This window comes from Clostridium sp. DMHC 10 (assembly GCF_001270375.1).
In the GTDB taxonomy this organism is placed as follows: domain Bacteria; phylum Bacillota; class Clostridia; order Clostridiales; family Clostridiaceae; genus Clostridium_S; species Clostridium_S guangxiense.
The window spans coordinates 2,249,188-2,306,858 of sequence record NZ_LGVB01000015.1; the positions used below are offsets into that span (position 1 = coordinate 2,249,188).

At 31.9% G+C, this 57,671-nt stretch carries 65 protein-coding genes, 1 other RNA gene, 5 pseudogenes and 1 riboswitch (2 of these 72 only partly in view); of the genes and pseudogenes, 3 read left to right on the forward strand and 68 right to left on the reverse strand.

The genetic code is table 11. From position 1 onward, the window contains the following. The 42 genes and pseudogenes from AGR56_RS12915 to cdaA form a co-directional block, all read right to left on the reverse strand. A protein-coding gene (locus AGR56_RS12915) for a DNA-directed RNA polymerase subunit alpha (protein ID WP_053242576.1) crosses the window boundary here: on the reverse strand, window positions 1–323 show its beginning. The gene continues 625 nt to the left of window position 1, outside the view; only the first 323 of its 948 coding nucleotides appear in the window; the start codon lies at window positions 321–323; its stop codon lies off the left edge, out of view. Between the two features lie 63 nt (window positions 324–386). Then, on the reverse strand, window positions 387–1,007 hold the full coding sequence (gene rpsD / locus AGR56_RS12920; protein WP_053242577.1) for a 30S ribosomal protein S4: 621 nt from the start codon (window positions 1,005–1,007) through the stop codon (window positions 387–389). Window positions 1,008–1,035: 28 nt separating this feature from the next. After that, window positions 1,036–1,431 (reverse strand): 30S ribosomal protein S11, encoded by a 396-nt coding sequence (gene rpsK, locus AGR56_RS12925; RefSeq protein ID WP_053242578.1) that lies wholly within the window; start codon window positions 1,429–1,431, stop codon window positions 1,036–1,038. A 15-nt stretch (window positions 1,432–1,446) separates the two neighbouring features. Beyond that, complete coding sequence (rpsM, locus tag AGR56_RS12930) at window positions 1,447–1,818, reverse strand: 30S ribosomal protein S13 (RefSeq protein ID WP_053242579.1); 372 nt, start codon at window positions 1,816–1,818, stop codon at window positions 1,447–1,449. 122 nt (window positions 1,819–1,940) lie between these two features. Further along, window positions 1,941–2,054 (reverse strand): 50S ribosomal protein L36, encoded by a 114-nt coding sequence (rpmJ, locus tag AGR56_RS12935; RefSeq protein WP_003720928.1) that lies wholly within the window; start codon window positions 2,052–2,054, stop codon window positions 1,941–1,943. Between the two features lie 15 nt (window positions 2,055–2,069). Then, entirely contained in the window at window positions 2,070–2,288 is a 219-nt protein-coding gene (gene infA, locus AGR56_RS12940; RefSeq protein ID WP_053242580.1) for a translation initiation factor IF-1, read from the reverse strand. Window positions 2,289–2,295: 7 nt separating this feature from the next. Continuing rightward, window positions 2,296–2,574 carry a KOW domain-containing RNA-binding protein gene (locus tag AGR56_RS12945; protein ID WP_053242581.1) on the reverse strand — a complete coding sequence of 93 codons (279 nt, stop codon included), beginning with the start codon at window positions 2,572–2,574 and terminating at the stop codon, window positions 2,296–2,298. A gap of 12 nt (window positions 2,575–2,586) precedes the next feature. Then, a complete protein-coding gene (map, locus tag AGR56_RS12950) occupies window positions 2,587–3,336 on the reverse strand; it encodes a type I methionyl aminopeptidase (protein ID WP_053242582.1) in 750 nt (249 codons plus the stop codon). Further along, on the reverse strand, window positions 3,333–3,977 hold the full coding sequence (locus AGR56_RS12955) for an adenylate kinase (protein ID WP_053242583.1): 645 nt from the start codon (window positions 3,975–3,977) through the stop codon (window positions 3,333–3,335). Before AGR56_RS12955 ends, map begins: the two co-directional genes overlap by 4 nt. Window positions 3,978–4,018: 41 nt before the next feature. Then, window positions 4,019–5,302: a preprotein translocase subunit SecY gene (gene secY / locus AGR56_RS12960; RefSeq protein WP_053242584.1), complete on the reverse strand. Its 1,284-nt coding sequence runs from the start codon at window positions 5,300–5,302 to the stop codon at window positions 4,019–4,021. Next, on the reverse strand, window positions 5,303–5,743 hold the full coding sequence (rplO, locus tag AGR56_RS12965; protein WP_053242585.1) for a 50S ribosomal protein L15: 441 nt from the start codon (window positions 5,741–5,743) through the stop codon (window positions 5,303–5,305). 18 nt (window positions 5,744–5,761) lie between these two features. Further along, window positions 5,762–5,941: a 50S ribosomal protein L30 gene (rpmD, locus tag AGR56_RS12970; RefSeq protein WP_053242586.1), complete on the reverse strand. Its 180-nt coding sequence runs from the start codon at window positions 5,939–5,941 to the stop codon at window positions 5,762–5,764. Between the two features lie 12 nt (window positions 5,942–5,953). Further along, window positions 5,954–6,451 (reverse strand): 30S ribosomal protein S5, encoded by a 498-nt coding sequence (gene rpsE, locus AGR56_RS12975; RefSeq protein WP_053242587.1) that lies wholly within the window; start codon window positions 6,449–6,451, stop codon window positions 5,954–5,956. Between the two features lie 17 nt (window positions 6,452–6,468). Further along, window positions 6,469–6,831, reverse strand: coding sequence for a 50S ribosomal protein L18 (gene rplR / locus AGR56_RS12980; RefSeq protein WP_053242588.1), 363 nt, complete (start codon window positions 6,829–6,831; stop codon window positions 6,469–6,471). Between the two features lie 21 nt (window positions 6,832–6,852). After that, on the reverse strand, window positions 6,853–7,392 hold the full coding sequence (gene rplF / locus AGR56_RS12985) for a 50S ribosomal protein L6 (protein WP_053242589.1): 540 nt from the start codon (window positions 7,390–7,392) through the stop codon (window positions 6,853–6,855). Between the two features lie 25 nt (window positions 7,393–7,417). After that, a complete protein-coding gene (rpsH, locus tag AGR56_RS12990) occupies window positions 7,418–7,822 on the reverse strand; it encodes a 30S ribosomal protein S8 (protein WP_053242590.1) in 405 nt (134 codons plus the stop codon). A 28-nt stretch (window positions 7,823–7,850) separates the two neighbouring features. Further along, a complete protein-coding gene (locus AGR56_RS12995) occupies window positions 7,851–8,036 on the reverse strand; it encodes a type Z 30S ribosomal protein S14 (protein ID WP_053242591.1) in 186 nt (61 codons plus the stop codon). 16 nt (window positions 8,037–8,052) lie between these two features. Then, on the reverse strand, window positions 8,053–8,595 hold the full coding sequence (gene rplE, locus AGR56_RS13000) for a 50S ribosomal protein L5 (protein WP_053242592.1): 543 nt from the start codon (window positions 8,593–8,595) through the stop codon (window positions 8,053–8,055). Window positions 8,596–8,617: 22 nt separating this feature from the next. Continuing rightward, window positions 8,618–8,938 carry a 50S ribosomal protein L24 gene (gene rplX, locus AGR56_RS13005; protein ID WP_053242593.1) on the reverse strand — a complete coding sequence of 107 codons (321 nt, stop codon included), beginning with the start codon at window positions 8,936–8,938 and terminating at the stop codon, window positions 8,618–8,620. 16 nt (window positions 8,939–8,954) lie between these two features. After that, a complete protein-coding gene (gene rplN, locus AGR56_RS13010; RefSeq protein ID WP_053242594.1) occupies window positions 8,955–9,323 on the reverse strand; it encodes a 50S ribosomal protein L14 in 369 nt (122 codons plus the stop codon). A gap of 24 nt (window positions 9,324–9,347) precedes the next feature. Beyond that, window positions 9,348–9,602: a 30S ribosomal protein S17 gene (gene rpsQ / locus AGR56_RS13015; RefSeq protein ID WP_084757022.1), complete on the reverse strand. Its 255-nt coding sequence runs from the start codon at window positions 9,600–9,602 to the stop codon at window positions 9,348–9,350. A 30-nt stretch (window positions 9,603–9,632) separates the two neighbouring features. After that, window positions 9,633–9,827 (reverse strand): 50S ribosomal protein L29, encoded by a 195-nt coding sequence (rpmC, locus tag AGR56_RS13020; protein WP_053242596.1) that lies wholly within the window; start codon window positions 9,825–9,827, stop codon window positions 9,633–9,635. Beyond that, complete coding sequence (gene rplP, locus AGR56_RS13025; protein WP_053242597.1) at window positions 9,817–10,260, reverse strand: 50S ribosomal protein L16; 444 nt, start codon at window positions 10,258–10,260, stop codon at window positions 9,817–9,819. Before rplP ends, rpmC begins: the two co-directional genes overlap by 11 nt. Before the next feature lie 17 nt (window positions 10,261–10,277). Then, entirely contained in the window at window positions 10,278–10,946 is a 669-nt protein-coding gene (gene rpsC, locus AGR56_RS13030; protein WP_053242598.1) for a 30S ribosomal protein S3, read from the reverse strand. Between the two features lie 16 nt (window positions 10,947–10,962). After that, window positions 10,963–11,298, reverse strand: coding sequence for a 50S ribosomal protein L22 (gene rplV / locus AGR56_RS13035; RefSeq protein WP_053242599.1), 336 nt, complete (start codon window positions 11,296–11,298; stop codon window positions 10,963–10,965). A 20-nt stretch (window positions 11,299–11,318) separates the two neighbouring features. Then, window positions 11,319–11,600, reverse strand: coding sequence for a 30S ribosomal protein S19 (gene rpsS / locus AGR56_RS13040; RefSeq protein WP_053242600.1), 282 nt, complete (start codon window positions 11,598–11,600; stop codon window positions 11,319–11,321). A gap of 71 nt (window positions 11,601–11,671) precedes the next feature. Further along, complete coding sequence (gene rplB / locus AGR56_RS13045) at window positions 11,672–12,505, reverse strand: 50S ribosomal protein L2 (protein WP_053242601.1); 834 nt, start codon at window positions 12,503–12,505, stop codon at window positions 11,672–11,674. A gap of 52 nt (window positions 12,506–12,557) precedes the next feature. Beyond that, complete coding sequence (gene rplW, locus AGR56_RS13050) at window positions 12,558–12,857, reverse strand: 50S ribosomal protein L23 (protein ID WP_053242602.1); 300 nt, start codon at window positions 12,855–12,857, stop codon at window positions 12,558–12,560. Then, on the reverse strand, window positions 12,857–13,483 hold the full coding sequence (gene rplD, locus AGR56_RS13055) for a 50S ribosomal protein L4 (protein WP_053242603.1): 627 nt from the start codon (window positions 13,481–13,483) through the stop codon (window positions 12,857–12,859). The genes rplW and rplD overlap by 1 nt, the downstream gene beginning before the upstream one ends. Window positions 13,484–13,499: 16 nt before the next feature. Beyond that, a complete protein-coding gene (gene rplC / locus AGR56_RS13060; RefSeq protein ID WP_053242604.1) occupies window positions 13,500–14,129 on the reverse strand; it encodes a 50S ribosomal protein L3 in 630 nt (209 codons plus the stop codon). Window positions 14,130–14,191: 62 nt separating this feature from the next. Beyond that, window positions 14,192–14,500, reverse strand: a complete 309-nt coding sequence (gene rpsJ / locus AGR56_RS13065; protein WP_053242605.1) for a 30S ribosomal protein S10 — start codon at window positions 14,498–14,500, stop codon at window positions 14,192–14,194. 342 nt (window positions 14,501–14,842) lie between these two features. After that, window positions 14,843–14,944: pseudogene (locus AGR56_RS19640) on the reverse strand (elongation factor Tu); the annotation flags it as partial. A 247-nt stretch (window positions 14,945–15,191) separates the two neighbouring features. Next, complete coding sequence (locus tag AGR56_RS13070; RefSeq protein ID WP_053242606.1) at window positions 15,192–15,956, reverse strand: CpsB/CapC family capsule biosynthesis tyrosine phosphatase; 765 nt, start codon at window positions 15,954–15,956, stop codon at window positions 15,192–15,194. Next, a pseudogene (locus AGR56_RS13075) lies at window positions 15,953–16,662 on the reverse strand (CpsD/CapB family tyrosine-protein kinase). Before AGR56_RS13075 ends, AGR56_RS13070 begins: the two are co-directional and overlap by 4 nt. A gap of 16 nt (window positions 16,663–16,678) precedes the next feature. Beyond that, window positions 16,679–17,380, reverse strand: a complete 702-nt coding sequence (locus AGR56_RS13080; protein WP_053242607.1) for a Wzz/FepE/Etk N-terminal domain-containing protein — start codon at window positions 17,378–17,380, stop codon at window positions 16,679–16,681. Window positions 17,381–17,497: 117 nt separating this feature from the next. Continuing rightward, window positions 17,498–18,202 (reverse strand): Ig-like domain-containing protein, encoded by a 705-nt coding sequence (locus AGR56_RS13085; RefSeq protein WP_053242608.1) that lies wholly within the window; start codon window positions 18,200–18,202, stop codon window positions 17,498–17,500. A gap of 184 nt (window positions 18,203–18,386) precedes the next feature. Continuing rightward, window positions 18,387–19,823: a hypothetical protein gene (locus tag AGR56_RS13090; RefSeq protein WP_053242609.1), complete on the reverse strand. Its 1,437-nt coding sequence runs from the start codon at window positions 19,821–19,823 to the stop codon at window positions 18,387–18,389. Between the two features lie 512 nt (window positions 19,824–20,335). After that, on the reverse strand, window positions 20,336–21,400 hold the full coding sequence (gene buk, locus AGR56_RS13095) for a butyrate kinase (protein ID WP_053242610.1): 1,065 nt from the start codon (window positions 21,398–21,400) through the stop codon (window positions 20,336–20,338). 25 nt (window positions 21,401–21,425) lie between these two features. Then, window positions 21,426–22,331, reverse strand: a complete 906-nt coding sequence (gene ptb / locus AGR56_RS13100; protein WP_053242611.1) for a phosphate butyryltransferase — start codon at window positions 22,329–22,331, stop codon at window positions 21,426–21,428. Window positions 22,332–22,448: 117 nt separating this feature from the next. Further along, window positions 22,449–24,102: pseudogene (locus AGR56_RS13105) on the reverse strand (NAD(P)/FAD-dependent oxidoreductase). Between the two features lie 282 nt (window positions 24,103–24,384). Next, a complete protein-coding gene (locus AGR56_RS13110; protein ID WP_053242612.1) occupies window positions 24,385–25,596 on the reverse strand; it encodes a CdaR family protein in 1,212 nt (403 codons plus the stop codon). Beyond that, complete coding sequence (cdaA, locus tag AGR56_RS13115) at window positions 25,569–26,414, reverse strand: diadenylate cyclase CdaA (RefSeq protein ID WP_053242613.1); 846 nt, start codon at window positions 26,412–26,414, stop codon at window positions 25,569–25,571. The genes AGR56_RS13110 and cdaA overlap by 28 nt, the downstream gene beginning before the upstream one ends. Before the next feature lie 239 nt (window positions 26,415–26,653). Here cdaA and AGR56_RS13120 point away from each other — a divergent pair, with 239 nt between their 5' ends. Continuing rightward, window positions 26,654–27,697 (forward strand): hypothetical protein, encoded by a 1,044-nt coding sequence (locus AGR56_RS13120; RefSeq protein WP_053242614.1) that lies wholly within the window; start codon window positions 26,654–26,656, stop codon window positions 27,695–27,697. A 1-nt stretch (window position 27,698) separates the two neighbouring features. Continuing rightward, window positions 27,699–27,816, forward strand: a riboswitch (cyclic di-AMP (ydaO/yuaA leader). Between the two features lie 3 nt (window positions 27,817–27,819). Beyond that, on the forward strand, window positions 27,820–28,395 hold the full coding sequence (locus AGR56_RS13125; RefSeq protein ID WP_053242615.1) for a cell wall hydrolase: 576 nt from the start codon (window positions 27,820–27,822) through the stop codon (window positions 28,393–28,395). Between the two features lie 55 nt (window positions 28,396–28,450). Here the strand turns inward: AGR56_RS13125 and AGR56_RS13130 are convergent, their stop codons facing one another. From AGR56_RS13130 to ptsP, 5 genes are all read right to left on the reverse strand, one after another. After that, window positions 28,451–29,311, reverse strand: coding sequence for an NAD(P)/FAD-dependent oxidoreductase (locus tag AGR56_RS13130; protein WP_053242616.1), 861 nt, complete (start codon window positions 29,309–29,311; stop codon window positions 28,451–28,453). 16 nt (window positions 29,312–29,327) lie between these two features. After that, window positions 29,328–29,645 carry a thioredoxin gene (trxA, locus tag AGR56_RS13135; protein WP_053242617.1) on the reverse strand — a complete coding sequence of 106 codons (318 nt, stop codon included), beginning with the start codon at window positions 29,643–29,645 and terminating at the stop codon, window positions 29,328–29,330. A gap of 270 nt (window positions 29,646–29,915) precedes the next feature. Next, entirely contained in the window at window positions 29,916–30,494 is a 579-nt protein-coding gene (locus AGR56_RS13140) for a nucleotidase (protein WP_053242618.1), read from the reverse strand. Window positions 30,495–30,567: 73 nt separating this feature from the next. Then, on the reverse strand, window positions 30,568–31,785 hold the full coding sequence (locus tag AGR56_RS13145; RefSeq protein ID WP_053242619.1) for a tetratricopeptide repeat protein: 1,218 nt from the start codon (window positions 31,783–31,785) through the stop codon (window positions 30,568–30,570). 389 nt (window positions 31,786–32,174) lie between these two features. Then, window positions 32,175–33,803 carry a phosphoenolpyruvate--protein phosphotransferase gene (gene ptsP, locus AGR56_RS13150; protein ID WP_157055769.1) on the reverse strand — a complete coding sequence of 543 codons (1,629 nt, stop codon included), beginning with the start codon at window positions 33,801–33,803 and terminating at the stop codon, window positions 32,175–32,177. Window positions 33,804–34,163: 360 nt separating this feature from the next. On the opposite strand from ptsP, the gene AGR56_RS13155 reads away from it, so the two are divergent. Further along, on the forward strand, window positions 34,164–36,170 hold the full coding sequence (locus AGR56_RS13155; protein WP_053242620.1) for a sigma 54-interacting transcriptional regulator: 2,007 nt from the start codon (window positions 34,164–34,166) through the stop codon (window positions 36,168–36,170). Window positions 36,171–36,222: 52 nt separating this feature from the next. On the opposite strand, the gene AGR56_RS13160 is transcribed toward AGR56_RS13155, so the two are convergent. From AGR56_RS13160 to AGR56_RS21990, 21 genes and pseudogenes are all read right to left on the reverse strand, one after another. Next, window positions 36,223–36,573, reverse strand: a complete 351-nt coding sequence (locus AGR56_RS13160; RefSeq protein ID WP_053242621.1) for a hypothetical protein — start codon at window positions 36,571–36,573, stop codon at window positions 36,223–36,225. A 93-nt stretch (window positions 36,574–36,666) separates the two neighbouring features. Beyond that, window positions 36,667–37,224: a Fe-S-containing hydro-lyase gene (locus tag AGR56_RS13165; RefSeq protein WP_053242622.1), complete on the reverse strand. Its 558-nt coding sequence runs from the start codon at window positions 37,222–37,224 to the stop codon at window positions 36,667–36,669. A 111-nt stretch (window positions 37,225–37,335) separates the two neighbouring features. After that, window positions 37,336–38,178 carry a fumarate hydratase gene (locus AGR56_RS13170; RefSeq protein ID WP_053242623.1) on the reverse strand — a complete coding sequence of 281 codons (843 nt, stop codon included), beginning with the start codon at window positions 38,176–38,178 and terminating at the stop codon, window positions 37,336–37,338. Window positions 38,179–39,109: 931 nt separating this feature from the next. After that, window positions 39,110–39,467: a transfer-messenger RNA gene (ssrA, locus tag AGR56_RS19645) on the reverse strand. Between the two features lie 294 nt (window positions 39,468–39,761). Beyond that, window positions 39,762–40,226, reverse strand: coding sequence for an SsrA-binding protein SmpB (gene smpB / locus AGR56_RS13175; protein WP_053242624.1), 465 nt, complete (start codon window positions 40,224–40,226; stop codon window positions 39,762–39,764). A 217-nt stretch (window positions 40,227–40,443) separates the two neighbouring features. After that, window positions 40,444–42,687, reverse strand: a complete 2,244-nt coding sequence (rnr, locus tag AGR56_RS13180; protein ID WP_053242625.1) for a ribonuclease R — start codon at window positions 42,685–42,687, stop codon at window positions 40,444–40,446. Window positions 42,688–42,803: 116 nt separating this feature from the next. Beyond that, the gene (gene secG, locus AGR56_RS13185) at window positions 42,804–43,040 is read right to left on the reverse strand and encodes a preprotein translocase subunit SecG (RefSeq protein ID WP_053242626.1); all 237 of its coding nucleotides are present in this window, start codon (window positions 43,038–43,040) and stop codon (window positions 42,804–42,806) included. Between the two features lie 152 nt (window positions 43,041–43,192). Beyond that, the gene (eno, locus tag AGR56_RS13190; protein ID WP_053242627.1) at window positions 43,193–44,488 is read right to left on the reverse strand and encodes a phosphopyruvate hydratase; all 1,296 of its coding nucleotides are present in this window, start codon (window positions 44,486–44,488) and stop codon (window positions 43,193–43,195) included. Window positions 44,489–44,679: 191 nt separating this feature from the next. Then, window positions 44,680–46,209 carry a 2,3-bisphosphoglycerate-independent phosphoglycerate mutase gene (gene gpmI, locus AGR56_RS13195; RefSeq protein WP_053242628.1) on the reverse strand — a complete coding sequence of 510 codons (1,530 nt, stop codon included), beginning with the start codon at window positions 46,207–46,209 and terminating at the stop codon, window positions 44,680–44,682. A gap of 182 nt (window positions 46,210–46,391) precedes the next feature. Then, window positions 46,392–47,138 carry a triose-phosphate isomerase gene (gene tpiA, locus AGR56_RS13200; protein ID WP_053242629.1) on the reverse strand — a complete coding sequence of 249 codons (747 nt, stop codon included), beginning with the start codon at window positions 47,136–47,138 and terminating at the stop codon, window positions 46,392–46,394. A 101-nt stretch (window positions 47,139–47,239) separates the two neighbouring features. Further along, the gene (locus tag AGR56_RS13205) at window positions 47,240–48,433 is read right to left on the reverse strand and encodes a phosphoglycerate kinase (RefSeq protein ID WP_053242630.1); all 1,194 of its coding nucleotides are present in this window, start codon (window positions 48,431–48,433) and stop codon (window positions 47,240–47,242) included. A 125-nt stretch (window positions 48,434–48,558) separates the two neighbouring features. Beyond that, window positions 48,559–49,565, reverse strand: a pseudogene (gene gap / locus AGR56_RS13210) (type I glyceraldehyde-3-phosphate dehydrogenase). Window positions 49,566–49,636: 71 nt separating this feature from the next. Beyond that, window positions 49,637–50,668 (reverse strand): sugar-binding transcriptional regulator, encoded by a 1,032-nt coding sequence (locus AGR56_RS13215; RefSeq protein WP_053242631.1) that lies wholly within the window; start codon window positions 50,666–50,668, stop codon window positions 49,637–49,639. Window positions 50,669–50,855: 187 nt separating this feature from the next. Next, window positions 50,856–52,241, reverse strand: coding sequence for an RNA polymerase factor sigma-54 (rpoN, locus tag AGR56_RS13220; RefSeq protein WP_198150093.1), 1,386 nt, complete (start codon window positions 52,239–52,241; stop codon window positions 50,856–50,858). A gap of 180 nt (window positions 52,242–52,421) precedes the next feature. Next, on the reverse strand, window positions 52,422–53,261 hold the full coding sequence (locus tag AGR56_RS13225) for a DegV family protein (RefSeq protein WP_053242633.1): 840 nt from the start codon (window positions 53,259–53,261) through the stop codon (window positions 52,422–52,424). 14 nt (window positions 53,262–53,275) lie between these two features. After that, window positions 53,276–53,758 (reverse strand): tRNA (cytidine(34)-2'-O)-methyltransferase, encoded by a 483-nt coding sequence (locus AGR56_RS13230; RefSeq protein WP_053242634.1) that lies wholly within the window; start codon window positions 53,756–53,758, stop codon window positions 53,276–53,278. A gap of 136 nt (window positions 53,759–53,894) precedes the next feature. Continuing rightward, on the reverse strand, window positions 53,895–54,743 hold the full coding sequence (locus AGR56_RS13235) for a Cof-type HAD-IIB family hydrolase (RefSeq protein ID WP_053242635.1): 849 nt from the start codon (window positions 54,741–54,743) through the stop codon (window positions 53,895–53,897). A 268-nt stretch (window positions 54,744–55,011) separates the two neighbouring features. Next, the gene (locus AGR56_RS13240) at window positions 55,012–56,037 is read right to left on the reverse strand and encodes an aldose 1-epimerase (protein WP_053242636.1); all 1,026 of its coding nucleotides are present in this window, start codon (window positions 56,035–56,037) and stop codon (window positions 55,012–55,014) included. A gap of 231 nt (window positions 56,038–56,268) precedes the next feature. Beyond that, window positions 56,269–56,661, reverse strand: a complete 393-nt coding sequence (locus AGR56_RS21980; protein ID WP_242851442.1) for an ABC-2 family transporter protein — start codon at window positions 56,659–56,661, stop codon at window positions 56,269–56,271. After that, window positions 56,627–57,061: an ABC-2 family transporter protein gene (locus AGR56_RS21985; protein WP_231016123.1), complete on the reverse strand. Its 435-nt coding sequence runs from the start codon at window positions 57,059–57,061 to the stop codon at window positions 56,627–56,629. The genes AGR56_RS21980 and AGR56_RS21985 overlap by 35 nt, the downstream gene beginning before the upstream one ends. 5 nt (window positions 57,062–57,066) lie before the next feature. Next, window positions 57,067–57,671: pseudogene (locus AGR56_RS21990) on the reverse strand (ABC-2 family transporter protein) (it continues 214 nt past the right edge of the window).

Here is a 57,671-nt window from a genome sequence, read left to right on the forward strand (position 1 = left end):
GTAACTTCACCAGGTCCCTTTGCATCTAAATATATTGTTTTAGGGCCATCACCATTCATTGTTAAGCATAAAGCCTTGATGTTAAGAATTATTTCTGTAACATCTTCTTTTACACCTTTAATAGTTGAAAATTCATGAAGTACTCCCTCAATTTTTACTGAGTTAGCAGCAACTCCTGGTAATGATGAAAGAAGTATTCTTCTCAATGAATTACCAAGTGTAATTCCATATCCTCTTTCAAGAGGTTCAACGACAAATCTGCCATATGAACCATCTTCTGTAGACTCAACACATTCTATTTTTGGTTTTTCTATTTCTAACATTTATATAACCCTCCTTAAAAATAAAATGGCAACCTATTTGAGGGCAACTGATTCTACCTAAAATTATTTGCTGTATAACTCAACAATTAATGTTTCATTAACTGGAACATCAATTTCTTCTCTGCTCGGCTCAGCTACTATCTTAGCTTCAAAATTATCATAGTTAGCACTAATCCATGCTGGTAAAGTTTTTGGATTTTCTGCAAAAGTTTTGAATTTTTCAGTTCCTCTACTCTTTTCACTTATAGATACAACATCATTAACTTTTAAAGTGTATGAAGGTATATCAACTTTCTTGCCATTTACAAGAAAATGTCCGTGAGTAACTAATTGTCTTGCTTCACTTCTTGAACTTCCGTAGCCAAGTTTGTAAGCTACATTGTCAAGTCTTAATTCCAAAAGCTTCAATAAGTTTTCACCAGTTATGCCTTTAATTTTTTCTGCTCTTTTATAGTAAATTCTAAATTGATTTTCAAGAACTCCATATATTCTTTTTGCTTTTTGTTTTTCTCTTAATTGTAAACCATAGTTTGAAATTTTCTTTCTTTCCTTACCATGTTGTCCTGGAACATATCCTCTTCTTGAAAATGCACACTTATCTGTATAACATCTATCTCCTTTAAGAAATAGTTTCAAACCTTCTCTTCTGCATAATCTGCAGACAGCTTCAGTATATCTTGCCATTAAAAATTACACCTCCTGTACTATTAAATTAAACTCTTCTTCTTTTAGGTGGTCTGCAGCCATTGTGTGGAATTGGAGTTACATCTTTAATTAAAGTAACTTCTAATCCTGCAGCCTGTAATGATCTTATAGCAGCTTCTCTTCCTGCTCCTGGTCCTTTTACGAAAACCTCAACACTCTTAAGTCCGTGTTCCATAGCAGCTTTTGCTGCTGTTTCTGCTGCCATTTGAGCAGCAAAAGGTGTGCTTTTTCTTGAACCCTTAAAGCCCAATCCACCTGAACTTGACCATGACAATGCATTTCCTACTGCATCAGTTATAGTAACAATTGAGTTATTAAAAGTTGATTTTATATGTGCACAACCATGTTCTACATTTTTTCTTTCTTTTCTTCTTCTTGTCTTTTTAGCTTTCTGTACAGCCATCTTCAGCCCTCCTTATTACTTTTTCTTTTTAGCTCCTACAGCTCTCTTTGGTCCTTTTCTAGTTCTAGCATTAGTTTTAGTCTTTTGACCTCTTACTGGAAGTCCTTTTCTATGTCTTATTCCTCTATAGCAGCCTATTTCTATTAATCTCTTAATATTTAAAGCAACTTCTCTTCTTAAGTCACCTTCAACTTTAATATTCTTATTTACATAATCTCTTATTGTATTTACTTCAGCTTCAGTTAAATCTTTAACTCTAGTATCAGCATTGACACCAGTAGCTTTAAGAATTCTTCTTGAACTTGGTAGTCCTATGCCAAATATATAAGTCAAACCAATTTCTACTCTTTTTTCTTTAGGTAAATCAATACCTGCTATTCTTGCCATTAAAATTTACACCTCCTAGGTTTTTACAAATAATGTTTTAAAATATATATTAACAGTTCTAGGCAGCATAGCATAAAGCCAGCTGGCAGCCGTTCCCAAAACTTATATTAGCTCAGTCTAGTCTAACCTTGTTTTTGTTTGTGTTTAGGATTTTCACAGATAACCATTACTTTTCCTTTTCTTCTGATAACCTTACACTTTTCACACATCGGCTTAACTGATGGTCTTACTTTCATTGATAACCCTCCTTTTTATTTAGCTCTCCATGTGATTCTTCCTCTAGTTAAATCATATGGCGAAAGTTCAACTGTAACTTTGTCACCAGGCAATATTCTTATAAAATTCATTCTTAATTTTCCTGAAATATGTGCTAATATTTTTTGACCGCTTTCAAGTTCTACTTGAAACATAGCATTTGGTAAAGATTCTAAGACCTTACCTTGCATTTCTATTACATCGTCTTTTGACATAAGGTAATCAAACCTCCTTATTAGTGCATACTGACTGCAGAAACTTTTTAACAGTTACATTGCTTATACTTTTTCCAGAAATTAAATTGTCTCTTATTTCTTCTGAAACAATTTTTGTAACGGAAAGATGTTTAATTTTTTTCTTTTTAGGTTTTTCAACCTTCCTTAGACAACCGTCAGAAATATATACATATTGTTCATCTATAACACCAGTTATGATAAAGCAACCTTCTTTATCTCTTCCTGCTTTTGAGTAAACAACTTTGCCAATATAATCATTGCCCATTCATTCACCTCATTAACACAAAGTTAGTATTTCCGACCCACCATCTAATATGGCAATTGTATTTTCGTAATGAGCAGCTAAGCTACCATCTTCAGTAACTACTGTCCATCCATTATCCTGTGTAACTACTTGGTATTTACCAACGTTAACCATAGGCTCTACTGCTATAACCATTCCGTTTACTAATTTAGGTCCTCTACCTGATCTACCGTAATTAGGCACTTCAGGATCTTCGTGCATTTCTTTTCCTATTCCATGGCCCACATAATCTCTTACCAAAGAATATCCGAAACTTTCAGCATAAGTTTGAACTGCATTAGATATATCTGTAAGTCTATTTCCAACTACTGCTTTTTCAGCACCCTTAAAGAAACTTTCCTTTGTAACACTAATAAGCTTTTGTGCCTCTTCAGAAACTTTACCAACTGGAAATGTTCTAGCAGCATCTCCTTGCCATCCATTTAATATTGCTCCACAATCTACACTTATAATGTCTCCCTCTTGTAAATGACGCTTTTTAGATGGTATACCATGAATTACTTCATCATTTATTGAAGTACATATTGATGCTGGAAATCCCCCATAACCTTTGAAAGAAGGAATTCCTCCATGCTTTCTTATATAATCTTCAGCTAATTTATCAAGTTCTTCAGTGGTTACACCCGGTTTTACTTTTTCTTCAAGCATTAAAAGAGTTTCTCCAGTAAGCTTTCCTGCTTTTCTCATATATTCAATTTCAGTATTATTTTTAATTATTATCATTTAACATTCTTCTCTCTCAAGGCATTTTTAATGTCCTCGAATACTTTATTGATATCTTGAGCACCATCTACAGGCTTAAGCGCTTTTTGAGATTTATAGTATTCTACAAGCGGCTGTGTTTGTTTATCATAAACATCTAATCTTTCTTTTACAGTTTCCTCACTGTCATCTTTTCTTTGAACAACATCTGAGCCGCATAAATCACATTTACCTTCAACCTTAGGAGGGTTAAATTTGATGTGATAACTAGCTCCACATTTGGAGCACACTCTTCTACCTGTCATTCTTTCAAATATGCTTTCCTTAGGTACATCTATCAAAATTGAAGCATCTATTTTGCCGCCATTTTTGTTTAAAAACTTATCTAATGCCTCTGCTTGCTTAACTGTTCTAGGAAAACCATCCAGTAAGAATCCATTTTTACAATCATCTTTTGTAAGTCTATCTTTAACTATATCTATAGTAACTTCATCTGGAACTAAAAGTCCCTTATCCATATACTGTTTTGCTCTTATTCCAAGTTCAGTATTCTGACTTATATTTGCCCTGAAAATATCACCTGTTGATATATGTGGGACTTTGAAATTGCTGCTAATTAATTTAGCTTGAGTTCCCTTTCCTGCTCCCGGAGGCCTAGCAATATTAAATTCATTTAATCATCCCCAATAATCAATATACTTATTTATTTTAAGAAACCATGATAATGTCTCATTATCAATTGAGATTGTAATGATCTTAATGTATCAGATGCAACACCTACAACAATTAATAATCCTGTGCTTGCAAAATATACATCTTTAAATCCTTTATTACTCATTTGTACTACTATAGGAGCTATTGCAATAACTGCTGCAAATAATCCTCCTAAAATTGATGTTTTATCTAGTACTTTTTCTATATATCTTGTCGTTGGTTCTCCAGGTCTTATTCCCGGGATAAATCCAGCAGACTTATGCATGTTCTCTGACATTTCCTCTGGTTTAAAGGTTACCTGAGTATAGAACCAAGTAAAGAAAATTATAAATATAAAGTACGCTATTACATAAAGTATGCTATTTGATTTAAAAATACTATATGGACTGCCAGTTACAAACTTACTAAATCCAGACGTAGGCCAAAATTGAGCTATTGTTTCTGGGAATCCCATAACGGACATAGCAAATATTATTGCTATTATGCATGATGCATTCATATTTATAGGTATATGTGAAGACTGACTTTTAATAACTTTACCACCAGCTGCTTTTCCAGCATATTGTACAGGTATTCTTCTTTCAGCTAATGTTGCTATTACTACAAGCACAAATATAACAGCTGCTGCAACAGCAAATACTGCTAAAGAAACTATATCTACAATTCCAGTTGTTTGCAGCTTATATAAATTATACGCTGAACTTGGGAATCTTGATATAATACTTGTAAAAATTATAAAAGATGCTCCATTTCCTATACCATTTTCCGTAATTCTATCTCCTATCCACATTAAGAACGTAGAAGAAGTAGTAAGTGTTAGCATTATAAGAAACATGCTAAGTTTATTGTCATTATCTAAAGCCCCAGAGCTTTTTATTATAGCATAAAATGCAAATGATTGTAATACAGACAATGCAACTGCCGAGTATCTGGTATACTTTTGTATCTTTTTTCTTCCCTCTTCGCCTTCTTTAGATAACTGCTCAAGGCTAGGAATTGCTATAGTTAATAACTGAATTATAATTGATGAATTAATATAAGGAAGAACTCCCATTGCAAATATACTAAATTTACTGAAAGCTCCTCCAGATATCATATCATAAAAACCTAAAAGTGAACCAGAGTTGCTAGTTAAATTTAAGACTTTTGATGCATTAACTCCAGGTACGGGAATAAAATTCCCCAACCTGTAAATTAAAATCATCGCAACTGTAAATAGTATTCTTTTTCTTAAATCCTTAACTTTCCATGCATTACGTAAGGTTGATAACAACTATACCACCTCTGCTCTTCCTCCAGCTGCTTCAATTTTTTCAGCCGCTGTTTTGGAAAATTTATTAACTTTTACAGTTAACTTCCTTGTGAGTTCTCCGTTTCCTAATATTTTTACTCCGTCATTAGCTTTGCTAATTACGCCTCTTTCGAGAAGTAAGTCAATTGTAACTTCTGTTCCATCTTCAAATATATTTAATCTATCAAGATTTATAGCTGTAATGTCTTTTGCAAATATATTTGTGAATCCTCTCTTTGGAAGCCTTCTATATAGTGGCATCTGACCTCCTTCAAATCCTGGTCTTACTCCGCCACCACTTCTTGCTTTTTGACCTTTTTCACCTTTTCCGGCATTTCTTCCTAAACCTGATCCAGTACCTCTACCAATTCTTTTAGGTGATTTTCTAGCTCCGTCAGCAGGTTTCAATTCATGAAGTTTCATAAAATACACCTCCTTTTTTTATGCTTCTTTTACATCTAGAAGATAATCTATTTTTTTAACCATACCTCTAATTTGAGGAGTATCTTCATGTTCCACTGTATGACCTATTTTTCTAAGACCAAGAGCATTTGCTGTAGCTATATGATCTTTTTTTCTTCCATTTAAACTCTTTTTAAGTGTTACTGAAATTTTAGCCATGCCTTACTCCTCCTATCCTAAAATTTCTTCAACAGTTTTACCTCTTAAAGCGGCAATTTCTTCAACCGTTCTTAATCTTGATAAACCGTTAAGTGTAGCGTTAACCATATTTCTTGCATTGTTTGATCCTAAGGATTTTGCTCTTACGTCTTTAAGTCCAGCAAGTTCAAGTACGGCTCTTACAGGACCACCAGCTATAACTCCTGTTCCCTCAGAAGCAGGCATTATAAGAACTCTTCCTGTTCCGAACTCTCCATATATTTCATGAGGAACTGTTGTTCCAACCATGGATACATGAACTAAGTTCTTCTTAGCATCTTCTATTCCTTTTCTAATTGCTTCAGGTATTTCAACTGATTTTCCTGTTCCAACGCCTACGTGTCCGTTTTCGTCTCCTACAACCACTAAAGCGCTGAATCTAAAATTTCTACCACCTTTAACAACCTTAGCAACTCTGTTTATAAATACAACTTTTTCTTTAAGATCAAGTGTACTAGGATCTATTCTCATTTATTTCCCTCCTTCTATTAGAATTTTAATCCAACTTCTCTTGCGCCTTCTGCAAGTTCTTTGATTCTTCCGTGATATATGTATCCACCTTTATCAAAAACAACTTGTTCTATGCCCTTTGCTAAAGCTTTCTTTGCAAGTTCTTCTCCAACAACTTTTGCTGCTTCTTTGTTGCTTCCAATTTTCAAAGAAAAGTCTTTATCCAAAGTTGAAGCTGATACTAATGTATTAGAATTTACATCATCTATAATCTGTGCATAAATATTTTTTTCACTTCTATACACTGCAAGTCTTGGTCTTTCAGGAGTACCAGATATTTTTTTACGTACTCTTAAATGACGCTTTTGTCTAGCCTCAGATTTATTTTGCTTGCTGAACATTATCCTTTCACTCCCTTCTTATTATTTACCAGTTTTACCTTCTTTACGCCTTATAACTTCATCTTTATATTTAATTCCTTTTCCTTTATAAGGTTCAGGTTCTCTCCATGTTCTGATGTTTGCTGCTACAGCTCCAACTAACTCTTTATCTACACCTTTTACAAGTATAGTATTTGCATCTGGAGTTTCAAAGTTAACGCCTTCAACAGCATCTATTTCAACTGGATGTGAATATCCTAAGCTCAGTGTTAATTTCTTTCCTTTAAGTTGTGCTCTATAACCAACACCAACTAACTCTAAGGTTTTAGTAAATCCTTCTGTAACTCCGATTACCATATTATTTATTAAAGCCCTTGTAAGTCCGTGAAGTGCTCTATGATTTTTATCATCACTTGGTCTTGTAACTACAACTTGAGTATCTTCAACAGCAATTTTAATATCTTTATGCATAGCCTTAGTAAGCTGACCTTTTGAACCTTTAACAGTAACAACATTGTCTGGCGTTACCGTAACAGTTACACCATTAGGTATCACTACAGGCTGCTTTCCTATTCTCGACATATTTACACCTCCTGTTCTGTCCTTACTACCATACGTAGCAAAGTACTTCTCCGCCTAAACCTAATTTTCTAGCTTCTCTATCAGTAACGATTCCTTTAGAAGTAGATATAATTGCAATTCCAAGTCCATTTAAAACTTTTGGAGTTTCTTCTTTTCTAGAATAAACTCTAAGACCTGGTTTTGATATTCTTTTAAGTCCAGTTATTGTTCTTTCCTTGCCTTTTCCGTATTTCATAGATAATCTAAGCATAGGTACAACACCGTCTGTATATTCCTCTATATCCTTTAAATAACCTTCTCTAAGCAATATATTAACTATAGCCTTTTTTATTTTTGATGAAGGTAATTCAACAACTTCATGTTTAACTATATTTGCGTTTCTTATACGTGTTATCAAATCAGCTATTGGATCTGTAGTAACTCCGCTCATAATTATGCCTCCTTTCAATCAATAAATATTACCAACTTGCTTTTTTACAACCAGGTATTTCACCTTTGTATGCAAGTTCTCTAAAGCAAATACGACATATTCCATATTTCTTTAATACTGAATGTGGTCTTCCACATATTTTGCATCTTGTATAAGCTCTTGTTGAAAACTTAGGTTCTTTTTTCCATTTTTCTATTAAAGCTTTACGCGCCATCTTATTCCCCTCCTTATTATTGAGCGAATGGCATTCCAAGGAATCTTAATAATTCTCTTGCTTCTTCATCAGTCTTTGAATTTGTAACAAAGATTATATCCATACCTCTAATTTTATCTATCTTATCATATTCTACTTCAGGGAATATCAATTGTTCCTTTATTCCTAAAGCATAGTTTCCTCTACCATCAAATGCATTACTTGAAACTCCTCTAAAGTCTCTAACTCTTGGAAGAGCTACATTTATTAATTTATCAGCAAACTCATACATTTTGCTTTTTCTTAAAGTAACCTTACAACCCAAAGGCATGTTTTGTCTTATTTTAAAATTAGCTATTGATTTTTTAGCTCTTGTTAAAACAGGTTTTTGACCTGATATTAATTGCATATCTGCAACAGCTGATTCTAAAACCTTCTGATTTTCTTTAGCTTCACCAACACCCATGTTAATAACGATCTTCTCGAGCCTTGGTACTTCCATTATATTTTTATATCCGAATTTTTCCATCAAAGCTGGAACAATTTCTTTTTCATATTTTTCTTTAAGTCTTGGAATCATTAAATTGACCTCCTTTCAGAATTTAAAATGTTTCTCCACATTTCTTGCATACTCTGACTTTGGTTCCATCGTCAAGTATCTTTTTACTAATTCTAGTAGCAGTTTTACATTTTGTGCAGTATAACATAACTTTAGAAGTATTTATTGGAGCTTCTTTATTTATTAAACCGCCCTGCATATTTTGTTTATTAGGTTTTTGATGTTTTACAACTATGTTAACATCTTTAACCAATACAGTACCTTTTTTAGGGAATACAGCCAAAACTTCTCCTATTTTGCCCTTATCCTTACCTGATATAACAACAACAGAATCTTGCTTTCTGATATGCACTTTATTTGCCATTAAAGACACCTCCTCACTATAGAACTTCAGGTGCTAATGATAATATTTTATTAAAATCTTTATCTCTTAACTCCCTTGCAACAGGCCCAAAAATACGAGTTCCTTTTGGTTGCTTATCGTCTTTTATTATAACAGCAGCATTTTCATCAAATTTTATGTATGAACCGTCTGCTCTTCTTAATCCTTTAACAGATCTAACAATTACAGCCTTAACGACTTCTCCCTTTTTGACAACTCCACCTGGTGTTGCACTTTTAACGCTGGCAACTATTATATCACCGATGTTTCCCCATTTTCTCTTGGAACCACCTAATACTCTTATACACATAATTTCCTTTGCTCCAGAATTATCTGCAGCCTTTAATCTAGTCTGCTCTTGTATCATATAGACACCCTCCTTTCGAACAAATTATTTAGCTTTTTCAACTATTTCTACAAGTCTCCATCTCTTATCTTTAGACAATGGTCTTGTTTCCATTATTAATACTTTATCATTAACTTTACATTCATTATTTTCATCATGAGCTTTAAATTTAGTTGTTCTGTTTACAGTTTTACCATACAAAGGATGACGTACTTTTGTTTCAACAGCGACAACTATTGTCTTATCCATTTTATCGGATACTACTCTTCCTATTCTTGTTTTTCTGTTTCCTCTTTCCAACTGCATAAGCCTCCTTTCAAAACTACTGTTTTAAGCCCTCAACTCTTCTTCTCTTTGGATGGTCTTAATCTGGGCTATTGATTTTTTTACTTCCCTTATTCTCATCGGATTTTCAAGTTGACCAGTAGCTAACTGGAATCTTAATCTAAATAATTCTGACTTTAAATCATCTAACTGAACTTTTAAATCTTGAGGAGTTTTTTCTCTTAATTCATTAGCCTTCATTAATTTCACCACCCATTTCCTCAAAGTCCTTCCTTGCAACAAACTTAGTCTTTATAGGAAGTTTATGTGATGCAAGTCTAAGAGCTTCTCTTGCTTGCTCTTCTGTAACACCAGACATTTCGAATAATATTCTACCTGGTTTTACAACTGCTACCCAATATTCTGGTGAACCTTTACCGGAACCCATACGAGTTTCTGCTGGCTTTTCAGTTACTGGTTTGTCTGGGAAAATCTTTATCCAAATTTTTCCCCCTCTTTTAAGATATCTATTTATAGCTATTCTGGCTGCTTCTATCTGATTACTTTTGATCCAACCACATTCTACTGCTTGAAGACCGTAGTCACCATATGCGATAAAATTGCCTCTTGTAGCCTTGCCTTTCATTCTACCACGTTGTACTTTACGATGTTTAACTCTTTTAGGCATTAACATAACGTATTCCTCCTTCCTTACGCGTTAACTTCTTCCTTCTTTTCTACCTTTTTAGCTGGAAGAATTTCACCTTTGTATACCCATACTTTTACTCCTATTTTTCCATAGGTAGTATCTGCTTCTGCAAAACCATAATCTATATCAGCTCTTAATGTCTGTAATGGAATAGTTCCATCATGATATTGTTCTGTTCTTGCTATTTCAGCACCTGCAAGTCTTCCAGCACAAGATGCTTTTACACCCTTCGCACCAGATCTCATTGCTCTTTGAATTGTTTGTTTCATTGCTCTTCTAAAAGAAATTCTTCTTTCAAGCTGCTGAGCTATGTTTTCTGCCATAAGTTGTGCATTTGCATCAGCATCTTTAACTTCTACTATATTAATTAATACATTTGCGTTATTAACTACAGTAAGCAATCCTTTTTTAAGTGCTTCTATTCCTTGACCGCCTTTTCCTATAACCATACCAGGCTTAGCAGTATATATGTTAAGCTTAACTTTCTTTGCTGCTCTCTCTATTTCTACTTTAGAAACTCCAGAGTTAACAAGTTTACTTTTTATATATTCTCTTATTTTATTATCTTCAACAAGATAATTTGCAAAATTCTTATTATCTGCATACCATTTTGCATTCCAATCTTTAATAACGCCAACTCTAAAACCGTTTGGATTTACTTTTTGACCCATCTATTTCCCTCCTTCTTTATTCTCTTTCTTTTACAACCAATGTTATGTGACTTGATCTTTTCTTTATAGGAAAAGCTCTACCTTGTGCATGAGGTTGATATCTTTTCAATGTTGATCCCTGGCAAGCATAGGCTTCTGACACATATAATCTATTTATATCTAAGTTTAGATTGTTTTCTGCATTGGCCACAGCAGATTTTAATAATTTATTTACAACAACTGCAGCGTCTTTAGGTGTATACTGCAATATAGCAAATGCTTCCTTAATATCTTTTCCTCTTATTAAATCAAGAACGATTTTAACTTTTGTTGAGGACATTCTAATGTATTTAGCTATAGCTTTAGCTTCCATAAAAGCTACCTCCTTCCATACTATTTAACTGATGTTGTCTTCTCCGTATTTCCATGACCCTTAAAAGTTCTTGTAAGAACAAATTCTCCTAATTTATGTCCTACCATATCTTCACTTATATAAACTGGCACATGTTTTCTACCATCATGAACTGCTATAGTATGACCTATCATTTGAGGAAAAATAGTTGAACTTCTAGACCAAGTTTTTACAACTTTCTTTTCTCCAGCTTTGTTCATTGCTTCTATTTTTTCTAGTAATGACTCTTTTACAAAAGGTCCTTTTTTTACTGATCTACTCACTTAATTGTCCTCCCTTCATAACTTCATATGAGCATAGTATTGAAGAGAACATAAGAATTCTCTTCAAATTGCTATTTTTCATTTCTTCTTTTAACAATAAGTCTATCTGAGTATTTTTTATGCTTTCTTGTTTTATATCCAAGAGCTGGTTTACCCCATGGTGTAACTGGTCCTGGTCTTCCAACTGGTGATTTACCTTCTCCACCACCGTGTGGATGGTCATTAGGGTTCATGACAGAACCTCTAACAGTTGGTCTTATACCAAGATGTCTCTTTCTTCCAGCCTTACCTAAGTTAACAATCTCATGTGTTAGATTTGATACTGTTCCTATAGTTGCTCTGCATTCTAATCTAACATATCTCATTTCACCACTTGGAAGTCTGAGTTGAGCATATTCTCCTTCTTTAGCCATAAGCTGTGCAGATGAACCTGCTGCTCTAACTAATTGAGCTCCTTTTCCAGCTGCTAATTCAACATTGTGAATTACTGTACCAACTGGTATGTTTTTAATTGGAAGTGTATTTCCAACCTTAATATCAGCATCTGGTCCTGATACAATAGTATTTCCAACTTGTAATCCAACTGGAGCAATTATGTATCTCTTTTCACCATCAGCATAAACAACTAAAGCTATATATGCTGATCTATTTGGATCATATTCTATAGTTGTAACCTTAGCTGGAACACCATCTTTATTTCTCTTAAAATCTATTATTCTATATTTTTGTTTAACTCCGCCGCCTTTATGACGAACTGTTATTTTTCCCTGAGCATTTCTTCCTGCTTTACTTTTTAAAGCAACTAACAATGATTTTTCTGGGACATCAGTTGTTATTTCTTCAAAAGTAGGCATAGTCATTTGCCTTAATGAAGGGGAAGTAGGTTTAAAACCTTTTACTGCCATGTTTATTCCTCCTTTTTTTCGCTTTTCTGGCTTTTAGCCACTAACTGCTTTATTACTGCTGCATTCCTTCAAAGAATTCTATAGCCTTGCTATCTGCTGTCAATTTAATTACAGCTTTTTTATAGTCTGGTCTCTTACCAACATGAACCCCAACTCTTTTTGTTTTTCCGAGTACATTTGCAGTTTTAACATCTTCAACTTTAACGCCAAAAACTTCTTCAACTGCTTTCTTTATTTGAGGTTTGTTTGCATGAACATCTACTATAAAGGTGTACTTCTTGTTTGCCATTTCTGCCATACTTTTTTCTGTTATAACTGGTCTTCTTAGTATATCATGGCTATTTGTATACATTATGCATACACCTCCTCAATTTTTGATACAGCATCCTTAGTTATTATGAATTTTTCATATTTTAATATGTCATATACATTTATATTATTTGCTGGAACTACTGCTGCACCAGGTATATTTCTTATTGATTTATATACATTTTCATCTGATTCGGAAACAACAATAAGTGCTTTTTTAGCTTCAAAAGCTTTAAGCAATTTAATAGCTTCTTTTGTTTTTGGTGCATCAAATTTTAAATCTTCTAAAACAACCATTTCATTCTCAGCAACCTTGCTTGATAAAGCTGAAATCATAGCAGTCTTTTTCATTGACTTTGGAATTGAAATTCTATAATCTCTTGGCTTTGGTGCAAATACTATACCACCATGAATCCATTGTGGTGAACGTATTGAACCTTGTCTTGCTCTACCTGTTCCTTTTTGTCTCCAAGGTTTTATTCCGCCTCCAGAAACTTCTGTTCTAGTTTTAGCACTTTGTGTTCCCTGTCTTTTATTTGCAAGTAATGCAACTACAACTTGATGTAATGCATCTGCATTTACTTCTGCTCCGAAAACTTTTTCGGACAATTCTATGTCTCCAACCTTTTGTCCTTCATTATTAAATAATCCTACAGTAGCATTCTGCATCCTCCTTTCCTTAAATTTAAGCTTTAACTGTGCTCTTAATTACTACAAATCCCTTATTTGGTCCAGGTACTCCACCTTTTATTAATATAAGGTTCTTTTCAGAAATAACCTTCGCAACTTCTAAATTTAGGACTGTAGTATTTACATGACCCATATGTCCTGGCATTATTTTGTTTTTAAATGTTCTTGATGGATCTGATGATGCTCCCATTGAACCAACTGCTCTGTGGAATTTAGAACCATGGCTCATTGGTCCTCTATGTGCATTCCATCTTCTGATAGTGCCTTGGAATCCCTTACCCTTTGATACTCCAGATACATCAACTTTTTCTCCTGCTGAAAATATATCAGCCTTTATTTCAGTACCAACTTCATAGGCACTTAAATCATCTAATTTAAGTTCTTTTACAAACTTTTTAACAGAAGTATTTGCCTTTGCAAAGTGTCCTTTTGCTGGTTTATTGCTTCTATTTTCTTTAACGTCTGCAAAACCAACTTGTATAGCTTCATATCCGTCATTTTCAATTGTTTTCTTCTGAACAACTACACATGGACCTGCTTCTATTACAGTTACAGGAACTACTTTACCTTGTTCATTAAATATTTGAGTCATACCAAGTTTTTTTCCTAGTATTCCACTTTTCATTTCAGCACCTCCAAACGCATTAGCGGATTGCCTAAGCAATCATAACCGTTATTATTTTAAAATTATAATTTAATTTCGATGTCAACGCCTGCTGGTAAATCTAATCTCATTAAAGCATCAACAGTTTTTGGTGATGGATTTACTATATCAATTAATCTCTTATGAGTTCTTATTTCAAACTGTTCTCTTGAATCTTTGTACTTATGTGGAGATCTTAATATTGTAACAACATCTTTCTCTGTTGGTAAAGGCACAGGACCTGATACTTTAGCACCTGATGTCTTTGCTGTTTCAACGATTTTTTCAGCTGATTGATCTAATATTGTGTGATCAAAAGCCTTCAATCTGATTCTTATTTTTTGCTTTGCCATTTTATTCCCTCCTTTTCATCGCACGTTTAAACTTCTTACGTACAACAACGGACCTTCTGTAAACAGTGCCACGTGTTCCATACATACCACTAAACGCAATTACAGAATACCGTCGCCCGGTTCATGACCGTGACATACTCAGCAAGAATTCCCCGTAAGTCCAGCTACCTCTTGCTTCATCGCTACTTTCACATAACAACTCTTATATTATACACCGCTTTTTAACCTTTTGCAACATTTTTTTTAACAAAAAAAATAGAGAGAGCGTCCTCTCCCCATTTTCGTCAAATTCTTATTTATCTAATAAGTAATCTGCTTATATTTTATTACATGTTTATTTTACTATTCTAAAATAGTAGTAACAACTCCTGAACCTACTGTTCTTCCGCCTTCTCTTATTGCAAATCTTAAGTTTTCATTCATTGCTACTTTTGTTATTAATTTAAATACGTTAAAGATTTTCCGTAGGGAAACGGAGGAAAATCAACCTTAGCTTTTTATTGAAGATAAAAAAGTTCACCTTTTACGTGCACAGCACCGTAAAACCCTTCACCTTTCGCATAGCGAAAGCCTTAGTCTTTTAACAAACGAAGTGAGTTAAAACCCTTCACTATAGCGCTCGACAAATTCCAGTTTATCAGGATAAATTTGGAGATTGCAATTTTAAAGTTTCAAGTTGTCTATCTATAATTTATAGAAAAGGAAAAAACCTTCTCTTTTTTTTAACTAATTCCATTTTGATATCAAGTTCTTTATTAGAAATAACAGCTTCGGAATTTTTTTCTATACTTTCATATGCATTTTCATTTAATTTTCTTACTTCTTCTAATGCCTCTTTCATCCTAGGGCTTCTTCTGCCTGTTGTGTGAGCATCTGAACCTATAAAATTGCATATGCCACTTTTAATTAAATTTTCAGAAGTTTTTTTTACGTCTTTTCCAAATATGCCGGTTATACTGCTGCTGGTTATTTGAAACAAACAGCCTTCCTTTATAAATTCATTTATTGAAGAGTTATCTTGTATTATAAAACCATATCTCTCAGGATGAGCAAGTATAGGAGTTAAGCCAAGAAGCTTTATTTCATATATGTTTTCAAGAACATCCTTAGGTTTAGAACCTACAAAAGAAGTTTCTACAAGGATGTATTTGCTGTTATTAATAGTTCCTATAGTTCCATTTTTATATAAATCCACGGTATACTTATCTAAAAAAATTTCTTGTCCTTGGACTATTTTAACTGATATTCCTTCATTTCTTGCCAATTCCTTCAATTCATCCAGATGATTTTTTGCATCTTCAATATTACATTCATATTTATTTCTATAATAATGTGGAGTTGCAATTATAGTTTTTATGCCATCTTTCTCTGCAATCTTAAGCATTTTAATTGAAGTTTCAATATCTTTAGCTCCATCATCAATGCCTGGTATTATGTGACAATGGGTATCTATCATTTTTTCTTCTTCCTCTTCTTTTTGCCTTTACCGTCCTCTTCTGAATAGTAATAATAATAGCCATAACCATAGCCTTTGCCATAACCAGACTTACTTTTAGTTTTAGTTAATACAACTCCTATTATGTTTGCTTTAACATTTTGAAGAAGTTCCTTTGCTTTCTTTACTGCATCCTTATCTGCCTGCTGCGAAGCCACTACCAATAAAACACCATCTACTTCTGTGGATAAAAGCTGTGCATCTGTTACAGCTATTACTGGAGGTGCATCTAAAAGAATGCAATCATATTCTTCCTTACATCTTTGTATAAAACTTTTCATCTTATTTGAAGATATCATTTCTGCTGGATTTGGAGGTATTGTTCCAGAAGGTATTATATGTAAATTGTCACTATATTTTGTAAGTACCCCTTCAAAATCAATTTCTCCAACAAGATAATTTGATAAACCTGTCATATTTGATATAGAGAATTTTTTATGTACAGATGGTTTTCTAAGATCGCAATCCACTAATACTACTTTTTTACCAGCCTGAGTCATAGCAAAAGCTAAATTTCCAATGGTAGTACTTTTTCCTTCTGCTGGCCCCGAACTTGTTACAAGTATGCTCTTAATTTCCTTATCAAATGATGAAACTGTATGTTAGTTCTTAAAGTTCTGTATGCTTCTGATACAGGAGATTTAGGTTCGTTTTCTACTATAAATATTGACATTGTTATCCTCCTATTCCTGTAAATCTGGCTGATCTGGTATTATTCCTATAACCGGAAGCTCCAAATATTTATTTATATCATTTTCAGATTTTATAGTATTGTCCATATATTCTAATACAAATGCTAATCCAACAGACACAAAAAGCCCTAGTACAAATGCTATTGCTATGTTTAAAACCTTCTTTGGCTTTATTGGTTTCTTAGGTTTCTCAGCTTTATTCATTACAGATAGCTGTACACCTGATGTTGGGAATATATCCTTAGATTTATCAATAAAAGCATCTGTTACAGCATCTGCTGTTTTATAAGCGTCATTTGCGCTATCGCTAGTTACATCTATTTGAAGAATTTGAGTTCCCTGCTGAGAAGTAACTTTTATAGCTTTTGCAAGTTGCTCTGCATTTACAGCTATATCCAATTCAGAAATAGCCTCATTTAACACAGGTTTTGATGTAACTATTTCTGTATAAGTCTTCATTAAGTTTTGATACATTGTAACATCACTGTTATCAAGTTTGTCATTTTTAGCTTCACTTTGAGGCCTTCCAACAATAATGCTTGTCTCTGCTTGATATGTAGGTTTAATCACAAAAAAGCTTAGCACTCCTGATAAGATAACTGCTAAAACAGTTATTATAGATATAAGCTTTTTTCTCTTTAAAATAATATAAAAAAAGTCTTTCAAATCTAGTGTCATTTCTTGTTCTTCCAACAAATTTCCCTCCCATAGTGTATTCTAATCCCTTAAATTTATAAAATTACCCACTTAATATAATACACATAATAGTAATCATATTCAAACTTTTTTAACATTTATATACCAAAATGTTTAGTCTTGAAACATACTATATGCTTTAATCAATTCATCCCATGAAAGATTTGAAATCAGCACATCCTTCAAATCTGATTGTTCATTACTTGTAAGACCATAGTAAGCACTCTTAGCTGCTTGTACATTTAATTCTTGACTCGGATTGTTTAAATAATTGTTAATGGCTTTTACCATTTCTACTACTACATTTCTCTCGTTTACATTAGTTATATTTATTCCTGCATCTGCAAGATCAATACTAAATTGCTTTAGAAAAGCTGTATCCATTGTAGTTCTTGAAGCTGCTGTTGAAAAATTCATTTTTACATCTTGAGCTAAACTTTTAGCATTTGTTGAAGTTACAGACTTGTTTATTGTAATACTATAAGTTTTTCCGGTCCCATATCCTGTACCCGGCGCTAATATTTCTATGGTTTTTTTGTCCATACCCAATTCAATTTTAACATTTACCGGACTATTGGTAGCAGCATCTAAAACTTTAATATTATTTTGTATACTACTTTCATTAACTTCATTGCTAAAGGTTATTGTCCATTTTTTTGTTAAAGCTACATTTGTCTTAGCTGTAAATGTTTTAGTAGTTTCTTCAGCAATTTGATTATCGTATACAGCCGCTGCTTTAGTATTATATGTATAAAAGTAATTAACAAATAAAAAAGCACCAATTATAGCTATTGTTGCCGCAGCATTTTTAATTTTCAAATCTACCACCTTCTTTCGTAATTATCAAAATGTTAATTTTATTATGTATAAATTATATCATACAAGAGTTAACTTTAAAATAATTATTACTTGTTATTTAATTCCATACCTTTAAATTAAATTATATTTATAAAAAATTAGAGAAGAACTTTCATTCTTCTCTAACTATTAATTTTAGCTTGTCTTATTTAACAGCTAAATTATACTGTATACCATTGACATCCAAAGTTGCAGTTAAATTGTTAGCTTTGAAGTCTCCAAGAGTAACAGTTGCATAATCATCTATTGTTGCATTAGCTCCTTTGACTGCTTTAGCTATTGCAAGTTTAAATGCATTTACATCTGAAGCACTTGTTAAATCATATGTTGTTCCGTTAAATGTTACTTTTACTGATACTGATAAATCATTTGTATCAACACTTAAAGTGCTTAATATATGACTTTTATTTAATACAGCACTTACTAATACTTTTTCTGCACTTGGAGATAAAGTTACAGTTAATGCGCTTCCTGTAGTATCATGTATAGAACTTGAAGTTTGTGATGGTGTTGTTGGAGCCACAACTGTATAACTTGCTGCCTTCTTTAAAGCTACCAAATCCACTGAATTTAAATTACCGTAGAAAGTACCACTTTCTGCATCATATTTAAGTGATTGATTTCCAAAAGAAACAGTACATTTTGATGGATCATCTGTTCCAGTTAATTTTAACTGTACAAAAGTCTGTCCTAGAATCATACCTGCTTTAGTAGTTATTGAAGTTTCATCTACTTTTGGCTGCTGTTGTACTGGAGCTGCTGGTGTAACTGTAATAGTATCTATTCTCCATCCATCTCTTGCAGCATTTTTACCAGCATTAGTTGGCTCGGACCAAGCTATTACTTGATAAGTTCCAGCTTCTGTTGGTGTCCAGTCTACTGTTGAAGCAAATGTACTATTTAATACTGCTTGAGATGAAGCAGCTGTTCCAAATTTTCTAACTACTAATTTGTACTTAGCTCCAGATTTTTGTGAAGCAAATCCTTTAAATGTAACTTTTTGACCTGCTACAAATGAACTTTTATCAAATAAGAAATCATCAAGCATTTCATTGTATTTTTGCTTGTAATCAGTACTCATAGCATTAAAATATCCAGATTTAACTATATCATATTTTTGTTCTGTACCACTTTTTGAGTCTGTATCTACTCCATTTGCATCTATGAAGTGACCATAAGTTTTTACACCAGCAGTTCCTGCTACTTTAGCATATACTGCTGTATAATATTTTCCTTTGTCAAAAGTGAAGCCACTTACTAATTTAATTGCATATGGTGAATTTTGGCCATCTACAGCTTCTGTATACCCAGCCTTACCATTTGCATCTGCAGATACAACCTGCCATTTTGCACTTGGATCTGATGCCTTCTTAACCCATAATTCATACTGCACTTTCCCACTGTAGTTTGTGTCTACCACATAAGTATCCGCTTCATTTTCAACTAACAATGATCTTTGTGCATAAAAATAATTAAATCCTGTAAGTGCACTAGTTGCGGCTTTTACTGGTTTAACAGCCACTAATGAAGATGAAACTAAAGCTGCTGTTAAAACTAAGCCTAATGTCTTCTTGAAATTCATTTACAAATCCCTCCTAATTATTAGTAAAATATCTAATTTAAATATAAATAAAAAGTTAATATCTACTACGGACTGAGCAGCAAATATTATCTTAGTATAAACCACTTTAACACTTCAATAATTATATATCTTTTTATGTAAAATATCAACATAAGTTTGGATATACGCTAAAAATATTCAAATTTATCCATTATATTCTTTGATTCATATTTTTTTAAGTTTTTCCATATAATTATATAACATTAAATCTTTTTCATCAATTGTTTATTTATATATTTTACACATATTTTACATATACTTTTCATAATTAATTATACACTTATGTTATAACTACAATAATATTATCGTACATGTTATACCTTGCTTTATAAGGTTCACATTATTTTTTTGTAGTAATTTGTATACATAAAGGAAAACTTTAATTTAATATCAATAATATGTATAAATTTTATGCATATTATTACACTAAAAAAATAAATCTACAATATATAATGTAGATTTATTTTTATAAATTAGTATTGTTTAGCTTTTTCTTCTCCTCTTAAAACTCTAAGTCCGCCTTCAGCAAGAGCTAAAAGTTCATCTTCACCACCGTATTGTACTACAGGAGCTATAAATTTAACTCTATCTGTTATTGCTTTGCATACATGTTCATTGTAAGCAATTCCACCAGTTAGAAGAATTGCATCTACTTGTCCACTCAAAACTGCTGCACATTTTCCTATTTCTTTTGCAACCTGGTATGTAAATGCTTCATATATAAGTTTGCAATCCTTGTCGCCTTCAAGTGCTTTATCTACTACAGATTTAAAGTCAAGAGTGTTTAAATATCCAACAACTCCGCCTTTACCATTTATCTTTTTCATCATTTCTTCATAAGTGTACTTTCCGCTGAAGCACATTCTTACAAGATCTCCTATTGGAACTCCACCGCTTCTTTCTGGTGAGAAAGGGCCTTCTCCATCAAGACCATTGTTTACATCAACAACTACTCCCTTTTGATGTGTTCCAACTGTTGTTCCACCGCCCATGTGAGCTACTATAAGATTTAAGTCCTCATACTTTTTACCATTTTCTTTTGCATATCTTCTTGCCACAGCTTTTTGATTTAATGCATGGAAAATGCTTTTTCTTGGAATGTCTGGCATACCAGATACTCTTGCAACATCACCTAATTCATCAACAACTATAGGATCTACTATATATGCCGGAATTTCTAAGCTTTTTCCTATTTCTTTTGCTATTATTCCTGCAAGATTTGCTGCATGCTGTCCTTGAACTCCTATTTTAAGGTCATTTATCATAGCATCATTAACTTCATAAGTTCCGCTTACTAAAGGCTTTAACATTCCGCCTCTTCCAACTATTCCATTTAAAGTTTTTATATCTATATTAGCTTCTTTTAAAGCATCAAGTATAACATCTTTTCTAAATTCAAATTGATCAAAAATTGTCTTATATTTACCTATTTCTTCTGCTGAATGTCTTAAAGTTTTTTCAAATATTTCTTTTTCGTCGTCATATACGCCTATTTTTGTTGATGTTGATCCAGGATTGATAATTAATAATCTATACATTATTTTCCCTCCAAAGCCTAACTAATTATTTATGGCTAGCAACAAGTGCTGCAAGTGCTATTGAATACATTTTTGTTTCATGGCTATCTGCTCTTGAAGTAAGCACAACTGGTGCTGCTGTTCCAACAAGAAGACATCCATTTTTAGAATGAGTTGTGTAAGTTAAAGTTTTGTACATAACATTTCCAGTTTCTATATTAGGCATTAAAAGTATATCTGCTTTTCCTGCTACAGGTCCGCTTACTTTTTTATGATGTGCTGCTTCTTCTGATAATGCTATATCAAGGGCTAAAGGTCCATCAACTACGCATCCTTTTATTTGTCCTCTGTCGCTCATTTTTGCAAGCATTGCTGCATCAAGTGTTGCTGGCATGTTTGGGTTTACAACTTCAACTGCACAAACTGGTGCAACCTTTGGTTCTTCTATTCCAACTGCGTGAGCTACTTTAACCGCATTATTTATTATTTGAACTTTATCCTTTAATTCAGGGTACATATTGAAAGCAACATCTGTTAAGAATAATAATCTGTCAAATGCTTCTGTTTCAAATATTGCTACATGTGACATTAATTTTCCTGTTCTAAGTCCAACTTCTTTGTTAAGTACTGATCTTAAGAATGTAGCTGTATCAACAAGTCCTTTCATAACCATATCTGCTTTTCCTTGTGATACTAATTCTACTGCTTTAAGAGCTGCTTTTTTTACATCCGGTTCATTTACTATTTCAAATTGATTTATGTCCATTCCTATTTTTAAAGCTATTGATACTATTTCATCATGATCTCCTACAAGTATTGCATTTGCAATTCCCTTGTCTTTTGCATCTTTTATTGCTTGAAGTACTGCCTCATCCTGTGCTACTGCTACAGAAACTTTTTTCATTTCGTTTTTCTTAACTTTTTCAATAATTTCATTAAAACTCTTAATCATTATTAAGTTCTCCCCTTCTTTTAGTTCACAGTGCACTGCGCGCTGTAAACTGTGCACTGATTTATTATATCTTTATTTTAACAAACTTTTATCCAAAAACTTGTTTTTTCAGAAAATTCAGTCCAATTTATATTTTTGCATAACACTTTCTGCAGCTTTAATACCATCAACAGCTGCGGATATTATTCCGCCTGCAAAACCCGCTCCTTCTCCCGCTGGATAAAGCCCTTTAAGAGAAACGCTCTCAAGCTCCTTGTTTCTGCATATTTTAACTGGTGCAGATGTTCTTGTCTCTATCCCTGTCATAATAGCACTATTATCCATAAATCCTGTTATTTTTTTATCAAAATTCTCTATTCCTTCTTTAAGAGAATCTATTACGTAATTTGGCAAACATTCTTTAAGATTAGAAAGATTATAGCCTGGTTTATAGGTTGGAGTAACTAATCCCAATTTAGTACTTTTTCTATCCCTCATAAAATCTCCTACAAGTTGGATTGGAGCACAATAATTGCTGCCCCCTACTATATAGGCAAGATGCTCATAATACCTTTGAAATTCCATACCCCAAAGTGGATAGTTATCTCTGCCAAACCTATCTAAATCCGGAATATACTTTTTATACAAATCAATCTCGTTTTTAAAATCTTCATTATTGACTGATACCACAAGGGCAGAATTGGCATTTTCTTTGTCTCTTTTAAAATAGCTCATGCCATTTGTAACAAGCCTTTCATTTTCTGACGCTGCCGCCACAACCTCTCCTCCCGGACACATGCAGAAGCTGTAAACTCCACGTTTTGTTTCTTTTGTTGTGTATGTAAGCCTATAATCCGCAGCTTTAAGCCTTGGATGATTTTTATATTTTCCATATTGATTTTCATCTATAAGTTCCTGCTTATGCTCTATTCTAACTCCTATAGCAAAAGGCTTGGTTTCCATAAATATTTGATTTCTATATAGCATTTCATATGTATCTCTAGAACTATGACCTATAGCCATTATTAAACATTCACATGGAATTTCTTCTCCATTTACAACCACCGCCTGAAGCTTATCATCCTTTATTATTAAGTCTTCCAGTTTGCTTTTAAATAAAATTTCCCCTCCAAGTTCTATAACTTTTTTTCTTATATTCTTAACAACCTTTTTTAATATATCTGTTCCTATATGTGGTTTTCCAACATAAGCTATTTCCTCTGGCGCTCCACTTTTTACAAACTCATCTATAACAATACTGCATCTATAGTCTTTTATTCTTGTTGTAAGCTTCCCATCTGAAAAAGTTCCTGCTCCCCCTTCTCCAAACTGAACATTGGATTCTGTATTTAGCTTTCCACCTTCCCAAAAAGTATTAATAGTTTTAGTTCTATCCTCAACTTTTTTCTCCTCTTTCTATTACTAGAGGAGAATATCCATTTTTAGCTAAGGTCAAAGCTGCAAACATTCCAGCTGGTCCCATTCCAACAATAACAGGTCTGTGTTTTAATTTTTCATTTCCAAATTTAAAAGCCTCGTCTACAGTTTCTTTTTCCTTAATTACATCTCTATCATGTATCTTCTTAAGCAGCTTATCTTCATTTTCACAATTAACCTCAACCATATAGTTAAATTTTATTGTGTCTTTACGCCTTGCATCTATAGACTCCCTAAGTATTTTTAAACTTTTAATGTCTTTCTCGGAAATCCTAAGTTTCTTTGCCGCCTTTTTATTTATTGTTTCAATGTCTTCATCTATATCTATGTTTATATTGCTTATTCTTAAACTCAAGCTTTATGCTCCTCTCTATATTCAAATCACCCTACAAATTTTAAATTGAATAAAATATTTGGATAACAATTAAATCAGAGTACAGATGACAGAGTACAGAGTACAGTTATGGGTGATTTTCTGCTATCACAGAAAATCTTAAAACTTAATGCTGACACGAAATTTTTAAAACTACTTTGCTTAGCTCTGCTAAGCTTCATTGCTTTTTATAATTAAAGATTTTCCGCAGCGAAGCGGAGGAAAATCATCCTTCACTGTACTCTGTACTCCGTACTCTCTACTCTATTTTTTACTAATCGTAACACTAACCTTCTCTGGTGTTTCCGATACCTTTTTCACACCATCAGGCATAATTATATTTACAGGTAAAGTATAGGTACCTTCTTTTAAATTATTTAAATCTACATTTGCTTTCAATGCATCGCTGGTAATATTCGTACCTCCAGAAACAACAACCGCTATGCTGGAAGGTTTTATTTCTGCTTTTAGGCTTTCATCCAGGTTTATTGCATTTACATTTACAGTTAAATTCACATTGCTATTTGCTCCACTATTTGTTGTTTTCTGGGTTGTTATTTTTACTGTTACAGTGCTGCTTCCAACAACTCTCATATTTTTAGGAACATTTAATTTAACCTTTAGTTCAGTATCACCTGTTATGCTGCTCAAATCTACAGGTTCTGTATCTATCGTACTTACATCTCCTAGTGCACTTTCATTTCCTATTATATCTACATAGTCTTGTTCAGAATATATAGATTTTATACTTAAATTTGAAGGAAGCTGACCTGAGGTTTTTACATTTATACTTACACTTTTAGCTTTTCTTATTGGTACGCTCACATTTATAGTACCCGGCTGCACCTTAACATCGCTTATAAGATTTCCCTTTGAATCAACAGGTTGAGGTGTAACTTTAAGTTGTGCATCACTGCTTAAGTTACTTACATTAACATTGACCTCTACATGATCTACCAATCGTACATTTTTTGACGGACCACTCACAGTAACATTTCTGGGATTAACTGTAGCCTCTGATGAGTAACGTCCTATTTGAGGCTTCCCCTGTATATTTGTAGTTACCGGAACGGTTTTTTGTGCATACTCATCTAAATTAACATCAACCCATAAGCTATCCGTTTGAACTACATTTATGTTATTAGGATATTTTTCAATTTTTACAGGTATCCTATTATCACCTTTTTTTAGTGCATAAGAACTTAAATCTGCAACTAGTTTAAAGTCGCTGGCTCTAACTGAAAATACATCTACAGCATTGCCTTTAATTGTTAAATTTATTTTAAAGTCTTGATTTGGTGAAAGAACGAAATTATTTTGTTTAAGTAAGTCCTGATTTGAAACTTGTACAGTAACATTCTTAACCTTATATGTTTTTATAGGATTTTCATAATTATTTATATAAAGCCATAGACAAAAAGAAGCTATTAAACAGACTATTCTTACAACTATTTGTTTTTTCCTGTTTGTCTCCATCTTTTCACCTTCTCTTTCAATGCCGTTTTCTTACTATACCTAATCCTTATTATCCTCATTAATATGGCTTTTAATTTTTCCTTGCTATAATCTCTAGTTAATTTACCATTTATAGCAAGAGATATATTTCCAGTTTCTTCAGATACTATTATTACAAGTCCATCAGAGTTTTCTGATATTCCAATTCCTGCTCTATGCCTTGTTCCAAGCTTTTTATTTAAATCATTATTTGAAGTAAGTGGCAAAAAACATCCTGCTGCTGCTATTCTTCCATTTCTTATTATGGTTGCTCCGTCATGCAGTGGTGTATTTACAACAAAAATATTTTCTAAAAGTGCCGATGAAACTAATGCATCTATTTTTGTTCCCGTACTTATTATATCTTCTAATCCTGTCTTCTGCTCTATTATAATAAGTGCTCCAGTCTTTTGCTCCGCTAAGTTTCCAACACTATTTACAATTTCATCTATTAGTTTTTCATATTCCTTTTCATTTTCAAGTATATGAGATTCATTAAAAGCAGTTCTTCCCAGCTGCTCAAGTGCCCTTCTTATCTCAGGTTGAAATATAATTATTATAGAAAGAACACCTATTGTTATTGTTCTTTGTAATATCCAGTTTAACATTGTGAGATGCAATAAATCACTTATTGGAATTAAAAGTATAATTAAAAGTATTCCTTTTAAAAGCTGTACTGCCCTTGTTTCTTTTATAAGCATATAACCTTTATAAAAAATATATGATACCACGATAATATCCATTACGGACCAAATAGTTATTCCCCTAACTGCACTGTTTACAATATCTATAAATTCCATATTCTCACCTCCTAGTATAAAGTACATTTGTAAAAATCTTATTAAATACAGTTTAAACAATTCAGTTATTATTCCTTAAATATAATTATACACTACCAAAAGTTATTATAGTATATATATATTATTATTTAAAAACCTTTTACAATTTCGAATTACCTTCTTAATTTTCTTCAAAGTGTAATTTGCAAGTTTATTATTCATATAATCTTATATATATATTTTTTGAGGAGGTAATTATTGTGAATATTAAATCCGCTAAAATAAAAATACTGCTGTACATACTTTCCTTACTTGCAATAGTATTTTTAACAATTTTTATAGTTTATAGTCTGTTTAATTTAAATAAATACACTTCCAGTGAAAAAGCTATAGTAACAATAACCGATGAAATAAAAAAAGCAAATGAAAAATCAGCTAGTTTAAATTCAAAGGAACTTGATTCAAAACAAACTGGAAAAGATATAAAAAAAATATCAACTGCATTAACAAAAGAAGCTTCAAAGCTGTCAAAGTTAAACATAAATGATAAGTATAAAACTTTAATCTTTAATTTAAAAAATGGCATTAAGAATAACATTCTATTATACAAACAGCTTGAAGCCTGTGCAAATAATCCAGATGCTCCAGATATTGATGCTTCAATGAACTCACTTAATACATACAAGAATTTATCAACAAAATACTATTCAAAAATTACAATAAACAATGAAAAATTTTCTCTTCCGGATAACACTTTAAAATTTATAGACTCTTTTCAAACTTACTTTACAATAAGAAAGAGAAATAAAACTGATAAAAACTTTAGCCTTTCCATGAGCAGTGATTTTGATAACACTATGGATGCTATATGCACTCAATTTAATCTTATAAGAACCGATTTTTCAGATTATGCAACTAAAACTCGTAAAAAAATCATAAGCTATGATTATGCATTTGACAAAATAAACAAAAATGATGCTGAATTTATAAATCTAGAAAACAATTTTCAAAATTTATCAGTTCCTTCAAATAGGATTGATATTTACAAAGACTTCAATTTAGTTTTAAATGATTATGTTTCTTATATTAACAACTTTATTTCTGCACTAAATTACGAGTCAAATTTAAAAGACGCCAGTGTTTCTTCCTCCGATATAAATGACATTTACAAGGAAGCTAGGGATGCTTTTAAGAAGACCACTAGAGATTATAACGCTTTTGAAAAAAATACATTTCAGAAAAAAATAAATAAATTTTCTTTATTTTATTTTACTTATGAATTATTTTTTTATTTTTGTGCATAATATCAATAGCCTAAGTTTAACAAAAACGGGGAAACCATGTTTTGGGGTGAATCACATTTATGTGTAGGTTATGCCTTTACCGAACCCGTCAGCTAACCTCGTAAATAAAAGGAGGAAATTTAATGAGAAAAACTTTTTGGGCTATTGTATTATTTGTTTTTATGGGAAGTTTTTTATTCCCAAATTATGCAAAAGCGTTTTCGCCAGTTAAGGAGGGTTCAAAAGAGTATAAACTTTTACATTTTCAAAACAATACTAATGCAAAAAATTTATATGAAGAGAAGGTCGATGCGGTACAGGTTTTTAATTTTAATGGTCAATCTATTTACATTACAAACAAAGATGTAGATTTAATGGCTAAGGTTGTATATGCTGAAAGCTGCTCTGAACCTTATGAGGGTAAAGTTGCAGTTGCATCTGTAATTTTAAACAGACTTCAAAATCCTCAGTTTCCAAAATCAGTTACAGATGTCGTTAAACAAAAGTATGCTTTTTCATGTGTTAGGGATGGAGATATACCAGTGACACCAAATAAAGAATGTTACTCTGCTGTATTTGATGCCTTATCTGGAAAAGATCCTACTCCAAAAGCAATTTACTTTTATAATCCACAGTTATCAACATCCTCATGGATGAATAATATAAAAAAGAACAATATAAAAATTATAGGCAAACACGTATTCTTTGTAGTACCTTAAAAATACAGTAGAGAGTAGAGTTCAGAAGTTCATTCTTAACTTTACTCTCTAATCTTTACTCTCTACTCTGATTTAAATAGTCTACTGCATTAAGTGAAGCAACTTGACCTTCACCAACTGCTTTCATATATTGATAAGGCTTTCCAGTGCAGTCTCCTGCTGCATAGCATCCTTTGATATTTGTCTCCATTTTTCTATTAACCTTAATATGTTTATTTTCCATTTGAAGTCCAGGAACAAGCTGTTCTGGAGGTGCACTATCTTTTAGTACAAAAACTCCGTCCGTAACTATCTCTTCAGCTTTTAAAACTAACTTTTCTACTTTATTTTGTCCTGTAATTTCAACTGGAGAATCTTTTACTATATCTATATTTGAGTTAAGCCCATACTCATCCTTATACATAGGAACATAGTATACTTTGGCTGCAATTTCACTTACATAATTTGCTTCACTCTCAGCTTCTTTATTATAACCTATTATTGTAACAATTTTGTCTTTGTAAAGTGGTGCATCACAAGTTGCACAATATCCTACACCTCTTCCAAGAAGTATATCTTCTCCCTTTACCGGTTTTGTGTGCTCCATTCCAAGAGCAAGTATCACAGTTTTAGCCTCATAATTTTCCTTGCTTGTCATAATTGAAAAATACTCACCCATAGCATATATGGTATTTACTTTTTCTACATTTATAGATATACCCATCTTATCTATATGTTCCTTAAATTTATCTTTAAGTTCCACACCTGATAAGCCATAAAAACCTAAATAGTTATTAACTTTGGGTGCTAAAACTAAACTCTTGCTTAAATTTTCATTTCCAAAGATTATTACTTTTTTATTTCTAATTTTAGCATTAATGGCAGCTTCTAATCCTGCAGGTCCGCTTCCAATAACAGCTATATCGTATCTATCCATCTTAACATCCTAAAATTTATATGTGTTTTTCTATTTCACTTATTATTGATTGCTTTGGTCTAAAGCCAACAAGTGTATCTACAGGACTTCCGTTTTTGAAAATCATAACTGTTGGTATGCTTGCAATTCCAAATTTGCTTGCTGTATTAGGATTTTCATCTACGTTTACTTTTACAAATTTAGCTTTTTCACTTAGTTCATTAGATGTTTCATCTATTACTGGTCCAAGCATTTTGCAAGGTCCGCACCATGGGGCCCAGAAATCAACAACTACTAACTTTTCTGGATCAGTTACTTCACTTTCAAAATTTAAATCTCCTATTTCTTTTACCATAATTTATTCCTCCTTGTATACCCCCATAGGGTATGTTTCTAATTATAATTTTACCACTTAATAACATAAAGTCAATGTTTTTTTCTGTATACGTTTAATCTACGTTTTTATTATACGATACAAAATTAAAGTTATACATGCATTTATAGAAATTTTTTTGCAAAAAACTTTGGCAATTTAGAATAAATAATAGAGATTTTAGATTAGAGAATTCAGTGAAGTGTGATTTTCTGTTAATACAGAAAATCTTAGAAATTAAATTTCTACAATTTAAATTGCTTTTTCATCAAATATTAAGCTATTAATAACCGTTTCAACATGAATCCAGTCATAAACCCTTATAATATTATGATGTGCTATTGCTTTGTTATAGGTTGTATCCATTAATAATACTTTAAAACCTGCATTTGAAAGTTCCACAGCATTATAAGGATTATCTTCAATAAAAATATCACATTTAAGTTCCTCTGCTTCTTTAACCTTGTGATGAGTTCCTAATACAAATAACTTATCAAATTTAATATTTTTCTTATTTAAATATGAAAAAGTCAACATTTCAAGAGATTTATCTCTAGCCGTTACAAAGAAAATATTATTGCTTAAATACAACTTATTTATTATATCCTTTGCTTTAAATCTTAATATATCCTTACTGTGATATTTAAACTTGTACTTCTCATAAAACTCTTCGTATTCACTTTGTGAAATTCCCATAACCCTTGAATATTCATATTTTGTAAAGTCTTCATGTCTAACAACTTTATTAAAATATTCTGCTGTTTTATCAAGCCAGTAGTATGGATTGGTCAAAGTTCCATCAATATCAATACAAACATTTAAATTTTTCATACACAACTCTCCCTGAATAAATATTTATATTGATATTTTATTATTCTTATATTAAAGCTGCATTAACTTAGTGTTAATTCGAAATTATGTTTTTTATTATGGAGTTAATGTATACGGACCTTGGATAATTATTTATAAGATTACTAGCATAATTCTTAGCTTTTGCTTTATCTAGATCCTTATAAATAACTGCAAGTTCATACAAAACAGTTTCTTCATAGCTTCCTGCCTTATAATTTGAATCGTACATTGTATAATATTTAATTGCATTTTCTATATCACCTGAATTTTTATATGAAGTTGCCAAAAAATATATTGTATCCTTATATAAATAATTGCTGTTTCCGTATGTATATGCTTTTAAAAAATACTTTTCTGCATTAGCATAGTCGCTTTTTTTAGCATAATCATTGGCTACTCCATAAAAATATACAACCCCATCATTTTGAAGAACTTCTAATGCTTTATTCATTAAAACTTTATCATTTATTCTAATGTCTGCATTTTTAAAGTTATCTTCGTAATAAAATATTTTTTCATAATCCTTATTATTTATGGCATTTTGAAGTTCTGCCGCATCAAACTTATTAGTAGCCTTCACCTCTTTTTTTGCTTTTGCCTTAGTTTGTTTTTTTACAGCTATCTTCTTTGCTTTTTTCACAGAAACTTTACTTATATTTTTAAAGTTTTCATTATATATGTATAAACCTCCAAAGCCAATTAAAACCACAAGTGTAACTGCAGCTGCTAGCTTTAGTAATGATTTAGTTTTAAATTTTGATTTTATAATTCCAATATCCTGAAGCTTTTTCTTTGTTTCCAGCGCCATTTCATTTGATCTGTCTAATTTTAATACCTTTTCTAAATGAATATTAGCTTTATTGTAATCTCCCTGCTTCACAGCGCAAATTGCAATATTATTATTCACATTTATAGAATTATAATCACTTCTTTCACATTTCTCAAGAAGCTCCATCGCTTCATTTATTCTTAGTTTTTCTATGTATTTTAATGCTCTTAAAAAATATTGAAATAACCTTTCATCACTATCAACACCTTGAAGATATTTTTCTGCTGCTTTATCTTTATTAACTTTACAATTAAGCTGCCACACTTTTCTGGCCTCATTTAAGTCTCCCTTTAAATAGAAAATCAATCCTTTAAGGTCTAATGCTCCTTTATTTCTTATATCCTCAGCAATACTTTTATCACAAACTTCAATTGCCTTATCAATCTTTCCATTTTCTAAAAGCGCCAGTGCCCTTTTATAAAGCTTGTTTGATTTATTCATATGATCACCCTTGTTCTATGTATATTAAAATTACCTGTAATATTTAAATCAACTAAAATATTTTTGTACCAATTAATCTTTTATTTAGAGTAGAGAGTACAGTGGTGGTTGATTTTCTTTACTCTTTACTCTTAATCATTATACTTTATATTTCTAAAAGTGTCAGCCAATTATTTTTTATATTTAAAGATTTATCTGACGTAAGGAAGAGAAATCATCATCTACTCTACTCCCTACCCTTTACTCTTCTGAAATTACTTGTACACCTATATCATTTTAGTTTAAAACTTTCATGTGCTTTAATTTTGGCTTGCAAAAAAAAATGGAGCAAACAATACACTGTACCGTTTGCTCCAATATATATATATTTAGTAATATAATGCCTTAATTTAAGCTTTCATTATCAATTCTTTTGCAGTAAGAATTGATGAAGCACTCATTGAGAACTCGTCAAGTCCATACTCTACAAGAGTTGGTATTGCTTTTTCGTCTCCTGCCATTTCACCGCACATTCCACACCATTTTCCTTCTTTATGTGCTGATTCTATAGTCATTTTTATTAACTTTAGAACTGCGGGATGCATTGGATTGTATAAATATGATACTTTTTCATTCATTCTATCTGCTGCAAGTGTATATTGAATTAAATCGTTAGTTCCAATACTAAAGAAATCAACGTATTTTGCAAGTTCTTCTGAATTTACTGCTGCTGCAGGTATTTCAACCATTATTCCTGTTTCAAGTTTTTCATTAAATGGCTTTCCTTCTTTAGTAAGCTCATTCATGCACTCTTTTAAAACTTCTTTTGCTTCAAGGAATTCTTCAAGTGAAGAAATCATTGGGAACATGATTTTTAAGTTTCCATAAACTGAAGCTCTTAAAAGTGCTCTTAATTGAACTTTAAATATATCTTTTCTTCCAAGGCAAAGTCTTATTGCTCTAAAGCCAAGGAAAGGATTCATCTCCTCTGGAAGTGGTAGATATGGTAATTTCTTATCTCCACCTATATCAAGTGTTCTTATAACAACAGGTCTTTTACCCATTTTTTCTACAACATGCTTATATGCTTCAAATTGTTCATCTTCTGTAGGCATTGATTCCCTATCCATGTAAAGAAACTCCGTTCTAAATAAGCCTACTCCGTCTCCTCCATTTGCTAAAACAGCCTCTACATCTTTAGCCTTTCCTATGTTTCCGCAAACCTCTACTCTTTTACCTGCTTTTGTTTTTGTCTCTATATTTATAAGTCTTTTAAGTTCTTCCTGCTTTTTCTCAAATTCCTCTTTTTTAGCAGTATATTCACTTAAAGTGTTTTCATCTGGATTTATTATAGCTTCTCCTTCAATTCCATCAACTATAACTGTATCTCCATTTTTAACTGAAGAAACTATATCTTTTAAACCAACTATAGCTGGTATTTCTAATGTTCTCGCCATTATAGCACTGTGAGAAGTTCTACCTCCTATATTAGTTAGGAATGCAACAACCTTATCTTTATCAAGTTGTGCAGTATCCGAAGGTGTTAAATCATTTGCTACTACAATAGTTCCCTTTTCTATGTCTCCAAGATCTCCTGAACCATTTCCAGTTAAGTTATTAAGTATTCTGTTTCCAACATCCTTTATATCTGCAACTCTTTCTTTAATATATTCGTCTTCTATTCCAGCAAATATATTCATAAAGTTATCAATTACGTCACTTAATGCTTTTTCAGCATTTATTTTCTTATCTTCTATCATAGATTTTGCTTGACCTGCAAATTCAGGATCATCTAGAAGCATTATATGGCTTTCAAATACAGCCGCTTTGTCAGCGCCTAAATCCTTTACAGCTTTTTCCTTTATTTTAGTAAGCTGTTTTCTTGAATCTTCTACAGCAGCTTCAAATCTTGCTTTTTCTTCCTCTATATTAGATATTGTCTTCTCAACTATTTCAACTTCTTTATCAGCCTTTATAAAAATATGTCCTATAGCGTAACCTTTTGATGCCGCTATTCCCTTTTTTATATTATTGGGCATTACAATTCCTCCTTAGATAGCATAAACTTTCACTAATTATATAAGCAAAAAATATGCCAATTGTACTTTAATTTATTATTTTTAATTTAGTTTTTACATGTGAAACCTGTATTTAACATAGGAAATTTTTAATTCAATTAATATTTAAATTGACATACACAATCATAACCTAAATATTTTAATTGATTTCTTGATAATTTTTATCAACAGTTATAATAAAAACTTAACTTACTTATATTTTTTCCAAAACTTTTGTGGATATGTGCTATTTATAGTAGTAAAATATAATTGATAAAAATTATCATACCTTTTAGGAATTATTGATAATTTTTATCATAAAACGTGAAAGGTGATTAGATTATGTTTAAAAATTGCATATCGGTAAATATAAAAAATGGAATTCATACTAGAATTGCAGCTATGATTGTTCACAAAACCTCTCAAATCAAACAAAAATTCAACATCAATTTATACATAAGAAAGATGACGTCAAATGAACCAATCGCCATAAGCATGCTAGCACTTGTTTCGTTAAAAATTCAAGAAAATGAACTTGTAGAATTATCTTGTTTTGAGGACACAAAAAATGGTCAAAGAGCTGTACTTGAATTAAGCAACTATATCACCATAGAATTAAATGATAAAAACAGCTCATTTTCAAATATAGATGCTATAATACAGGAAAACACCATAGCAAATGAACAAATTCTTGAAAACTTACCTGTTGGCATTGTTGTAGTTGATTCAAACTGCAATATTACTTATATGAATAACTATGCATTAAAATATCTAAATAAAAACTTGAATGACGTATTGGGATTTCCTATACAAAATATACTTCCAAATTCAGAACTTCCGATGGTAATGAAAAACAAGGAAAAGGAAATAGGTAAAATATATCATATAAAAAACAACACAATTATTTCAAACAGTTCACCTATAATATCAAAAGATAATGTGATTGGTTCTGTGTCTGTTTTTCAGGATATGTCTGAACTTATTGGTTTAAAAGAGTTAAATGAAAAATTTAAAAAGATACTTGCAACTTCTCATGATTTGATATGTTTTGTAGACGAGCATAGAAAAATAAGCTATATAAACCCTGCTTATAAAACAAATTTTCATATCACTGAAAAGGATATAATAGGAAAAGACTTAATTGAAATTTCTCCTGATGGTTATAGAATGAAGGTTTTCGATTCAAAAAAACCAATAGAAGATGCGCTTATTAATAAACATGATGTAAATATAATGTGTACCGTGGAACCCATTTTTATTGATAATTATTTTAAGGGTGTTATATCCATTTCTAAAACTGTAGATCAAATAAAAGATGTAGCAAAAAAATTAGAACAATCTGAAGAAGAATTAAACTACTATAAGAGTGAACTTATAAGACATACTAAACTAAGTGGTTCTTTTAGCAATATTATTGGCAGCAGCAGTTCCCTTAAGGATACTTTAATTACAGCTGCAAAGGCATCAAATTCAACCTCTACTGTACTAATAAGGGGTGAAAGTGGAACTGGTAAAGAACTTATTGCCAAGGCAATACACACTAATAGTTCAAGAAGAGACAAGCCTTTTGTTAGAGTAAATTGCGCTGCAATACCTGAAAATCTACTAGAAAGTGAGCTTTTTGGATATGAAAAGGGTGCTTTTACAGGTGCTTTTAAAAGTAAACCCGGAAAGCTTAACATAGCTGATACAGGAACTTTATTTTTAGACGAAATTGGTGATATGCCAAAATCAATGCAGGCAAAGCTTCTAAGGGTTATTCAAGAAAGAGAATTTGAAAGCGTTGGAGGTCTTACTACTCAAAAGGTAGACATTAGAATTATTGCTGCTACAAATAGAAATTTAGAAGAAATGATACAAAAAAGAGAATTTAGGGAGGATTTATACTATAGATTGAATGTTATTTCTATATTTTTACCACCTCTAAGAAAAAGAAAAGAGGACATTAACCTTCTTGTAGAATATTTCATAAAAAATATAAGTAAGAAACTTAATAAACCAATAAAAAATATAGATAAAAACTGTATATATTATTTAATAAATTATCAATGGCCTGGAAACATAAGAGAACTTGAAAATGTAATAGAAAGAGCAATAAATATGTGTGACAATGATGTTATAACTTCAAAGGATTTGCCAATATATATATCAAATATTGAACCCGAAACTGATTCTATAACTATTGATGAAAATAATCCTATATTAAAACTTGAAGATTATGAAAAAAAAGTTTTAGAACTTGCAATGAAAAAATACAAAAGTTTTAATAAAGTTGGTAAAGTTCTTGGAATAACTCACAGGACAGTGGCCCTAAAGTGTAAAAAATACAACTTAAATGTAGATAAATAATAATCTTTTTGAACCAAAATATTTTTACACGCATTTTGGTTCAAAAATTTACTTAGCCAACGTATTTAGTTATATCCACATAAACATTGCATTTTGAGAAATATTTATCCGATATTATATCAGACATGCTCTTAACCTCTTCATACCTTTTATCAATCACCAAAAAAAATACTGGACCGGAACTGGTTACTGTAAATATTTTTAAGAATATATCTTTTTTAAATGAATCCTCCATTATATTTTCTATTAATTCCATCAAGCCACTTTCTGGTAATTCATTTCTCATATTCACCAAACTCTTTACACCTATTTTCAAAACAGTCATCTTATATTCATTACTTAAATACTTTTCTATATCACCATTATTTTTATATTGACTTAAAGTTTTTGAATCATAATTCATAAATATATGAGAAACTAAGTTCTCAATCTCCTTTCCAAACTTTAAACGTAATTGACAATTAATATAATATCACATATTTTTACAATTATACAACTATTTAAAGTTCCTTAGAAATTCTTTTTTTCCTTCTTCATAGAGATTGTTTCCCTTTGAATCTATTATCACGATTGCTGGAAAGTTAACTACTTCCAATCTTCTTATTGCTTCAGATCCCAAATCTTCATATGCAATAACTTCGGCTTTAACTATACTTTTTGAAATAAGTGCTGCTGCTCCACCTATAGCTCCAAAATAAACTGCCTTATTCTTAATTATAGAATCTATAACCTCTTTTGATCTAAGTCCTTTTCCTATCATACCTTTTAGTCCAAGATCTAAAAGTCTAGGCGCATATGCATCCATTCTTCCACTTGTAGTCGGTCCAGCTGAACCAATAACATGATTAGGTTTTGCTGGTGTAGGACCGGCATAATAAATAATTTGATTTTTTACATCTATAGGAAGCTTTTTATTTTCATCAAGCAGTTCTACAAGTCTTTTATGTGCAGCATCTCTTGCAGTATATATTACACCATTTATAAGTACTCTATCTCCTATTTTTAATTTTGATATTTCTTCTTCACAAACTGGAGAGTTTATTACAATTTCCATACCATTTCCCCCTATTTATAAAACACTTCAACTATCAAAATTTAAGTGTCCATAATGCCTTAATACATGGCATTTTATTACAATTAAATTTTGGGTCTTAGATGGTTTATCTTATATTATTTCACTCTTATGTCTTGTTACATGACAGCTTATATTAACAGCTACAGGCAATCCGGCAATATGCGTTGGATATGTTTCTATATTTAGACCAAGTGCTGTAGTATTTCCACCAAATCCTTGAGGTCCTATACCAAGTTTATTTATTTTTTCTAACAATTCTTTTTCAAGTTCTGCATACTTCTCATTCTTATTACTTACATCTATGGGTCTCATAAGAGCTTTTTTAGCCAAAAATGCAGCCTTATCAAAGGTTCCTCCTATTCCAACTCCGATTACCATAGGTGGACATGGATTTGGTCCTGCCTCTTCTACAGTTTTAATTATAAAATCTTTTACACCTTCTACACCTTCAGATGGCTTTAACATTTTAATTTTACTCATATTTTCAGAGCCAAAGCCTTTAGGTACAACTGTTATTTTTATTTCGTCACCTTTTACGATATCATAATATACAATAGCTGGAGTATTATCGCCCGTGTTTCCTCTATCTATTGGATCTTTTACTACTGATTTTCTTAGATAGCCTTCTGTGTATCCTTGCCTAACACCTTCATTTACCGCGTCTTCAATTAATTTTCCTGTAACATGGACATTTTGTCCTATTTCTAGGAAAACACACGCCATACCTGTATCTTGGCAAATTGGGACTTGTTCATTCTTAGCTATAGATACATTTTTAATTATTTTCTCAAGCATATCTTTAGCAATAGTCCAATTTTCATTTTCATAGAATTTTTTAAGACTTTTATCTATATCCTCTGGTAAATTATAATTTGCCTCAATACAAAGTCTTTTTACTACCTCTGTTATTTTTTCTGAACTTATTTCTCTCAATTTTTTACCCCAACTTATTTATATATTGGCTTTTACATTTATAACTAATTTAAGTTAAGGGTTTTAACTCGCCTTGCTTGTTAAAAGGCTAACTTTTTCACTTATGTGAAAAGTGAAGGGTTTGACGATGTTTTGCACGTCAAAGGTAAACTTTTTGGCTAAAGCCAAAAAGTTAAGGATAATTTTCCTCTGTTTTACTATGGAAAAAATTTTTAACCTTATTGACATTTATATATAAATTTGGGATGGTTTAAATAAAGCTTTATAAATCTTAGATGATAAATCGTAAAAGTCTTAGAGAATTTAATCTGTTTGAGCGTATGCGAGTTATTAAATTCTCTTAGATTTTTAGGATTTATCGTCTTAGATTTATTAGCTTTATTTAATATCCCAAATCAATATCACCTCGCTAAATTCCAGTTTGTCAATATGTATTTGGGATTAGTTATTTCACCCTTTCAAGTTGTGTATCTATAAAATAAATTCTTAATTTTCCCTTGTTTATTTTAATACAAGCTATTTATTAATACAATGGCTGAAATAAACTTTCATTGTCATGTTCCCTCTCTTGCTAGGCGCAGTAAAAAATCACGCTGAATATTATTTCAACGTGATAATTATAAAAATTAATCATTTTTCTCTTTCAATTCTTTAAGTAAGGCATCTGAAATAAAATAATAAGTCCATGTTGCGAGATAATTTTGTGTAATACGAGGAAACTGGTTCCGTTAATACTTAGGCAATCTTAGCGGGTTCAGTCGACGAAATATTACGCAAAATTAGCCGCTAGACGGCCTTATTATTTTTTTGAAGATGCCTAAATAGCAAAGAAAAAAGTGCTCCATCCCACAAAGATTAGCACCTTTTTCTTACTAAGATATTAATTAACTACTTAAAATATAAAAACCTACGATATTCCATCGCAGGTCAAAAGTGGAGGCGAAGGGAGTCGAACCCTTGTCCGAAACTGGTAACACTTAAGCATCTCCGAGTGCATTCCGTAGTTTTACATTCCCTCCATCAGACGCCTACGGACAGGCTTCTGACTTCAGTAGCTTCATAAATTCCGTTCCTTACTCAAAGCTTTATAAGGCTCGGTTCCCCGCTATCGACGCCAGGTCCTAAGTCGCGGGACTCTTAGGCTGACGTTAGCTGACTACGCAGCTAAAGCTAAATTATTTTCGTTATCGTTTAATTTTTATCCTATAGTTTTTTAACGCGGGTCCACAGGTTCCCTCGACTCGCTTCTTAAATGCAACACAACCCCGTCGAAACCAAAATGCGCCCCCATAATATTTGTTTAGATTGTGATAAACAATAAATTTATCCACAAACTAAAAATAGTATGACACAAATCTGTGAATAATCACAGGGTTTCGTGTTGATAACGAAGAATAAACATATTAAATTTTATTTTATACTGCATTAAAATTATAGCACAAATTTTTATATTTGCAAGTAAGCTTTATAAATTGCAATAAATTTAAATGATTTAAATTTATGCATTGTCACCTGCGGCATGTATTATAATACTCTAACAGCAGCACAATTTCAACATTTACTTTTTGGAAATTTACATAAATTTATCTTACTTTCATACTTCTTTCTATATCACGCTTTGCTGCTTTTTCCCTTAAGGAATCTCTCTTGTCATAATCCTTTTTACCTTTAGCAACTGCAAGTTTCACCTTTACACGTCTATTTTTAAGATACATAGCTATAGGAACAAGAGTATATCCTTGTTGAGCTGTATATCCAATAAGCTTTGTTATCTCAGACTTATGAAGAAGAAGCCTTCTTTTCCTCAAAGGATCTACATTATATATATTTCCCTCTTTGTAAGGACTTATGTGTATATTACAGGCAAAAATTTCACCATTTCTAACTTCAGCATAGCTGTCCTTTAAGTTGGCTCTTCCCCCTCTTATGGACTTAACCTCAGTTCCAACAAGTTCTATACCACATTCATAAGTTTCCTCTATAAAATAATCATGCCAAGCCTTTCTGTTATCCGCCAGAGTATTGTCAGCAGTATTCTTTTTAGGCATAAAATATCACCACGCTTGTAAATAAATTTAAACTACACTTATTATAACACACCAAAGGACAGAGTACAAAGCACAGAGTACAGATGACAATAAAGGTAGATTTATCTTCCTTTCGTCAGATAAATCTATGCCATCATCTCAAGATGGCGTCAGCTATGAGTTCTAAGATTTTCTGTAGTGAAGCGGAAGAAAATACTCCTTCACTGTACTCTGTACTCTATTTTAAGTGTTCTGGTGAAGCTGCTTCGCTTGTTATTGTGTTTTTTCTAACATGATGTATAGCTTCCACTCCGCTTTCTTCAATTTCAACACCTTCGTCTACAATTTCTTCAGACTCTGGGATTGGTTTCATTGCACATAACTGGAAGTATATTTCGTGGGAATCAAGGTCTACTCTTTCTACTCTTATTCTAACCTCATCACCAAGTTTATATATCTTCTTTGTTCTTTCACCTATAAGACTTAGGAACTTTTCATCATAAACGTAATAATCATCTGTAAGAGCACTTATATGGACAAGTCCTTCAACGGTATTTTGAAGTTCAACAAACATTCCAAAACTTGTTACGGAAGATACTATGCCGTCGTACTCCTCTCCAATTCTTTCTGACATATACTCAGCTTTCTTTAAATCATCAACTTCTCTTTCAGCTTCCTGGGCAACTCTCTCCATTTCTGAGGATTGAATTGCTGCATAGTCTACTGTACCTATTAGTTTTTTGCAAGATTTATCATCCAATCTGCCATTTAAGTAATACTTTATAACCCTGTGGATCATTAGGTCTGGATATCTTCTTATTGGGGACGTAAAGTGACAATAGTATCTTGCGGCTAAACCAAAATGTCCCGAGCACTCTGGTGAATACCTTGCCTGTTTTAACGAACGCAAAAGAAGAGTGCTTACAACTGTTTCTTCTTTCTTGCCTTTTACTTTTTCAATAATCTCTTGAAGCTGCTTTGGATGAACCTCCGCACTCCATCTTACTATATAGCCAAGGTTGTGAACAAAATCATTAAACTTCTCAAGCTTTTCACTGTCTGGATCTTCATGTATTCTGTATACAAAAGGGACATTTGCCCAGAAAAAATGCTCTGCTATAGTTTCATTGCAAGCAAGCATAAACTCCTCTATTATTCTATTGGCTACAGCTCTTTCATATGGTTTTATTTCAACTGGCTTTCCTTTTTCATCTAGTATTATTTTGCTTTCCTGAAAATCAAAATCTATTGCTCCTCTTTTAATTCTCTTATTGTATAAAATTTCTGCAAGTTCTTCCATTGCTTTAAAATCTTCATGTAAGTATTCATACTTTTTTATAGTCTCTTCATCTTCGTCTCTAAGTATTTTAGTTACATCTGTGTAGGTCATTCTTTCATTAGTCTTTATTACACTTTCAAATATCTTGTGATCTAGAACTTTTCCTGTATAATCTATTTCCATAAAGCAAGACAAAGCAAGTCTATCAACCTTTGGATTTAAACTGCATATTCCATTAGAAAGCTTTCTTGGAAGCATTGGTATAACTCTATCTATTAAATATACAGAAGTAGCCCTTTTAAGTGCTTCTTTGTCCAGTGGATTGTTTTGGGTAACGTAATTTGAAACATCTGCTATGTGAACTCCAAGTTTAAAGTTACCATTTGGAAGCCTTTCTATGGATACAGCATCGTCAAGATCTTTAGCATCTTCGCCGTCTATTGTAACCATTTTTATGTTTCTTAAATCTTCTCTTCTTTCATACTCTTCCTGTGGTATTTCATCCGGAATATTAGCTGCAAAGGCTTCAACCTTTTCTGGAAACTTCTCTGGAAGCTTAAACTTTTTGATTATAGTTAATATATCAATTCCTGCTTCTCTCTTGTTTCCAAGAACCTCTATTATCTTACCCTCTGGATTCCTTCTTTTCTCTGGCCACAAGGTTATTTCAGCAACAACCACATCTCCAGACTTTGCCGTGCTTTTTTGACTTTTAGGGATAAATATATCCTGAGATATTCTAACATCATCTGCTACAACAAAGCCAAAATTCCTACTATCCTCGTAAACTCCTATGATAGTTTTATTTGCCCTTTCCAGTATTCTTATTATTTCACCTTCACATTTTTTAGTACCTTTTACTTCTCTTGATATTTTTGCTACAACTCTGTCTCCATTTAACGCACCATTCATATAAGAGGACGGTATAAATATATCAGGTAAATCTTCCTCGCAAATTACAAAACCAAATCCTTTTGCATTTCCTTGAAGTTTTCCTATTATAAGTCCCATTCGTTCTGGAACCCCGTAATGGCTGGTTCTATTTTTAACTATGTCTCCATTTCTCTCCATTTCGTTTAGAAGTTTTTTAAAGGATTTGTATTCAACCTTTGATACTCCAAAAACTTCAGATAATTCTTGTATATTACAAGGTTTATACGCCTGTTCTTTCATAAAATCAAGTATATTTTCTCTTAAACTCATTTAATCACCTTCTTACTATATTTTATCATTTTTCTCATATATTATTCAGAATACACTATAAATAAAAAAGATACAATCCATTAAGTACTGAATTATATCTTTTAACTCCCGTTTATTTACTTGAATTGTGACAAATTTAATAAAATAGTTACTATTGCAAATAATACTCCAACTACAGCTGTAACCCTTTTTAGAAATGATTCACGTGTCTTGGACTTATTCTTTGCAAAAAAAGTATCAGTTGCTCCAGCTGAAAAATTTGTGAAACCATCCATTTTTCCTGGCTGTACAAGAACAACTGCTATGAGAACTATAGCTAAAATTATCTGCAACCCCAATAAAACATTGTGCATATCAGTACTAGACCTCCTATGATTTTAAAATTATGCCTGTAAATACATAAAATATCATCTTAGATTTCATTGTATCATAAACAATATTAGATTACAACCTAAAAATCAAGATGGCACAAGAGTCCATCTTGATTTAAAATAAAACCAACAAATTACTTTTTTATATTGTAAAATGCTTTTAATCCTCTAAACTCTGCTACTTCTCCAAGTTCTTCTTCTATTCTTAAAAGTTGATTGTATTTTGCAACTCTTTCAGTTCTTGCAGGAGCTCCTGTTTTAATTTGACCAGCATTTACAGCTACAACAAGATCTGCAATAGTTGTATCTTCAGTTTCTCCTGATCTATGAGATACAACTGCTGTATATCCAGCTCTTTCTGCCATTTCTATAGCATTTAATGTTTCAGTTAATGTTCCAATTTGATTTAACTTAATTAATATTGAATTTGCAACACCCTTCTGAATTCCTTTTTCAAGTCTCTTAGTGTTAGTAACAAACAAATCATCACCAACTAATTGAACTTTGTCTCCAAGTTTTTCAGTTAGTATCTTCCAGCCCTCCCAGTCTTCTTCTGCAAGACCATCTTCGATTGAAATGATAGGGTATTTATTAACTAAGCCTTCATAGTAACTTGCCATTTCTTCAGCTGTTAACACTTTTCCTTCACCTTTTAGGTTGTATTTACCATCCTCATAAAACTCAGATGAAGCAGGGTCAAGAGCTATAAATATGTCCTTTCCTGGCTCATAATTTGCTCTTTTAATAGCTTCAACTATAATTTGTATTGCTTCTTCGTTGCTGTTTAAGTTTGGTGCAAAGCCACCTTCATCACCAACTGCTGTATCAAGACCTTTTTCTTTTAAAAGTGATTTTAAAGCGTGATATACTTCTGCACTCATTCTAAGAGCTTCGCTAAAGCTAGGTGCTCCTGCTGGCATTATCATGAATTCCTGAAGGTCAACGTTGTTATCTGCATGCTTTCCTCCATTTATTATGTTCATCATAGGCACAGGAAGAACTTTTGCATTAATTCCACCTATATATTGATATAAGCTTATGCCGAGGTATCCTGCTGCTGCCTTTGCTGCTGCAAGCGAAACCCCAAGCATTGCATTTGCTCCAAGCTTTGACTTGTTTTCTGTTCCATCAAGTTCAAGCATTGTCTTATCTATTAATGTCTGATCAAAAATGTTCATTCCTATAAGCTCCGATGCTATAGTTTCATTTACATTTTCTACAGCTTTTAGCACACCTGTTCCATTATATCTTGATTTATCTCCATCTCTAAGTTCAACTGCCTCAAACATACCTGTTGATGCACCTGAAGGTACAGAAGCTCTACCAACAGTTCCATCCTCAAGAGTTATCTCAACTTCAACGGTAGGATTGGCCCTCGAATCTAAAATTTGTCTTGCTAATACGTCAACAATTTCAACATATGATTTCATATAAAACACCTCTCCTTTTTAATTTTAACCAAATTTACTTAACTCTATCTATTTTTATCTAAAAGCAGCTTTATTATTCTAGTAAATTCATCTTCACTTTAAATAAGTATTAGTCTTATACTTATTCAAAATAAAGCTTTTTTAGTGTCCATTAATGACATAAATTTTATTAAGTTCTTTAAATTATAGCATTATTTCACTAAAGTTTTACCTGTCATTTCTTTAGGTTTTTCAAGACCAAGCTCCTGAAGCATTGTAGGTGCTATGTCTGCTAACACTCCATCTTTTCTCATTTCCTTTGAATGATTGCTTACATATACAAAAGGAACTGGATTTGTAGTGTGTGCAGTCATTGGCTTTCCATCAGAATACTCTATCATTTGCTCTGAGTTTCCGTGGTCAGCAGTTATAAATACAGTACCATCAAGTTCAAGTACTTTATTCACAATTTTTCCAAGGCACTCATCAACAACTTCAACGGCTTTTTTAGCTGCTTCAAATACTCCTGTATGCCCAACCATATCAGGGTTTGCGAAGTTTAATATAACTGCATCATATTTATCTTCGTCAAGTCTTTTTAAGAGTTCATCTGTAACTAAATATGCACTCATCTCTGGTTGAAGGTCATAAGTTGCAACCTTTGGTGAAGGTATTAAAGCTCTATCCTCGTTTTTATTAGGCTCTTCAACTCCTCCATTAAAGAAGAAAGTTACATGTGCATATTTTTCTGTTTCAGCAATTCTAAGCTGATTAAGTCCTTTGCTGCTTATATATTCTCCAAAAGTGTTTGTAAGAACTTCTGGTCCAAATGCTACATCTACTCCCTCAAGAGTTGAATCATATTCTGTCATTGTAACAAATTCAAGTTTTAAAGTTTCTCTTTCAAAACCATCAAATTCTTTATCATTTATTGCTCTTGTTATTTCTCTTGCTCTGTCTGGTCTAAAGTTAAAGAAAATAACTGAGTCATTGTTTTTAACCTGTGCAAGAGGTTTCCCATCTTCCATAACAACAGCTGGAAGAACAAATTCATCTGTCTTGTTATCATGGTAAGATTTATTTAAAGCATCAAGAGCACTATCTGCTGTTTCTCCTTTTCCAAGTACAATGGCATTGTATGCAAGCTGTACTCTTTCCCATCTCTTGTCCCTATCCATTGCATAGTATCTTCCTGAAACAGTTGCTATTTTTCCAACTCCAATTTCAGTCATATAGTCTTCTATATTTTCTATATACTCTTTTGCAGAAGATGGTGGAACGTCTCTTCCATCAAGGAAAGCATGAACAAATACTTTTTTAACTCCTTTTTTCTTTGCAAGATCTAATAATCCTTTTAAATGTTCTATGTGTGAGTGAACTCCCCCTGGTGATAAAAGTCCCATTAAATGAAGAGTTGAATCATTTTTAAGTACATTATCTACAGCTTTGTTAAGTGCTGCATTTTTATAAAATTCACCATCTTGTATTGCTTTAGTTATTTTTGTAAGTGACTGGTAAACTACTCTTCCAGCTCCAATATTTAAATGTCCAACTTCTGAGTTTCCCATTTGTCCATCTGGAAGACCAACGCTTAATCCGCTTGCACCAAGATGTGTATGTGGGTAATTATTAAAGCATTTATCAAAATTAGGTTTGTATGCAGCTGCAACTGCATTTCCTTCAGTCTTATCAGTTAATCCAAATCCATCTAAAATCATTAACATTACAGGTTTCTTAGCCATTTTATTTCCTCCATTTACTCTTTAATTGACAATTGACAGTAGACAACTTTTTTATTATCTCATTGCCAATTCTCAATTGTCAATTATCAATCTCTTCCATTTAAGTTTATTAATGAATTCTAGAATGAAACATTTATTAAAAATGTTCATTCTAAATTCATTTAGCTTAATAAAAACTTTGATTAAAAGTTTACTATTGCAGAGAAATCTGCTGCTTTAAGACTTGCTCCTCCAACTAATGCACCATCTATTTCAGGCTTAGCCATTTGAGCTTTTATAGTATTTGGCTTAACTGATCCGCCATATTGAATTCTTACTTTGTCAGCAATTTCTTTTCCGTAAACTTGTTCTACAGTCTTTCTGATTGCTCCAATTGTTTCATTAGCTTGATCGTCTGTAGCAGTTTTTCCTGTTCCTATAGCCCAGATTGGTTCATATGCTATAACAACTTTTTCTGCTTGTTCTGCAGTCAAGCCAGCTAAATCTAATTTAATTTGTTTTCCTATAACTTCGTTTGTTACATTTGCTTCTCTTTCTTCAAGAGTTTCACCACAGCAAACTATAGGAAGTAAGTTATGTGCGAAAGCAGCTTTTACTTTTAAATTAACTGTTTCATCAGTTTCATTAAAGTATTGTCTTCTTTCACTGTGGCCTATTACTACATAATCAACACCTAATTCTTGAAGCATGTTAGGTGCAACTTCTCCAGTAAAAGCTCCACTTTCTTTGAAGTACATATTTTGTGCTCCAACTTTTATGTTAGTTCCCTTTGTTGCTTTTAACACTGCATCTAAACATACAAATGTAGGGCAAACTACAACTTCTACTTTAGCATCCTTAACAAGTGGTTTTAATTCTTCAATTAAAGCTACTGCTTCAGATGGTGTTTTATTCATTTTCCAGTTTCCAGCGATTATTGGTGTTCTCATTAAATACACTCCTTATTTATGGATAAATAACATTTATTTATCTTTAATTACATTATAGCACTATTTAGCATTTTGTAAATATTATTTACTAATAATTATTATTATTTATCATTAAGTGCTGCAATTCCAGGAAGTTCTTTTCCCTCTAAGAATTCAAGAGAAGCTCCGCCTCCAGTTGAAATATGAGTCATTTTGTCTCCAAATCCTAACTGGTTAACAGCAGCAGCACTATCTCCTCCACCTATAACTGTTGTAGCATCGGAATCAGCCATAGCTCTAGCAACTGCTTTTGTTCCCTCTGCAAATTTTTCGAATTCAAATACTCCCATAGGTCCGTTCCAAACAACTGTCTTAGCTTCTTTTACTGCATCAGTGTAATTTTTTTGAGTTTTTGGTCCTATATCTAAGCCCATGTATCCTTCTGGAATGTTAGCATCCTCAGTTGTAACTGCTTCTGTCTCTGCTTTGAATTCAGCTCCAACGATGTTATCTATAGGAAGAAGTAATTTAACTCCCTTAGCTTTTGCTTTTTCTATCATTTCTTTTGCATAATCAACTTTGTCTGCTTCAAGAAGTGATGTTCCTATTGTGTATCCTTGAGCTTTTAAGAATGTATAAGCCATTCCGCCTCCAATGATTAATGTATCAACTTTTTCAAGTAAGTTGTTTATAACATTTATCTTATCAGAAACTTTTGCTCCTCCAAGTATAGCAACAAAAGGTCTAACTGGCTTTTCAACAGCATCTCCTAAAAATTTTAATTCTTTTTGGATTAAATATCCGCATACTGCTGTCTTAACAAACTTAGTTACACCAACTGTTGAACAATGTGCTCTGTGTGCAGTTCCAAATGCATCATTTACATATACATCTGCAAGTGAAGCTAAATCCTTTGAAAATGCATCGTCATTTTTTCCTTCTTCTGGTCTGAATCTTGTGTTTTCAAGAAGAACTATTTCTCCTTCTTTAAGTTCAGCAACAGCTTTTTTAGCATTTTCGCCAACTACTACATCGTCAGCAGCAAATTTAACTTCGCATCCAAGTAATTCGCCTAATCTTTTAGCAACTGGAGCCAATGTTTTTGAAGGATCTGGTCCTTTTGCTTTTCCAAGATGTGAACAAAGTACAACTTTTGCACCGTGCTCTGAAAGGTATTTTATAGTTGGAAGTGCTCCGTTAAGTCTATTTTCATCAGTTATAACACCATCTTTTAGTGGAACGTTAAAATCGCATCTAACTAACACTCTTTTACCTTTTACATCTACATCTTCAATAGTCTTTTTATTGAATTGCATACTATTCACCTCATAATTATATATTTTATAAAAGGTCCAGCCTCATAGCCTTAACTATAAAACCAGACCTTTCTACTATGTTTTTAATTCACATTATTTAATAAAATTAATTATTGAATTTTAAACTATTTTGCAATTTTTGCAAAGTACTCTAAAGTTCTAACTAATTGTGAAGTGTATGACATTTCATTATCATACCAAGCAGCTGTTTTAACTAATTGTGATCCATTAACATCAACAATTTTAGTTAAAGTAGCATCGAATAATGATCCGTAGTTAATTCCTACAACATCAGCTGAAACGATTGGATCTTCAGTGTATCCGAATGATTCATTAGCAGCTTCTTTCATAGCAGCATTAACTTCTTCAACTGTAACGTTCTTCTTAAGAACTGAAACTAATTCAGTGATTGAACCAGTTGGAACTGGAACTCTCTGAGCGTTTCCGTCTAATTTACCAGCTAAATCAGGAATAACTTGTGCTATTGCTTTAGCAGCTCCAGTTGAGTTAGGGATAATACTTACAGCAGCAGCTCTAGCTCTTCTTAAGTCTCCTTTTCTGTGTGGGCCATCTAATGTGTTTTGATCATTAGTGTAAGCATGGATTGTAGTCATGAATCCTTTTTCTATTCCAAATTTGTCGTTTAATACTTTAGCCATTGGAGCTAAGCAGTTAGTTGTGCATGATGCACCTGATACAACTGTTTCAGTTCCATCAAGAGTTTCATTGTTAACGTTGAATACTATTGTCTTTAAGTCGTTTCCAGCTGGAGCTGAAATAACAACTTTTTTAGCGCCTGCTCTAACGTGAGCTTCTGCTTTTTCTTTCTTTGTGAAGAAACCAGTACATTCAAGAACAACGTCTATTCCTAATTTTCCCCAAGGTAATTTTTCAGGATCTTTTTCAGCGAAAAAACTTTGATTTCTTTTCCGTTAACTATAAAAGCGTCTTCTTTAACTTCGATTTCGCCTTTGAATCTTCCCTGTGATGAATCATATTTGAATAAGTGTGCTAACATTTTTGCATCAGTTAAGTCGTTTATTGCAACAACCTCTAATCCAGGAACTTCAAGAATTCTTCTTAAAGCTAATCTTCCTATTCTTCCAAAACCATTAATAGCTATTTTTGCCATTCTAACTACCTCCAAAAATTTTTTTAATATTCTAAAATTATATGTAACATATAATTATTAGCAACTTATGTTTATTTGCCACTTAAAATTTTAACAATTTCATTTGCTGCACCCTCATCTGTAATGAGTACATTATTGTTATTGTTAATTTGCGTTGATATTATTGCTTCTGCTTTTGATTTTTGACCTGCAACTGCTATAAGATTCTTAGCATTTCTTATATCATCACTTTTAAGTCCAATTGAAGGCGTAGAACAAACAACTTTACCTTCATTGTTAAAAAAATAACCAAAAGCCTCGCCCACAGAGCCTCCCTCGAGTATTTTTGAAGTTTCCTCTATGCTAAGTCCTCTTCTTCTACTCATTTCATCGGCTCTTCCTATTCCATAAATTATTATATCGGCTTTTCTTATTGTATCTATAATATCTTTTATACCTTTTTCATTTATAATTACATTCATAATCTCGCTGCTTAAATTATCTGGAACATGCAGTAATCTATAAGCAGCACCAAGTTTATCTGCGAAATTTGCAGCCAATGTATTAGCCTCTGTTTCAACTTTTCTTGACATTCCGCCCCTTGCAGGAACAACGATAGTATTATGATAGCGCAAGGAAGTAGAAAAATTATCAATAACTTTTTTCATAGTAGTTCCGCCAGTAATTGCAATAGTGTTGCCATCCACAATTACGCTTTCTACATATTTTGCAGCAGTTCTTCCTAATTCATCTAGGACTGTCTCATCATCATCTATACTTCCCGGAACTATAATTACCTTTTTTATTTTAAGCTTTTCACGCAAGTAATCTTCGACTTCAGTTAACCCCTTAATCTCACGTATAAAATTCTTAAGCTTATCTATAATTTCTTCTCCTTCGCGTGTTACTAACATTCCAGGAGTACCTATGCTGATTAAATTTTGTTCTTTTAAAAAATTTATTTCAGTTCTTACAACCCTTTCTCCTATTTCAAGCTTCTTAGCAAGTATTCTTCTTCCTATAGGCTGATTGTAATATATGGTTCTTAGAATATTATATCTTTTTTCAAGTAATATCATAAGTTCGGGAATAATTTTTTGCTGTAATTTTAAGATTTCATGCAATTCAATCACCCCACTGGTCCTAATGCGTCCCAGCAATTTAATTCATGTCCCACTTAGTATTATAGAATAAAAACGAAATTTTTTAAATAGTATTTATAAAAAAATTAATTTTTCATGGATTTTTAACTATATTGGCACCTTTTTATTATAATAAAATACAAATATAGTTAAAAACTTAATCATAATACTAATAACGTTTTCTCTTGCTTGAAGACTTTATATTCATTTCTTCTCTATATTTTGCTACCGTTCTTCTAGAAATATTCATGCCCTGTGAATTTAAGAGATCACATATTTTTTGATCTGAAAGTGGACTACTTTCATCTTCTTTTTCTATAAGATCTTTTATTTTTCCTTTAACACTTGACGAAGACATAGAATCAGAAGACGAACTTTCACTTGATATTCCTGTAGTAAATAAATCTTTGATTTTTACAATTCCTCTTTCAGTATAAATATACTTTTCTCTTATAGCCCTACTTACAGTAGATTCATGCATTCCTATTTTATCAGCTATGTCCTTTAAAGTCATTGGCTTTAGATATTTTATTCCTTTGTCAAAGTATTCTTTTTGATAATCAATAATTTCCTTTAAAACAGAGTACAGCGTGCTTTTTCTCTGTTCTATGCTTTTCATTAAAAATACAGCACTGTTTATTTTGTTCTTTACATATTCTTCAGCATCCTTACTTTCTCCGCCAGCTATTATTGTTTTATAAGTATTATTAATTGAAAGCCTAGGGATAGAATTATCATTCATAATTATAAAAAATTCTTCATCAATCTTTTTCACAAAAGCATCAGGAGCTATAAACTTAGTTTCATCGCCTGTGTAAAACCCTCTTGATGGCTTAGGCTCAAGTTTCTTTATAACATCACCATACTCCTGCGCATCTTTAGGAGTTATGTCTAAATCTTTTGCTATGGCATTATATTTATTCTCTGCAATGTTATTAAGGTGATTATCTATTATATAAAATAATTTTTCATCATTAATATTCTTCTTTTCAAGCTGCAACTTAAGGCATTCCTCTAAATTTCGTGCACCTATACCATCTGGTTCAAGGGATTGAACTATCTTAAGTGCATTTAAAACCTTATCTTCGTTTACATTTAATTGAAGAGCGATATCCGAAATAGAATCCGGTAAATATCCTTTTCCATCTAGATTCTCGATTATATACTTACATATATTTTTTTGTGAATTTTTTATTTGAATTTCCCCGAGCTGCTTAATAAGATATTCCCTTAGAGATTCTTGTCTACTTATAAAATTAAATGGAGATACTTCATCCTCCCCTTTGTAATTGTTTTCATGACTGTAATTTTCAAAATCAAGGTATTTCATAAATTTGTCATAATCAATCTTATCATTAAAGTCATTTTCCTTGTTAATACTATTTTCTTCACTTTTTTCGACATACTCTTTTTCGAGAAGTGGATTCTCCTCAAGTTCTCTTTCAACATACTCATTTAATTCAATACTCGACATTTGAAGCATTTTTATAGACATCTGCATTTGCTGCGTCATTACAAGTTTTTGTTGCTGACTTAAATTCAATTCAAAATCCAAATTCATTTTTTTCACCCTAATCAATTAATCTTAAAATCTAATAATTTTATTATAACATATAAACATTAAAAATGAGTACGATATTTAAAGAATGTCGTACTCATGAATTTTATATAATATTATTTATTCCATTTAAAACTAAAAAATATAATAAAAAATAATTTCTAAATTCTGTACAATCTAATAATTTTCAATAAAAAATACTCCACAAGCTCCGGACCCTGAATGCGTCCCAACTACACAACCAACCTCACACTCTATAAAATCATTTTCTTCTTCCTTCAATCTTTCCCTTAGCGCAGGTAAAATTTCAGTGTCTCCTACGTGAAGAAGTATTGATGTTTCATTTCTTATAATTCCTTTTTCATTTAAATAATCTAAAATAACCTTTACTGCTTTTTTACTTCCGCGAACCTTGTCCATTACCGACATTTCCCCGTCTTTTACCTCTAAAATAAGTTTTATTCCAAGAATATTTCCTATGGTACCTGCAGTTTTTGAAAGCCTTCCCCCTTTTACAAGATTATCAAGACTTTCAAAGGCTAATGCACTTTTAACATGTGGTATAGTTTCTATAATTTTAGCCTCTATATCCTTAAAATTCATTCCCTGCTCTTTTAGTTTACACGCTTTTATTACAAGTAGTCCAAGCCCTGAGGTCACATTAAGACTGTCAATGACAGCTATATCATTGCTTTCAAGCATATCTTTAGCTATACAGGCTGACTGATAGGTTCCACTCATCTTAGAAGACATTATTATGCTAATAATTTTATATCCCTTGTCCAAATAATTTTTAAAGCAATCATAGAACCTCTGTGGATTAACCTGCGATGTAGTTGGAAAAATATTTTCTTCGTCCATTACTTTAAGCAGTTGTGGAAGTTTTATCTCCTCGATATCAAGATACATTTTTCCCTTTATATTAACTATTAAAGGAAGTACTTCTATATCATATTTATCGACTATATATTGAGGTAAATCTGCTGTACTGTCTGTTATTATCTTTATTTTTTCCATGGAATCCCTCCTCTCTATTTCATATTTGGAAATCCAAGCTGTCTTATACCTTCATAAGCAACAATAGCAACAGTGTTTGATAAATTAAGCGATCTTGTTGTCGTTTTTACCATAGGTACCCTTATACATCTTTCTGCATTGCTTTCCCTTATATAATCAGGAAGTCCGCAGGATTCTCTACCAAAGATTATAAAATCACCTGCTTTAAATTGTACATCATCATAGTAATTATCACCATGTGTAGTTGAAAAATAAAATGTTGAATTCTTATATTTTTCTCTTAGCTCTTCATATGAATCATATAAAGTCATATCGAGATCTTTCCAGTAATCAAGGCCAGCTCTTCTTACATGCTTTTCATCAAGACTAAAACCTAGTGGTTTAATTAAATGCAATTTACAGTTTGTAAGAACACATGTCCTTGCTATATTTCCAGTATTTTGTGGAATTTCTGGCTGGAATAATACTATATTTAAATTTTCCTGTTCTAAAATCATATATGTTACCCCCGTAAATTAAATAATAGAAAACTATACCTCATAGAATCTCAATAAATATATATTACCTTAATAAGTGTATACAGTAAAGTTTATAATTTTATGTTGTTCTAATTTTATATGTATAAAACCTACCTCATGCATTTATAATAAATTCATTGATTGCCTTTGCAACACCAGAATTATTATTAGTATCAGTAATGTAATTAGCAGACTTTTTTACAATTTCCTCTGCATTTCCCATAGCTACTCCCATACCTGCATATTCTATCATGGATAAATCATTTTCATTGTCACCTATGCACATTACTTCTTCCTGTTTTATGCCATAAAAATCTGCAAGAACTTTAACTGCATTTCCTTTTGATACACCACTCTTCATTACTTCAAAATTATCTCTAAATGAACTTGCAATTTCAAAACCTCCCAATCTTTCTATTTCTTTTCTTGCTGCATTTAGTTTTTCATAATTATTGTTTTTAAGGGATTCCTTATCTATGCATATGCATTTTAGTATTTCATCGCCTTCTTTATCAATAACCTCTAGCATATTTTCAGCATATAAAAGTCTCACACGCCTATCTTCCGGGAGTTCCTTATTCATCTTTACATATATATTTTTATCATTATCAAATTTTTTACCAGATATTACACAATTACATTCATTAAAAAATATTAAAAATCCATATTTTTCAACTATAGAATAAAGCTTTCTCGCTTTTTCTTTTCCAAGTACACATTTATAAATAACGTCATTGCTATCCTTATCCCTTATATAAGCGCCATTAGAAGCTATAATTGGAGCTTTAATTCCAAATATATCGGCATAAACTCTTGCATTTGCAAACAATCTTCCTGTACATATTGCTATCTTTGTTCCAAGCTTATGTGCGGCCTTTATGGCTTTTAAGTTTTCTTCGCTTACTTTTTTTTCATCACTTAGCACAGTTCCATCCATGTCAAGACATAGTAATTTATACTTCATAAAATCGCCCCTTAAAATTTCATTTGTTACTCTTATATTTTATCATAAAACTTATGAATATAAATAAGCTCAATACAGTGAAACTACTGCGAAACTTGAACTATTTATGTACCAAAATACCAATTGTAAAGAGGATTATGGTGCACATATAGTTTGTATTTGAACTAGTTTCACTATACATTTGAAGATCAAATTATAAAAATAATAGAAGGCAGTTAGAATTTCAATACTAACTACCCCCTAGATCATATGATAAAGCAATTTTTATTTATTTTACATCTTCAACAAATATTTTGCAAATCTCAAGCCATTCTTCTTTTGGCATGAGTGTTCTAAAACCTGTTATACTTTTATCAAGTTTCAAATTTGGAGAATTAATTGCACTTGTTTGTGGTTCCAAGCATACATAATTTTTATCTCCATTGTCATTCCATATAACTATATGATTATATTTCTCTCCCATATTGTATACTACTCTTACTTTTTTCAACCTATCTTCTATAATTGCTCCTTTGAAATCATTTCCATTGAACTTAATAGGTTTTAATGAGTAATGCTTTTCAATAGGTTTCTCTAAAGGGGCTATTCCTTTATCAAGATATTCCTTTTCATATGCTGATAATTCAAGAAACTTTCCTGTTGGTAAAAGCCTATCATTCTGTTCCCATCTCTTATCAATTGAAGCTATAACTCTATAATCTTCTGCTTTGCTTTCAGAACAAAATGGAACGTTAAATGCAGTGTGGAAACCTATTGCCATTGGCATTTCTTCATCACTTAAATTTGCAACACTTACAGCTTGCGTTAAACCTTCTTTTGAAAGTTTATAGAGGAGTTTAAACTTAAATTTATGAGGAAAATATTTATAAAAATCATGATTTTCATCAAAATTAAAAGTTGCTTCTATTGAAACTTCATCATTTAAAATTTCTTTTTTAGTTATACTCCACTTTTCATTCTTAATAAAACCATGTATATAATTATTTCTATTTGGTTCGTTTATAGGAAACTTATATTGCCTACTTTCGGTTCTAAAAGTACCATCCTCTATTCTATTTGGTGGAAATAAAAGTGGTAATCCATAAACTTGAGGAACAGTTTCAAATATTTTAAAATCCTTATCTTGGGGAGTCCTAAGAATACTTATTTCTCTTGTATTATCCTTTAATTCTATTATATTGGCTCCAATATCAGGAATTATAAGCGCTTCATAGCCACCTGCTGCAAAGCGCAAACATTTATATTCTCCTCTTAAAATTTCTTCTTTAATCCATGTATTTTTATTATCAGTCAATTATACCATCTCCAAATTACAATATACCTATAATTTAAGATACTCCATCTTATAAAGCAAGTCCTATAATGTTACTCCATTTTTAAATATCACCATTTCTCTTATGTTATTCTTTTCATTATTAGCAGTATCACCATTTGCCACATCTTAGAATATAATTCCAACAAGTAATACTCAAATTACATAATTGCCATAAAGCAGATCTACTTCTAGTGTTCATTTCTATTATAATTAATTTCCGGCACTTTCATATATGCTGATTCCTTTCTTAAATAACCAGTAAGCTATGCTCCAAAATATTATAGCAAGAATACATTCTACTCCAACAGTTTCTAATACACTTGTCTTAACTAAGAAAAATTTAGCTGGAATATATGCAACGAATGCAAATGGCAATATAAAAGTAATTACAAACTGTATAGGTTTTGGATAAATTTCTATAGGATACTTAGCAAAATCTGCTGTGTCATATGCTGCTTGCAAAAAAGGGACACTTTCCTTAAACCAAAAAGCAGTTGCAGCAAAGAATAACTTTATAGCTGTATATATTACAGCTCCTGCCGTAACAGATACAATAAATATTACAATATTAGCCGCTGTTACCAGCTTTAATACATATGCCAACCAAGGTAAACCCAACAATTAATTCTCCCAAGGCATCAAACTGGAACTTTTCACATATAATTTGAAAAAATATACCTATGGGTCTTAACATATAACGGTCAAAGGTCCCCCTCACTACCATCTGCCATGCAATCATCCATAAATTATCGGTTAATAAATGATCTATTCCTCTTGGAATCTGTGCAAATCCATATATAAAAATGAGTTGTTCAAATGACCAATTATTAAGTGATGGTATCCTTTGAAATACCAAATAAAGAAATATAATTCCTGCAAACTGAGAACAGAAAAATCCAATAAGTCCAACAAAGAAATCCATCTTTGATTGCATTAATGAATCTACATATTGTATAACAAACATTTTATATAATTTTAAATATCTTTTTAATTTACCGCACATATACATTAGCCTCCAAGAACTACTAATCTTTTTGTCACTTTTCTCCATACCAATTCTCCAAAAATGTATAGAATAATAACCCACATTATTTGTTTTGTAAGTGCAAGCAGTATTTTATCAGCAGAATACTTTCCTAAATAAATTATCACAGGAGTATATGTCATAGAAGCAAAGGGCAAGAAGGAAAAAACCTTCTGCACAGTACCCGGAAAGAAATCAAGTGGAATAAGTTGACCTGTAAGAAGGGCCATTATTGCGTTTTTCACCATAGTCATTCCGAAAATATAGGTAGTATAAAAAGCTAGCATAGCAAAACAAAAATCAAAAAGATCATATATTAAAAAACTAAGAATGCAACTAACTAAAAAAACTATCATATATATAGGATTAGTTATGGAAAGCCCAAGCCCTACGTATCGATAAATTTATATTTCTACCCATATAAATACGGATGGTACAACTGCACGATAAACCATAGTTCCAAAAGCTTTTGATATAACACTAAACCTATAATCAATAGGTTTAACTAACATCATAGCAATGGATCCGTCTACAACATTTTCTCCAATTTCTGATGAAATTCCAATATTAATCATCCCAGAAGCCACAT

What these genes read in the sequence shown, in the direction of transcription:
- rpsD (WP_053242577.1), bottom strand. Translation starts at nt 1,007, where the DNA reads ATGGCAAGATATACTGAAGCTGTCTGCAGATTATGCAGAAGAGAAGGT.
- rpsK (WP_053242578.1), bottom strand. Translation starts at nt 1,431, where the DNA reads ATGGCTGTACAGAAAGCTAAAAAGACAAGAAGAAGAAAAGAAAGAAAA.
- rpsM (WP_053242579.1), bottom strand. Translation starts at nt 1,818, where the DNA reads ATGGCAAGAATAGCAGGTATTGATTTACCTAAAGAAAAAAGAGTAGAA.
- rpmJ (WP_003720928.1), bottom strand. Translation starts at nt 2,054, where the DNA reads ATGAAAGTAAGACCATCAGTTAAGCCGATGTGTGAAAAGTGTAAGGTT.
- infA (WP_053242580.1), bottom strand. Translation starts at nt 2,288, where the DNA reads ATGTCAAAAGACGATGTAATAGAAATGCAAGGTAAGGTCTTAGAATCT.
- AGR56_RS12945 (WP_053242581.1), bottom strand. Translation starts at nt 2,574, where the DNA reads ATGGGCAATGATTATATTGGCAAAGTTGTTTACTCAAAAGCAGGAAGA.
- map (WP_053242582.1), bottom strand. Translation starts at nt 3,336, where the DNA reads ATGATAATAATTAAAAATAATACTGAAATTGAATATATGAGAAAAGCA.
- rplO (WP_053242585.1), bottom strand. Translation starts at nt 5,743, where the DNA reads ATGAAACTTCATGAATTGAAACCTGCTGACGGAGCTAGAAAATCACCT.
- rpmD (WP_053242586.1), bottom strand. Translation starts at nt 5,941, where the DNA reads ATGGCTAAAATTTCAGTAACACTTAAAAAGAGTTTAAATGGAAGAAAA.
- rpsE (WP_053242587.1), bottom strand. Translation starts at nt 6,451, where the DNA reads ATGAGAATAGATCCTAGTACACTTGATCTTAAAGAAAAAGTTGTATTT.
- rplR (WP_053242588.1), bottom strand. Translation starts at nt 6,831, where the DNA reads ATGTTCAGCAAGCAAAATAAATCTGAGGCTAGACAAAAGCGTCATTTA.
- rplF (WP_053242589.1), bottom strand. Translation starts at nt 7,392, where the DNA reads ATGTCGAGAATAGGAAAGCAGCCTGTAGTGATACCTAATGGTGTAACT.
- rpsH (WP_053242590.1), bottom strand. Translation starts at nt 7,822, where the DNA reads ATGAGCGGAGTTACTACAGATCCAATAGCTGATTTGATAACACGTATA.
- AGR56_RS12995 (WP_053242591.1), bottom strand. Translation starts at nt 8,036, where the DNA reads ATGGCGCGTAAAGCTTTAATAGAAAAATGGAAAAAAGAACCTAAGTTT.
- rplE (WP_053242592.1), bottom strand. Translation starts at nt 8,595, where the DNA reads ATGATTCCAAGACTTAAAGAAAAATATGAAAAAGAAATTGTTCCAGCT.
- rplX (WP_053242593.1), bottom strand. Translation starts at nt 8,938, where the DNA reads ATGGCAAATAAAGTGCATATCAGAAAGCAAGATTCTGTTGTTGTTATA.
- rplN (WP_053242594.1), bottom strand. Translation starts at nt 9,323, where the DNA reads ATGATACAAGAGCAGACTAGATTAAAGGCTGCAGATAATTCTGGAGCA.
- rpmC (WP_053242596.1), bottom strand. Translation starts at nt 9,827, where the DNA reads ATGAAGGCTAATGAATTAAGAGAAAAAACTCCTCAAGATTTAAAAGTT.
- rplP (WP_053242597.1), bottom strand. Translation starts at nt 10,260, where the DNA reads ATGTTAATGCCTAAAAGAGTTAAACATCGTAAAGTACAACGTGGTAGA.
- rpsC (WP_053242598.1), bottom strand. Translation starts at nt 10,946, where the DNA reads ATGGGTCAAAAAGTAAATCCAAACGGTTTTAGAGTTGGCGTTATTAAA.
- rplV (WP_053242599.1), bottom strand. Translation starts at nt 11,298, where the DNA reads ATGGAAGCTAAAGCTATAGCTAAATACATTAGAATGTCCTCAACAAAA.
- rplB (WP_053242601.1), bottom strand. Translation starts at nt 12,505, where the DNA reads ATGGCAGTAAAAGGTTTTAAACCTACTTCCCCTTCATTAAGGCAAATG.
- rplW (WP_053242602.1), bottom strand. Translation starts at nt 12,857, where the DNA reads ATGTATACAAATAGCCATGATATACTAAGAAGACCAGTTATAACAGAA.
- rplD (WP_053242603.1), bottom strand. Translation starts at nt 13,483, where the DNA reads ATGCAGAATGCTACTGTAGGATTATTTAATAATGAAGGACAAAAGGTT.
- rplC (WP_053242604.1), bottom strand. Translation starts at nt 14,129, where the DNA reads ATGAAAAGTGGAATACTAGGAAAAAAACTTGGTATGACTCAAATATTT.
- rpsJ (WP_053242605.1), bottom strand. Translation starts at nt 14,500, where the DNA reads ATGGCAAAGCAAAAAATAAGAATCAGATTGAAGGCTTTTGATCACACA.
- AGR56_RS13070 (WP_053242606.1), bottom strand. Translation starts at nt 15,956, where the DNA reads ATGATAGATACCCATTGTCACATAATACCAGGCATTGATGATGGAGCT.
- AGR56_RS13090 (WP_053242609.1), bottom strand. Translation starts at nt 19,823, where the DNA reads ATGAATTTCAAGAAGACATTAGGCTTAGTTTTAACAGCAGCTTTAGTT.
- buk (WP_053242610.1), bottom strand. Translation starts at nt 21,400, where the DNA reads ATGTATAGATTATTAATTATCAATCCTGGATCAACATCAACAAAAATA.
- ptb (WP_053242611.1), bottom strand. Translation starts at nt 22,331, where the DNA reads ATGATTAAGAGTTTTAATGAAATTATTGAAAAAGTTAAGAAAAACGAA.
- AGR56_RS13110 (WP_053242612.1), bottom strand. Translation starts at nt 25,596, where the DNA reads ATGGAGACAAACAGGAAAAAACAAATAGTTGTAAGAATAGTCTGTTTA.
- cdaA (WP_053242613.1), bottom strand. Translation starts at nt 26,414, where the DNA reads ATGGAATTTATAGATATTGTAAACAGTGCAGTTAGGGGAATAACTATT.
- AGR56_RS13125 (WP_053242615.1), top strand. Translation starts at nt 27,820, where the DNA reads ATGAGAAAAACTTTTTGGGCTATTGTATTATTTGTTTTTATGGGAAGT.
- AGR56_RS13130 (WP_053242616.1), bottom strand. Translation starts at nt 29,311, where the DNA reads ATGGATAGATACGATATAGCTGTTATTGGAAGCGGACCTGCAGGATTA.
- trxA (WP_053242617.1), bottom strand. Translation starts at nt 29,645, where the DNA reads ATGGTAAAAGAAATAGGAGATTTAAATTTTGAAAGTGAAGTAACTGAT.
- AGR56_RS13140 (WP_053242618.1), bottom strand. Translation starts at nt 30,494, where the DNA reads ATGAAAAATTTAAATGTTTGTATTGATATTGATGGAACTTTGACCAAT.
- AGR56_RS13145 (WP_053242619.1), bottom strand. Translation starts at nt 31,785, where the DNA reads ATGAATAAATCAAACAAGCTTTATAAAAGGGCACTGGCGCTTTTAGAA.
- ptsP (WP_157055769.1), bottom strand. Translation starts at nt 33,803, where the DNA reads ATGCCCAATAATATAAAAAAGGGAATAGCGGCATCAAAAGGTTACGCT.
- AGR56_RS13155 (WP_053242620.1), top strand. Translation starts at nt 34,164, where the DNA reads ATGTTTAAAAATTGCATATCGGTAAATATAAAAAATGGAATTCATACT.
- AGR56_RS13160 (WP_053242621.1), bottom strand. Translation starts at nt 36,573, where the DNA reads ATGAATTATGATTCAAAAACTTTAAGTCAATATAAAAATAATGGTGAT.
- AGR56_RS13165 (WP_053242622.1), bottom strand. Translation starts at nt 37,224, where the DNA reads ATGGAAATTGTAATAAACTCTCCAGTTTGTGAAGAAGAAATATCAAAA.
- smpB (WP_053242624.1), bottom strand. Translation starts at nt 40,226, where the DNA reads ATGCCTAAAAAGAATACTGCTGACAATACTCTGGCGGATAACAGAAAG.
- rnr (WP_053242625.1), bottom strand. Translation starts at nt 42,687, where the DNA reads ATGAGTTTAAGAGAAAATATACTTGATTTTATGAAAGAACAGGCGTAT.
- secG (WP_053242626.1), bottom strand. Translation starts at nt 43,040, where the DNA reads ATGCACAATGTTTTATTGGGGTTGCAGATAATTTTAGCTATAGTTCTC.
- eno (WP_053242627.1), bottom strand. Translation starts at nt 44,488, where the DNA reads ATGAAATCATATGTTGAAATTGTTGACGTATTAGCAAGACAAATTTTA.
- gpmI (WP_053242628.1), bottom strand. Translation starts at nt 46,209, where the DNA reads ATGGCTAAGAAACCTGTAATGTTAATGATTTTAGATGGATTTGGATTA.
- tpiA (WP_053242629.1), bottom strand. Translation starts at nt 47,138, where the DNA reads ATGAGAACACCAATAATCGCTGGAAACTGGAAAATGAATAAAACACCA.
- AGR56_RS13205 (WP_053242630.1), bottom strand. Translation starts at nt 48,433, where the DNA reads ATGCAATTCAATAAAAAGACTATTGAAGATGTAGATGTAAAAGGTAAA.
- AGR56_RS13225 (WP_053242633.1), bottom strand. Translation starts at nt 53,261, where the DNA reads ATGGAAAAAATAAAGATAATAACAGACAGTACAGCAGATTTACCTCAA.
- AGR56_RS13230 (WP_053242634.1), bottom strand. Translation starts at nt 53,758, where the DNA reads ATGATTTTAGAACAGGAAAATTTAAATATAGTATTATTCCAGCCAGAA.
- AGR56_RS13235 (WP_053242635.1), bottom strand. Translation starts at nt 54,743, where the DNA reads ATGAAGTATAAATTACTATGTCTTGACATGGATGGAACTGTGCTAAGT.
- AGR56_RS21985 (WP_231016123.1), bottom strand. Translation starts at nt 57,061, where the DNA reads ATGTGCGGTAAATTAAAAAGATATTTAAAATTATATAAAATGTTTGTT.